Annotated in this window: 43 protein-coding genes and 3 pseudogenes; 24 read left to right on the forward strand and 22 right to left on the reverse strand. The window is 70.5% G+C overall.

The features are described from left to right. From AB0F10_RS17025 to AB0F10_RS17060, 8 genes and pseudogenes are all read right to left on the reverse strand, one after another. Positions 1-325, reverse strand: a pseudogene (locus AB0F10_RS17025) (hypothetical protein); the annotation flags it as partial. 17 nt (positions 326-342) lie between these two features. Continuing rightward, the gene (locus tag AB0F10_RS17030; RefSeq protein ID WP_360625063.1) at positions 343-1125 is read right to left on the reverse strand and encodes an ABC transporter permease subunit; all 783 of its coding nucleotides are present in this window, start codon (positions 1123-1125) and stop codon (positions 343-345) included. Then, positions 1122-1853 (reverse strand): ATP-binding cassette domain-containing protein, encoded by a 732-nt coding sequence (locus AB0F10_RS17035; RefSeq protein WP_360625066.1) that lies wholly within the window; start codon positions 1851-1853, stop codon positions 1122-1124. Before AB0F10_RS17035 ends, AB0F10_RS17030 begins: the two co-directional genes overlap by 4 nt. Positions 1854-1999: 146 nt before the next feature. Continuing rightward, on the reverse strand, positions 2000-3007 hold the full coding sequence (locus AB0F10_RS17040; RefSeq protein WP_360625069.1) for a hypothetical protein: 1008 nt from the start codon (positions 3005-3007) through the stop codon (positions 2000-2002). 152 nt (positions 3008-3159) lie between these two features. Continuing rightward, positions 3160-4176, reverse strand: a complete 1017-nt coding sequence (locus AB0F10_RS17045; RefSeq protein ID WP_360625072.1) for a hypothetical protein — start codon at positions 4174-4176, stop codon at positions 3160-3162. Positions 4177-4378: 202 nt separating this feature from the next. Beyond that, a complete protein-coding gene (locus tag AB0F10_RS17050; protein ID WP_360625076.1) occupies positions 4379-6994 on the reverse strand; it encodes an alpha-amylase family glycosyl hydrolase in 2616 nt (871 codons plus the stop codon). Continuing rightward, positions 6991-7575, reverse strand: coding sequence for a hypothetical protein (locus tag AB0F10_RS17055; RefSeq protein ID WP_360625079.1), 585 nt, complete (start codon positions 7573-7575; stop codon positions 6991-6993). The genes AB0F10_RS17050 and AB0F10_RS17055 overlap by 4 nt, the downstream gene beginning before the upstream one ends. A gap of 574 nt (positions 7576-8149) precedes the next feature. Then, the gene (locus tag AB0F10_RS17060; protein ID WP_360625082.1) at positions 8150-8482 is read right to left on the reverse strand and encodes a hypothetical protein; all 333 of its coding nucleotides are present in this window, start codon (positions 8480-8482) and stop codon (positions 8150-8152) included. Between the two features lie 110 nt (positions 8483-8592). Here AB0F10_RS17060 and AB0F10_RS17065 point away from each other — a divergent pair, with 110 nt between their 5' ends. After that, positions 8593-9189 (forward strand): Ig-like domain-containing protein, encoded by a 597-nt coding sequence (locus AB0F10_RS17065; protein ID WP_360625085.1) that lies wholly within the window; start codon positions 8593-8595, stop codon positions 9187-9189. Positions 9190-9326: 137 nt separating this feature from the next. On the opposite strand, the gene AB0F10_RS17070 is transcribed toward AB0F10_RS17065, so the two are convergent. The 3 genes from AB0F10_RS17070 to AB0F10_RS17080 all read right to left on the reverse strand — a co-directional run bounded on the left by AB0F10_RS17070 (position 9327) and on the right by AB0F10_RS17080 (position 11699). Next, the gene (locus AB0F10_RS17070; RefSeq protein ID WP_360625088.1) at positions 9327-9917 is read right to left on the reverse strand and encodes a GNAT family N-acetyltransferase; all 591 of its coding nucleotides are present in this window, start codon (positions 9915-9917) and stop codon (positions 9327-9329) included. Between the two features lie 217 nt (positions 9918-10134). Then, on the reverse strand, positions 10135-11340 hold the full coding sequence (locus tag AB0F10_RS17075; protein WP_360625091.1) for a sigma-70 family RNA polymerase sigma factor: 1206 nt from the start codon (positions 11338-11340) through the stop codon (positions 10135-10137). After that, positions 11328-11699 carry a YciI family protein gene (locus tag AB0F10_RS17080; protein WP_360625094.1) on the reverse strand — a complete coding sequence of 124 codons (372 nt, stop codon included), beginning with the start codon at positions 11697-11699 and terminating at the stop codon, positions 11328-11330. The genes AB0F10_RS17075 and AB0F10_RS17080 overlap by 13 nt, the downstream gene beginning before the upstream one ends. 116 nt (positions 11700-11815) lie before the next feature. On the opposite strand from AB0F10_RS17080, the gene AB0F10_RS17085 reads away from it, so the two are divergent. Continuing rightward, a complete protein-coding gene (locus AB0F10_RS17085) occupies positions 11816-12244 on the forward strand; it encodes a nuclear transport factor 2 family protein (protein ID WP_360625097.1) in 429 nt (142 codons plus the stop codon). 131 nt (positions 12245-12375) lie between these two features. Here AB0F10_RS17085 and AB0F10_RS17090 read toward each other — a convergent pair whose 3' ends face one another. Continuing rightward, entirely contained in the window at positions 12376-12864 is a 489-nt protein-coding gene (locus tag AB0F10_RS17090) for a MarR family transcriptional regulator (RefSeq protein WP_360625100.1), read from the reverse strand. 82 nt (positions 12865-12946) lie between these two features. Here AB0F10_RS17090 and AB0F10_RS17095 point away from each other — a divergent pair, with 82 nt between their 5' ends. The 8 genes from AB0F10_RS17095 to AB0F10_RS17130 all read left to right on the forward strand — a co-directional run bounded on the left by AB0F10_RS17095 (position 12947) and on the right by AB0F10_RS17130 (position 26445). Then, on the forward strand, positions 12947-13594 hold the full coding sequence (locus AB0F10_RS17095; protein WP_360625103.1) for a maleylpyruvate isomerase family mycothiol-dependent enzyme: 648 nt from the start codon (positions 12947-12949) through the stop codon (positions 13592-13594). A gap of 155 nt (positions 13595-13749) precedes the next feature. Then, positions 13750-17466, forward strand: a complete 3717-nt coding sequence (locus AB0F10_RS17100) for a DUF4132 domain-containing protein (protein ID WP_360625106.1) — start codon at positions 13750-13752, stop codon at positions 17464-17466. Between the two features lie 17 nt (positions 17467-17483). Next, on the forward strand, positions 17484-18593 hold the full coding sequence (locus AB0F10_RS17105; protein ID WP_360625109.1) for an AAA family ATPase: 1110 nt from the start codon (positions 17484-17486) through the stop codon (positions 18591-18593). Positions 18594-18596: 3 nt separating this feature from the next. After that, on the forward strand, positions 18597-20876 hold the full coding sequence (locus tag AB0F10_RS17110; protein ID WP_360625112.1) for a DUF5682 family protein: 2280 nt from the start codon (positions 18597-18599) through the stop codon (positions 20874-20876). Continuing rightward, complete coding sequence (locus tag AB0F10_RS17115) at positions 20873-21985, forward strand: VWA domain-containing protein (protein ID WP_360625115.1); 1113 nt, start codon at positions 20873-20875, stop codon at positions 21983-21985. The genes AB0F10_RS17110 and AB0F10_RS17115 overlap by 4 nt, the downstream gene beginning before the upstream one ends. Next, positions 21982-23949: a hypothetical protein gene (locus tag AB0F10_RS17120; protein WP_360625118.1), complete on the forward strand. Its 1968-nt coding sequence runs from the start codon at positions 21982-21984 to the stop codon at positions 23947-23949. Before AB0F10_RS17115 ends, AB0F10_RS17120 begins: the two co-directional genes overlap by 4 nt. Before the next feature lie 262 nt (positions 23950-24211). Continuing rightward, the gene (locus AB0F10_RS17125) at positions 24212-24715 is read left to right on the forward strand and encodes a hemerythrin domain-containing protein (protein WP_360625120.1); all 504 of its coding nucleotides are present in this window, start codon (positions 24212-24214) and stop codon (positions 24713-24715) included. A 1193-nt stretch (positions 24716-25908) separates the two neighbouring features. Further along, positions 25909-26445 (forward strand): hypothetical protein, encoded by a 537-nt coding sequence (locus tag AB0F10_RS17130; protein ID WP_360625123.1) that lies wholly within the window; start codon positions 25909-25911, stop codon positions 26443-26445. 221 nt (positions 26446-26666) lie between these two features. Here AB0F10_RS17130 and AB0F10_RS17135 read toward each other — a convergent pair whose 3' ends face one another. Both AB0F10_RS17135 and AB0F10_RS17140 read right to left on the reverse strand, forming a co-directional pair. Further along, positions 26667-26999, reverse strand: a complete 333-nt coding sequence (locus AB0F10_RS17135) for an STAS domain-containing protein (RefSeq protein WP_360625125.1) — start codon at positions 26997-26999, stop codon at positions 26667-26669. Next, positions 26996-29413: a SpoIIE family protein phosphatase gene (locus AB0F10_RS17140; RefSeq protein ID WP_360625128.1), complete on the reverse strand. Its 2418-nt coding sequence runs from the start codon at positions 29411-29413 to the stop codon at positions 26996-26998. Before AB0F10_RS17140 ends, AB0F10_RS17135 begins: the two co-directional genes overlap by 4 nt. Before the next feature lie 319 nt (positions 29414-29732). Between AB0F10_RS17140 and AB0F10_RS17145 the strand changes: the two genes are divergently transcribed. Continuing rightward, positions 29733-30929 (forward strand): fused response regulator/phosphatase, encoded by a 1197-nt coding sequence (locus AB0F10_RS17145; RefSeq protein ID WP_360625132.1) that lies wholly within the window; start codon positions 29733-29735, stop codon positions 30927-30929. A 28-nt stretch (positions 30930-30957) separates the two neighbouring features. On the opposite strand, the gene AB0F10_RS17150 is transcribed toward AB0F10_RS17145, so the two are convergent. Then, complete coding sequence (locus AB0F10_RS17150) at positions 30958-31383, reverse strand: hypothetical protein (protein ID WP_360625135.1); 426 nt, start codon at positions 31381-31383, stop codon at positions 30958-30960. Between the two features lie 420 nt (positions 31384-31803). Next, positions 31804-33180, reverse strand: coding sequence for a M14 family zinc carboxypeptidase (locus AB0F10_RS17155; RefSeq protein WP_360625138.1), 1377 nt, complete (start codon positions 33178-33180; stop codon positions 31804-31806). 329 nt (positions 33181-33509) lie between these two features. Between AB0F10_RS17155 and AB0F10_RS17160 the strand changes: the two genes are divergently transcribed. Both AB0F10_RS17160 and AB0F10_RS17165 read left to right on the forward strand, forming a co-directional pair. Further along, entirely contained in the window at positions 33510-34007 is a 498-nt protein-coding gene (locus AB0F10_RS17160; RefSeq protein ID WP_360625141.1) for a SigE family RNA polymerase sigma factor, read from the forward strand. Further along, positions 34000-34863 carry a hypothetical protein gene (locus AB0F10_RS17165; RefSeq protein ID WP_360625144.1) on the forward strand — a complete coding sequence of 288 codons (864 nt, stop codon included), beginning with the start codon at positions 34000-34002 and terminating at the stop codon, positions 34861-34863. Before AB0F10_RS17160 ends, AB0F10_RS17165 begins: the two co-directional genes overlap by 8 nt. A 90-nt stretch (positions 34864-34953) precedes the next feature. Here AB0F10_RS17165 and AB0F10_RS17170 read toward each other — a convergent pair whose 3' ends face one another. Next, positions 34954-35388, reverse strand: coding sequence for a nitroreductase/quinone reductase family protein (locus AB0F10_RS17170; protein WP_360625147.1), 435 nt, complete (start codon positions 35386-35388; stop codon positions 34954-34956). A gap of 77 nt (positions 35389-35465) precedes the next feature. On the opposite strand from AB0F10_RS17170, the gene AB0F10_RS17175 reads away from it, so the two are divergent. The 8 genes from AB0F10_RS17175 (at position 35466) to AB0F10_RS17210 (ending at position 42730) form a co-directional block, all read left to right on the forward strand. Next, positions 35466-35915 carry a helix-turn-helix domain-containing protein gene (locus tag AB0F10_RS17175; protein WP_360625150.1) on the forward strand — a complete coding sequence of 150 codons (450 nt, stop codon included), beginning with the start codon at positions 35466-35468 and terminating at the stop codon, positions 35913-35915. Between the two features lie 237 nt (positions 35916-36152). Further along, positions 36153-36818 carry a Type 1 glutamine amidotransferase-like domain-containing protein gene (locus tag AB0F10_RS17180; RefSeq protein ID WP_360625153.1) on the forward strand — a complete coding sequence of 222 codons (666 nt, stop codon included), beginning with the start codon at positions 36153-36155 and terminating at the stop codon, positions 36816-36818. Positions 36819-36881: 63 nt separating this feature from the next. Continuing rightward, positions 36882-37169 carry a hypothetical protein gene (locus AB0F10_RS17185; protein WP_360625156.1) on the forward strand — a complete coding sequence of 96 codons (288 nt, stop codon included), beginning with the start codon at positions 36882-36884 and terminating at the stop codon, positions 37167-37169. Positions 37170-37678: 509 nt separating this feature from the next. Further along, positions 37679-38923 carry a serine/threonine-protein kinase gene (locus tag AB0F10_RS17190; protein ID WP_360625159.1) on the forward strand — a complete coding sequence of 415 codons (1245 nt, stop codon included), beginning with the start codon at positions 37679-37681 and terminating at the stop codon, positions 38921-38923. A 127-nt stretch (positions 38924-39050) separates the two neighbouring features. After that, positions 39051-39662 carry a sigma-70 family RNA polymerase sigma factor gene (locus AB0F10_RS17195; protein WP_360625162.1) on the forward strand — a complete coding sequence of 204 codons (612 nt, stop codon included), beginning with the start codon at positions 39051-39053 and terminating at the stop codon, positions 39660-39662. Beyond that, positions 39659-40396, forward strand: coding sequence for an anti-sigma factor (locus AB0F10_RS17200; protein WP_360625164.1), 738 nt, complete (start codon positions 39659-39661; stop codon positions 40394-40396). Before AB0F10_RS17195 ends, AB0F10_RS17200 begins: the two co-directional genes overlap by 4 nt. Positions 40397-40468: 72 nt before the next feature. After that, complete coding sequence (locus tag AB0F10_RS17205) at positions 40469-41101, forward strand: fasciclin domain-containing protein (protein ID WP_360625167.1); 633 nt, start codon at positions 40469-40471, stop codon at positions 41099-41101. A gap of 57 nt (positions 41102-41158) precedes the next feature. Beyond that, positions 41159-42730 carry a molybdopterin-dependent oxidoreductase gene (locus AB0F10_RS17210; protein ID WP_360625170.1) on the forward strand — a complete coding sequence of 524 codons (1572 nt, stop codon included), beginning with the start codon at positions 41159-41161 and terminating at the stop codon, positions 42728-42730. 72 nt (positions 42731-42802) lie between these two features. On the opposite strand, the gene AB0F10_RS17215 is transcribed toward AB0F10_RS17210, so the two are convergent. Both AB0F10_RS17215 and AB0F10_RS17220 read right to left on the reverse strand, forming a co-directional pair. Continuing rightward, positions 42803-43135 carry a transcriptional regulator gene (locus AB0F10_RS17215; protein ID WP_360625173.1) on the reverse strand — a complete coding sequence of 111 codons (333 nt, stop codon included), beginning with the start codon at positions 43133-43135 and terminating at the stop codon, positions 42803-42805. Further along, on the reverse strand, positions 43135-43359 hold the full coding sequence (locus AB0F10_RS17220) for a hypothetical protein (protein WP_360625176.1): 225 nt from the start codon (positions 43357-43359) through the stop codon (positions 43135-43137). Before AB0F10_RS17220 ends, AB0F10_RS17215 begins: the two co-directional genes overlap by 1 nt. A gap of 77 nt (positions 43360-43436) precedes the next feature. Between AB0F10_RS17220 and AB0F10_RS17225 the strand changes: the two genes are divergently transcribed. Both AB0F10_RS17225 and AB0F10_RS17230 read left to right on the forward strand, forming a co-directional pair. Further along, complete coding sequence (locus AB0F10_RS17225; RefSeq protein WP_360625179.1) at positions 43437-44561, forward strand: hypothetical protein; 1125 nt, start codon at positions 43437-43439, stop codon at positions 44559-44561. Positions 44562-44847: 286 nt separating this feature from the next. Then, positions 44848-45519: a CHASE domain-containing protein gene (locus tag AB0F10_RS17230; protein ID WP_360625182.1), complete on the forward strand. Its 672-nt coding sequence runs from the start codon at positions 44848-44850 to the stop codon at positions 45517-45519. A 3-nt stretch (positions 45520-45522) separates the two neighbouring features. Here the strand turns inward: AB0F10_RS17230 and AB0F10_RS17235 are convergent, their stop codons facing one another. Beyond that, complete coding sequence (locus tag AB0F10_RS17235; protein ID WP_360625188.1) at positions 45523-47847, reverse strand: glycosyl hydrolase family 65 protein; 2325 nt, start codon at positions 47845-47847, stop codon at positions 45523-45525. Positions 47848-47958: 111 nt separating this feature from the next. Further along, positions 47959-48693: pseudogene (locus AB0F10_RS17240) on the reverse strand (beta-phosphoglucomutase family hydrolase); the annotation flags it as partial. Positions 48694-48731: 38 nt separating this feature from the next. On the opposite strand from AB0F10_RS17240, the pseudogene AB0F10_RS17245 reads away from it, so the two are divergent. After that, positions 48732-48864, forward strand: a pseudogene (locus AB0F10_RS17245) (IS630 family transposase); the annotation flags it as partial. A gap of 54 nt (positions 48865-48918) precedes the next feature. Here the strand turns inward: AB0F10_RS17245 and AB0F10_RS17250 are convergent. Beyond that, the coding region (locus AB0F10_RS17250) for a hypothetical protein (RefSeq protein WP_360625185.1) at positions 48919-49101 on the reverse strand (183 nt) is incomplete at its 5' end.

Consider the following 49101-nt stretch of genomic DNA (forward strand, 5'->3'; position numbering starts at 1 on the left):
CGGCGACCCGCTCGCCGAGCAGCCGGCCCGCCAGCCGCCGGCAGATCGCGGTGAGCCCGCGGGTGGCGCCGGTCGCCACCAGGAGCACCGCCAGCAGCGCCGCGACACCCACGCCGGCGGCCAGCGCCGGCCCGGACGGGTTCCCGTCCACCACCCACGGCGGACCGGAACCCAGCAGCAACCCGGCGTCCACCGTGGCGAAGAAGCCCACGAGCGGGAGGAACACGCCGAACGGCAGCGTCAGCACGCAGAACGCCACCTCGCGGCGGGCACGGCCGGTGAACGGGCCGTGCAGGACCGCGCTCACCAGCCTGCCGGCGTCCATCAGCCCATTCTCCCCGCTCACGCGTCCCGGCGACGCAGCAGCCAGCCGCCGACCACCAGGGCAACGGCTGCGTACAGGCAGAGCATGCCGAGCCCGGTCCACGCCGGCAGGGGCTGCTGGCACTGCCCGGCGGGCGCCCCGCAGGACAACGGCCTGGTCGTACTGATGGAGTTCCCGACGATCAGTATCGGCATGTATCCCCTCGCGGCGTGCGCGACCGCGCCGATCACCTGCGCCAGGACGTACACCCCGCCGACCAGCAGGCCGATCGCGGCGGGCGAATGCCGGACGATGGCGCCGAGTCCGAGGCCGAGCAGGCCGATCAGGCAGAAGCTCGTCCCGGCCAGCAGCACCGCGCGCAGCACGCCCGGCTGGCCGAACTCTGCCGCCGGCACGCCATCCGGCAGCGTCGCGCGGGCGGCGAAGAACGAGGCGAACGCGGCGGCCTCCCCGGCGGCCAGCGTCACGGCGCCGAACACCGCGGCCTTGGCCGCCAGCAGCAGGGGCCGGCGCGGGATCGCGGCCAGCGTGGCCGAGATCGTCCCGGACGAGTATTCGCCGGTCATCACCAGCACCCCGAGCACCCCGGCCAGCAGCAGCCCCGGAACCATGCCGCCCAGCACGTTGTTGGTCAGGTCACCCGACGCGTCCTTCGTGCTGTGCCCGACGGCGGCGCCGATGGCGACCGCGGCGGGCCCGGCGAAACCCATCGTCCACCAGGTGGAGCGCAGGGTACGTAGCTTGATCCACTCCATCCTGGCCACGTGCCGGAACCGGTAGTGCCCGCGTACCGAGGTCATGATGTCCTGCCCATCGCCGCGCGGAACTCGGCCTCGCCGGAGGTCAGCTTCAGGAACGCGTCCTCCAGCGACGCCGACTCGGCCGACAACTCGGCGACGGTGGTGTCGGCCAGCAGCCGCCCGGCACCGATGACGATCAGGCGGTCCGCGGTCACGGCCATCTCATTGATCAGGTGGCTGGAGACGAACACCGTCCGCCCCTCGGCCGCAAGCGACCTCATCAGGTCGCGGATCCAGCGGATGCCCTCGGGGTCGAGGCCGTTGACCGGCTCGTCGAACAGCAGCACGCCCGGATCACCCAGCAGCCCCGCCGCGATGCCGAGCCGCTGGGCCATGCCGAGGGAGAACTTCCCCGTCCGCCGGTCCGCCGCGCTTTCCAGGCCCACCAGGCCGAGCACCTCGTCGACCCGGCGGCGCGGGATGGCGTTGCCGGCCGCCAGCGCGGTCAGATGCGCCCGCGCGCTGCGGCCCGGGTGGAACGCCCCGGTCTCCAGCAGCGCGCCGACCTCGCGCAGCGGCCACCCGAGCTCACGGTAGCCGCGCCCGGCGATCCGCACCGTCCCGCGATCGGGCGCGTCCAGGCCCAGCATCAGCCGCATCGTGGTCGACTTCCCCGACCCGTTCGGCCCCAGGAATCCCGTCACCACCCCCGGGCGGACGTCGAAGCTGAGCGCCTCGACGGCGACCACCCGGCCGTAACGTTTAGTAAGGCTACGTACCTCAATCACCGCGAGCCTCTCGACAGGGCAGGACGAACTGCCCGGCTACCAGGCCCGCGGATGCGCGCCGTCACCGATGACGCTACGAACAGCGAGTGACGAGCGGAACGCGGAAACCACCCAACTGTGCCCTGGGGGTTTTCCCCAGGGCAGGGCTATTCGGCCGGCACGACCGCACGGAGGGCGGCGTCGTCCTCCACCGGATAGAGCGCCCACCGCCCGCTAGAGCCCGCGCGGCCGAGGAAGGCGGGCAGCCGGAACCTGTCGACGGGCTGATACCAGATCGCCCCGGTCTCGCCCGACTCCAGGAAACCGTGGTATTCATCGGCGGCGACCGGCTTGTACTTCTTCCCCGGTGCCTGCGCGGACGGCGACTCGGTGAAGGCCGTCACGACGGCGCCGGGCCGCAGCGCCGCCCGGACCTCGGCGCCGTCACCGCCCGCCGGCACCAGCTTCCACCCGTACGCCTGCAGGCCGGTCCGCTCCAGCAGCGCGACGTCCGCGCCGGCGGCCGCGTCCCGTACCCGATTCCAGAAGGCGTCGTCGGCCGGCGGCAGCCCCTCCGACCCGGGTACGGGCTCGAGCACCCGGACCGGGCGCGTCCCATCGGTCGCGGGCGCCGGGGGATAGGCGATCGGCGCCGGCTCCGGGCGGGGGGCCGCGGGCGCCGGCACGCGGGGCTCGGCGACGGCCCGGCGGATCTGGCCGCGGATCTGGACGATGCCGATCAGCAGCACCCCGAGCCCGACGGACCGAACGCCCCACCGGAGCGCCTCGAAACTTAACGCGGACACGGTCTCGTCCAGGTTGCGGGGATCCGAGCCGGCGCTGCTCGCCGTGATGAGGACACTGGCGACGATCGCCAGGTTCCACACCACGATCGACCAGTGCCGCAGCGGGGCCTCCGGGTCGTCCACGAGCCGGCGGAGCATGCTGCGGCTGCCGCGGCGCCAGATGAGGAAGCCGGCCAGGTAGACGACGAGCAGCACCAGGTTCAACCCCGCGATCCCGTCCGCGTGCTCGATCGCCCAGATCAGCATCGGTGAGGCGTCGTCGGCGCCGCCGGCCTGCAGGGCCTGCCGCAGGGCCAGATCGGCGACCAGGCAGAACACGCTGAATGCGGTGGTCGCGGCCACCGCGAGAAGCAGCGCGAACGTGCCCACTTCCCAGGAACGTGGTGGCCGCGTGACAGTGTCCGCCATGAGTCTTCCCCGCGATCGATCGATGAGTTCGGCGCAGCCTAGTCGATCTCTGCGAAGGGGGAGGCCCGCCCGGATCTCCCCCTTCTCGCGATTCACATGGAGATGTCGCCGGGTTACCGGGTGAGCTTCTGGTCCAGGCGCTTCGCGGCCGAGCGGTTGCCCGCCCTGTCGACCGCCGAGTACGTGAAGCGAACCGTACCCTTGGCCAGGCTCTTGATTTTTGTGCTCCACGCGCCGGAACTGCTGGGAGTGCGGGTGAGGATCTTCGCCTTCTTGGCCGCGGTGGCCGAGGAGGTCGCCTTCTTCCAGGCCGAGCCGGTGTAGTAGTACCAGGACGAGCCGCGCTTCTCGATCGCGGTCAGCGACACGCTCCGGACGCCGCTGGCGGCGTCCGACGACGTCCCCCGGACCGTCGCCCAGGATCTGCGCGCGCTGGGGCTGGACGGCTTCCGCAGGGTGACCGTGGGCTTGCCGGCGTCCTTCTTGATCGTGATCGTGCCGGCGGGCTTGGGGGTCGCGACCCCGTTCTCGTTGCCCGGCGCCGCCGTGGCGGTGAAGGTGCCGGCCGAGGCGTAGGCGTGGGTCGCCGTGGCGACCCTGACGCTCGCCGTGACCGTGCTGGTCTTGCCGTCGCCCCACGAGATCCGGACCGTGTCCGCGTCGCTGGACGTGTGATATTCCATGGTCACCGCCTCGCCGACCCAGGCCGAGGTCTTCTTGAGCTTGGCGGAGCCCACCCATTCATGGACATAGGCCAGCACGCGGGGCTCGCCGAAGCCGTTGGACGCCGCCGTGCCGTCCGAGACCGTCAGCGTGGGGGCGTAACTGCCGATGCCCGAGTAGACGTGGGAGATCCGCGTCGTGGTTCCCGGCACCGTCTCGCCCTGGCCGTCACCCCACGAGACGAACTGGGTGATGTCGGCCGGGGCCGTGGCGTCGTCAGTCAGCGAATCCTGAACCAGGGTCACCGACTGTCCAACCCAGACATGCTGGGCCGCAAGGTAGTAGGTGGCCTGCGGCGGGGTGTTCTCCGCGCCAGGAAGCGTGTCGCCCAGGGCCGTTCCGGCCAGAGCGATCCCGGCGCCGCCGAGTATTGCGGTGCTGAGCGCGACGGTGACCAACGCGGTCACGCGACGATTCTTGTGCATGTGGGCTCCCCGTGATTGGTGGCTCGCGGTGCGTGTAATCCGTCCTCAGTGGACCACCCGTATCGAATGCCGGTTTGTAACGTGCCGCAGAATACAAACACCGGGAGACTTGATCAATGGTCCGATTCGCCGGCGGCAGCCAGTTCCTCCGCGGCGCGAAGAGGGAGAGCGGAAACCGCGAGCTTCAGTCGCCCGGTCGTGTCGAGACGGCGAACCAGAAGAAGCCGTGACCGACGATGCCCACGTCGTATTCGCCCGAGTCGGCGATGCGGGGGAACTCGGCACCGCCGGTCAGCTCGCGGGGGACCGTGCCGCCGAAATTCGGCAGGGACAACGTGGTCGTCTGGGTGGTCCCGGCGAAGTTGAACAGGCACAGCGCCCGCTTGTCGCCGTCGCCGCGGAGGAACGCCAGCACGGCCGGATTGGTCGACCGGACGATCAGGAACTCGGGGCTGGCGAAGGCCGCGAAGCCGCGCCGCGCGTCGAGCAGCCGGTTGACCGCCTGCAGCAGCGACGATCGCGCCCGCTGCTGGTTTTCCACGTTGACCGCCATGTAGCCGAACGCCGACTCGTGGATCAGCGGGGCCGGCAGGTTTTCCGGCTGGGCCGTGGAGAAGCCGCCGTTGCGGTCGGGAGCCCACTGCATCGGCGTCTTGACCGCGAGATTGCCGGGCAGCGACAGGTTTTCACCCATGCCGATCTCGTCGCCGTAGTAGAGGATCGGCACCCCGGGCATCGACATCAGCAGCGCGTACGCGAGCTCCAGCTCGCCGCGGTCGTTGTCGAGCAGGGTCGCCATCCGCCGCCGGATGCCGGCCTCGGTGCGCATCCGGGCCAGCGGCGCGTGCTCGCGCAGCAGCTCCTCACGATCGGCCGGCGGGAGCAGCCCGAGCGGCATCTCGTCGCTGTTGCGCAGGAAGACCGCCCAGTGCCGGTCCCCGCTGACCGTGCGCATCCGGGAGAGCACGCTGGACACCGGCCGGTGCGCCTGCCGACGCATCGCCAGCAGCAGGCTCGGCATCAGCGAGGCGTACATGACCAGGTGGCATTCGGGCGCTTCGTCGGTGCCGAAGTAGGAATCGGCGTCCTCGGGCCACGCGTCACTCCACGCGATCAGCACCCGGCCGGGATAGGTGCTGTCCATCCACTCCCGGAGCCCGGACAGGTAGGTGTGTGTCTCGGACAGGCCCTTGCTCTCGGTGCCGCTGCGCTCGAACAGGTAGGGCACCGTGAGCAGGCGCAGGCCGTCCACGCCCTGCTCCAGCCAGAACTCCATGACCTCGCGCATCGCGGCGCCCACCTCGGGCACGTCATAGTTGAGGTCGGGCTCGTGCGGGCTGTAGCGGTGCCAGAAATACTGCCCGCGGACGGGGTCGTGGGTCCAGCCGCCCTCGTTGCTGCCCAGCGGCTGCGCCGCCTCGGCGAAGCCCTCGCCGGAGGCGCTCCAGACATAGAATTTCCCGTACGGGCCGTCCGGGTCCCGCCGCGACCGCTGGAACCAGTCGTGCTGGTTGCTGGTGTGGTTGAGGACCAGGTCGAGGATGACGCGCATCCCGCGACGGTGGGCCCGGCCGATCAGCTGGAGCAGCTGCGACGGCTGCCCGAGCCCGGTGTCGATGCTGGTGAAGTCGGCGATGTCCCGGCCGCCGCTGACCGAGGGCGACGACATGATCGGGGTGAGCAGCAGGCAGTCGACGCCGAGCCGCTGCAGATAGTCGAGCTTCTCGGTGACACCCGGCAGATCGCCCTGGCCGTCGTGGTTGGAGTCGTAGAACGAGCGCACGTCGAGCTCGTAGAAGGTGCTGCCGGCCACCCAGTCGAGCGCGCCCTGATCGGCCGGCGCGTCCGGCGGCGGTTCGGCGGCGAGCTCCTCGCGGGCCGCCCGCCCCCGGCCGCTGATCACCGCGCGGGCCCGGGCGGAGACCCGCTCGTCCTCGTCGTGGCCGAGGTCCTCCAGGGTCTCGATCACCGCGGCCAGCTCGACCCGGGTGCGCTGCTCGCGCTGCAACCAGGCGCCCAGCTCGTCCACCGCGAGGGCCCGGGCCGAGACCAGCGCGCTGCGGGTCAGCTGCATGATGTCCCGCGGGATCATCTCCGGCCGCCGCGGCGCGTTGCTCAGAATCAGGTCGCCGACCCCGGCGGCGCGCATCTGCGGGGTCTGCGGGCGTTCCCGGTCGACCATCCGGACGGCCGCGTACTCGAAGGCCTCGCGGACGCTGATGATGCCGTTGTTGTCGCTGTCGGCCGCGCCGGTGCGCAGCCCCTCCAGGAACGGGCCGCTGAACGCGGACGGCAGCGCGTGCTGCTTGTAGCCGTCGCCCTCATGGGCCAGCTCGGTCGCGCCGGCCGAGACCAGCACGACGCGGCTGCGGTCGCCGCGCTGCTTGAGGTCGGCGAACGCGCCGGCGTGGCAGCAGTCGAGGATCAGCACCAACTCGCCGGCCCGGCACTCGTCGACCCACTGCCGCAGCTCGTCGCTCGGTACCGCGGTGGGCGGCAGGCGGTCGGGATCGGTCGAGGTCGCGGTGAGGTAGAGGCGGCGGCGCCCGTGCAGCCGGCCGTGGCCGGAATAATAGAGCAGCAGGAAATCGTCGGGCTTTGCCGCGGCCAGGAAGTCGTAGATCTTGTCCTGCAGGGTGTGTGAATCGTCGTCCTGGGAGAGGGTGACCCGGTCGAACGCGCCGAGCTCCGCACTCCCAAGAATCTTCGCCCAATCTCTGACGTCACTGGCGGGTGAGTCCAGATTCGGCAAGCGGTCATTCTCGTACGCGCCGATGCCAATCAGCAGCGCGAGTTTCAATTGACTTTCTTCCGCTTTTCGACCGCGACGCCGGACCGTTGCGGAAGATTGCGCAACACCTTGGCCAGGCCCTCCTCGGACATGTTCTCCGAGTCGAGCTTGGTGCCGTCGGGGAGATCGATGGTGATCTTCTTGCCCTGGTGCCGCTCCTGGTAGCGCTTGATGATCTCGTCGAGGCGCTTCGCCAGGCGGTCGTAGTCGGCCTTGGCGCGCATCGCGGTCGGGATGCCGAACAGGCTCACGCCGAGCACGCCGAGCAGGACGGTGGTGGCATCGCGGGTGCCCTCGGCGGCCGGGCCGGCCACCTCGTTGGCCTCGACGCCCCGAAGCTCATTCAGGTCGTCGCGCAGATCACGCGTGGCCTCGGCCAGATCCTCATCGGAGACCGGAGAATCCGACACGACGTTTACCAGGAAGTCACCGCTCACGCAGCCATCGTGCCGTACCGCACAGTGGGTGGCAAGAAGGTCACCGTTGCGTGCCGGAACGGACGAGCGCGACCGCGGGCCGGCCGCCCGAGGCGGCGCCACGTCTTTGATGATCGTTTCCGGCTCATCGAGCCGTTCCGGGTAACTGTCCAAAGTATATGAGAAACGCCAATATTCGCCTCGTGATTTCCGTCTTGACCACGCAAGAATCACCTGAAAACAGGCAGTTCACAACGTCGCGGATCGTTACGCGGAATGGCCCGCCGAACTGGGGGGATGAGGCGCTATTGGAACATCGGCCAATTCGTTCCCATCGCGGGATACGGGTGGCGGTGGCCGGGTGCGGACGGTGTCGCCGGCGCCCTGCCGGTACTCATGCGGGTCGATGGACGAGATCGACAATTGATGATCAAATCGCGTATCGTCCGGGCCGCAGTCACGACTACGGGAGTCCCCGCGCCATGGGCAAGTTTCGTCTCATCACGACAGCCGGGTTGCTCGGCTGCCTGGTCATGTGGGGCCCGGCGCCCGCCTTTGCCGCCGACCCGCCCGCCGACGACACCTCGCCGGTCGTCTCCTCCACCGGTCTCGTGGACGGCCAGGTCATCGGGCGCGGCCAGCGGCTTCGTCCGAGCTGGGCGGACGACACCGGCGTCACCCGGGTGGAGGTCCTCCTCAACGGCACGGTCCAGCGGAGCTACCTGCCCAGCCAGTGGAGTACGGGTGTCTACCTGTCGGTGCCCGCCAACCTGCACGGCACCGACGCGGACGTCACCATTCGGGCGTTCGACGCGGCGGGAAACCGCGGCGAGGCGACGAGCCGAGCCCGGGTGGACACCGAGGGCCCGCACGCCGCTCTGTCGCCGCCGTTCGAGTCCTTCATCGGCGGGGTGGTCACCTTCACCGCGACCGACGTGTCGAGCGACATCGCGCAGATCGTGCTGTGGGACCACGAGAGCGGCCGGGAAGTGGCGAAGGCCACGGCCGCGCCGTGGTCGATGACCTGGGACACGACCGGGCGTACCGGCGCCTTCCACGTCCACTTCGAACTCACCGACAAGGCCGGCAACGTCACCTTCGCCTACGGCTTCTACGGCATCGACAACACCGGGCCGGCCATCTCGGGCCTACTTCGACTGGGACACCGGCCGGGCCAACGGCACCGCCCTGTTGGAGGTCCGCGCCTTCGACAACCTCGGGCACCGCGCGACGGCGGCCCGCAGCATCGTCATCGACAACACCGGCCCGGCGATCACCTCGATCACCCCGGCCGACCGGGCTCTCGTCCGAGGCGGTCAGATCAGGACCACCGTGAATGGCGTGGACCCGTCCGGCCTCCGCGAGGCCTATCTGCTGGATGCCAACACCGTGTACAAGGCGCCCTTCACCGCGTACGCCTCCGCGGGCCGGGACGGGGCGCGCACGTTGACCTGGACGCTCACCGATCGGCTGGGTAACCGGAGCACCGCCAGGCGGGTCGTCGTCGTCGACAACACCAAGCCGGCCGTGAAGATCACCAAGGCGCCCGGTAACGGCGCGAAGGTCAGCAGGACGGTCAAGGTCACCGTCTCCGCCACCGACCGCAACGGCATCAACCGGGTCGAGCTACTGATCAACGACAAGGTCGTCGCCAAGGACACCAAGGCGTCCTACGCCTTCTCCGTCAACCCGAAGCGGTACGGAAAGAAGATCAAGATTCAGATTCGCGGCTACGACAAGGCCGGCAACGCCACGACGACCACCGCCCGCACCTGGCGACCCAAATAGGCTGACGGGCCGGTCGGTGCAATTCGATCGGCCCGCCGACTGGAATCGCCTGATCGGCACGGGACCCGCGTTTTCGCTGGGGTGCGGTCAGGGAGCTGGCGCAACCGGTGATTGGCCGCGGCCGGCGGTGACCGGTCCTATGCGGGATCGACCGTCTTCACCATGACGCAGTTCTTCAGCCCTTTTGGCCGGTCGTAGGTGAAGCCGAGCCGTTCGTAGAGTCGGCGGGTGCCGTTGTAGAGGAACGACGACGACATCTTCTTGGTCTGGTTGGTCAGGTCGTGGGGATAGCTCTCGACCCGCCCGCCGCCGGCCCGCGCGATCAGGTCCAGCGCACCGGTGATCGCCAGCTCCGTCACGCCCCGTCGCCGATGGCGCTTGTCGACGAAGACGCAGGTGATCCGGTAGTCGGGATCCGCGGTCTTGGTGGCGTCGTACTCCTTGCGGTGATGCAGGCTGGGCAGCTCGGCCGGGGTGCCGTACTCGGCCCAGGCGATGGCCTCGTCGCCGTCCATCACCAGCGCGGCGTGCGCCTTGCCCTGCTCGACGTAGGCCTTCTTCAGCGCTCGGTTGGCCTCCGCGCCCTGGCCGCGCTCGGGTCCGTCAGGGTGGAACCAGATGCACCAGCAGCCCCCGAAGATGCCGTTGTGCCGCTGCACCAGGGCATCGAAGGCGGGCCAGGTCTCGGGGCCGAGAGGCACGATCGTGTACGACGACTCGGTAGCCATGCGGCACCATAACCCGCTCGGCCGGGCGGACACATCGGTCGTGTGTTTGGCCTGCGGGTCGACGTTCGACCCTGCCTCGCGGCGGACACGATGGCGTCCTGATCGGCGATCACGGTGAGCGAGGGCGCGCCGCGCGGAGGCGACCGCACCACCATCGGCGCCGCGGTCGACACCTCCGCCGGCACGATCCTGGAGTGCTTTGGCATCCTGCGCCGGCTCATTCGAGCTGCAGGGCCCTCGACTCCAGATAGCGCTGCTCGGGCCGGCTCAGCGTGAGCCGTGCCGCCAGCCGGTACTGTTCCCGGGCCCCGGCCAGGTCGCCGGTCAGCTGCAGCAGGTGGGCCCGCACCGCGGCGGTCCGGTGGTGGCCGGCCAGCTTCGGATCCTCGGAGACCTGGTCGAGCCCGGCGAGCCCGGCTTCCGGGCCCTCGACCATGGCACGCGCCACAATCCGGTTCAGCGTGACCATCGGGCTTGGGGCGAGCGCGTGCAGCATCCCGTACAGGGCGAGGATCTGCGGCCAATCGGTGTCCTCGGCGCGCACCGCCTCGTCGTGCACCGCCGCGATCGCGGCCTGCAACTGGAACGGTCCGATCGGAGCCCGCTCCAGCGTGTCGGTGATGAGCGCGACGCCTTCGGCGATCGCGGCCGCGTCCCAGCGGCGCCGGTCCTGCTCCGCGAGCGGGATCAGGGCATTTTCGGGCCCGGTACGGGCGGCCCGGCGCGCGTCGGTGAGCAGCATCAGCGCGAGTAGCCCGGCCACCTCGCCGTCGTCAGGCAGACGCCGGTGCAGTTGCCGGGTCAGCCGGATCGCCTCCCTGGTCAGCTCCACCCGGTGCAAGGCGTCCCCGGAGCTGGCCGTGTAGCCCTCGTTGAAGATCAGGTAGAGCACGTGGCGTACCGCGGTGAGACGCTCGCCAAGCTCGCCCGGCCCGGGCATTTCGAACCGGCTACCGGTGTCACGGATCCGCTGCTTGGCCCGGCTGACCCGCTGGCCGACGGTGGCCTCCGGCAGCATCAGCGCCCGGGCGATCTCCGCGGTGCTGAGGCCGCCGACCGCCCGCAGGGTGAGCGTGACCTGCGCCGGCACGCTCAGCGCGGGATGGCAGCACAGCAACAGCAACGCCAGTTCGTCATCGCCACGCGCCTGCGGCGCAGGCTCGCGCTGGACCGCCTCCTCGCGACGCCGCCGGGCCGTCTCGTTGCGCAGCGCCTCCACCCGCCGGCGGCTCGCCACGGTGATCAGCCAGTTCCGCGGCTGCTCCGGGACGCCGGTCCGCGGCCACTGCCCGGCGGCCGCTATCAGCGCCTCCTGCACCGCGTCCTCGCACGCCTCGAAATCACCGTAGCGGCGCAGCACAGCGGCCAGCACCTGCGGCGCGTACTCGCGTAGCAGGACCGGCAGCCCGGTCACTGCTCCCATGTGCTCATGTCGAGGACCGGGCGCACCTCGACCTTCGTGTACGCGGCGTCCGGAACCCTCGCGGCCCAGGCGACCGCCTCGTCGAGATCCGCGACGTCGATCAGGTAGAAGCCCGCCAGGTGCTCCTTGACCTCGGCGTACGGTCCGTCCGAGGTGATCGTCCTACCGCCGCGCACCGACACGTGGGTGGCCAGGGCCGGGTCGCCAAGCCCCTCAGCGCCCACCAGCACACCGGCCTCGCGCATCTCCTCGCTCAGCCGCAGGTGACCGACGCCGAAGTCGCTGCGCTGCTGTTCGGTCAGCGTTTCCCAGACCGCGAGGGACTGCGGGTTGGACTGAACCAGGATCACGTATTTCACAACGGCACCTCCATGCGCGGCCCCATTCTCCCGAATGAAATCTCTCTTGCCCGGGATGTCGAAACCGGGCGGCTCTGTTTCGACGTCCCGGGCAAGAGAGAAGGGTAGGACCTGTCATGGACGAGATCAGGCAAGCCATCGAGGGCAAGGCCGCGCTGCTGCAGCAGGGTGACGTCAAGGCCATCCTGTCGTACTACGCGCCCAGCTTCGTTGAATACAGCCTCGCCCCGCCGCTGCGCCAGCCCGGCGACGGCCGCGACCCGGCCCCGCTGGAGGCCTGGCTGGCCAACTTCGAGATGCCACCGCGCCGCGAGGTCACCCGGCTGGAAATCACCACCGACGGCGACGTGGCGTTCGCCACCAGCCTCGACCGCCTGAGCGCCGTGCCCCGCGGCTCCGCCGAGGGCTTCAGCTTGTGGTTCCGGGTGACGCTGGGGCTGCGCCGCATCGGCGGACGCTGGCTGGTGACGCACGAGCACGAGTCGGTGCCGTTCGAGATGGACGGCTCGATGCGCGCCTCGACCGGGCTGACCCCCACCGACTGAGACGGGATGTCACCTTCGTTGCCCGGCCGGTGTCTGCATGGCATGAGGGCCTGCCCAAGCCGGAGGCACCGCCACCGGCAAAGGAGGAGAGTCGAGGCCTCGGCCCGCTCGCATCTCCCCGGCCGCGGTTGTCAACCGCCGTGTTCGCCGTTGGGTTCTTCGTGCTCCGAGGCGTCGGGCGGGTGCAGGTGCGGGTCGACGCTCAGGGCCAGCTCCCATAGCGCGCCGCGGAGCGCCCGCATCCGCCGGACGCCCAGGACGGCTTGCCAGTCGGCCTCGATCCGCGCTTCTTCGGCGATGGCGACGGGCAACGCGCCCCGGCCGCGTGCTGTCAGCCGGATCAGTCGTGCTCGCCCGTCGGAGGGATCCGGCACCCGCTCCACGAAGCCGGCCGCCTCGATGCCGTTGACCAGGGCGAGGGCGGTCTGTTTCGGGATGCGGGCGCGATCGGCGAGGGTCACCAGCCGGGTGCCCGCCGGGTCGATGCCGGCCAGCATCCTGGCCTGGGCCCGGGTGATGCCGGCGTAGCCCGCCTCGGCAAGCGCGGCGACGATGCGGTCCTCGGCCGCTCGAAAGCCGATGAACATCAGCCACCCGGACGAGACTGCGCGTTCCATCATGGGCCCCTCCGGTAGTCCCGATCAGGACCGGATTTTAGTACCATACTCGTACTAGATTTGGTCGGGTGAAGGGATCGGGCTCATGGACGACACCGAGGTCTGGTCGGCCGTCGACCGGCGGCGCCGCGCCATCGTGGCTCTCTTGACCGACCTGGCCCCGGGGGAGTGGGGCACCCGCTCGCTGTGCGAGGGGTGGACCGTGAGGGATGTCGCAGCACATCTGACGATGCCACTGCTGACCGTCCGGCAGTTCGCGCTGCTCGCCATCCGGCATCCGGGCCGCACCAACCACCTCATCCGGGAAGGCTCGATCGACCTCGCCCGGCGCCACGATCCCGGGCAACTCCTTCACCGGCTCGATCTGCTGGTGGGGCGGCACCGCACTTTCCCGGGCCTGACCTGCCGCGAGGCGCTCATCGACGTTGTCGGCCACACCTTTGACATGGCCATCCCGCTGGGCCGCGAGATCCGCGTCCCCGCCGTCGAGGTGGCCGAGGCTGCCGACCGGGTGGTCTCCTACCGCGGCCGCGGGAACGCGAAAGTCTTCCGCACCCTGCCGCTGGCGGCGTACCGGCTCACCGCGACCGACCACGGCTGGTCCACCGGAGCCGGCGCGCAGGTGACAGGCACCATGACCGACCTGTTTCTCCTGCTCACCGGGCGTGTCGTGCGGATCGGGCAGCTGCAGGGCCCCGGGGCGGACGACCTCCGCCGGGCCGTCGCCACCTGATGCCGTCCCCGCCGCCGGCGAAACCGCGGCACCTGACCGCACCCGACTGAAATGACATCCGCGTGCGGGCCCGTTCCGCGGGCTGAGCCGGGGCTCTCGAGCTTTGTCGTACGCCCCCGCTAACCTTCGCCGCATCTTCGACAGTGGGGCGGGTCATGCGTAGTTTCGAGTTCGTCGATGGTGGCTCGGCGAAGTTCTGGGAGATCCAGCGCGACGGCAACGAGGTCACCGTGCGCTGGGGGCGCGTCGGCACGATCGGCCAGACCAAGGCCAAGGACTTCGACGACCCGGCCGCCGCGACCACGCACGAAACCAAGCTGATCGCCGAGAAAACCAGGAAGGGCTACGTCGAGACCACGGCCGCTCCGGCCGCCGGCGCTTCCCCGGCCGCCGGGCAAGGTGGCAGGGCGTCTGCGCCGATCAGTCCCGGCCACGGGTCGGCGGCGGCGAATCCGACGCCTTCCGCCGTTTCGGCCGGCCCGGGTGCCTCGGCGGTGGCTCCGGCCCCGAGCGCGCTGGTCGTGGAGGTCGACGAGGACGCGTTCGTGTTTCCGCCGGCCTGGTACCGGCATCGGTATGCGCGGCGCACCAGCGTCGGGGCCGGCCGGTTCGTGCCCGATCCGAATGCTCGGGCGGTCGCCGAGGAGGAAGCGAACCGGCTGCCCGGCACGGTGCAGCGGATCCTTGAGGCGCCGACCACGCCGGACGACATCCGGGCGGCCGCATTCGCGTGGCGGCTCGGTGACGCGGGCGCCCCGGCGATCGGTGGCGCGGCGGTGGCGGCCGCCGCTGCTGCCGGGAACTGGTCGGCCCGGGAGCGGCTGGTCGCGTTCGCGGACGTCTGGATCGGCGAGCGCGGGCTGCGTTACGCGGCCGAGGCCGCCGTGCACCTGATGGCGTTGTTGATCTCCGACGATGCGGCGCCGCGGGGGGCGCACTACACCGGCAACGACCGTTACGGCGTGCGTCCGATGCGTGCCGGGGAATGTCGCCAGGGCTGGGGCGCCGACCTGCCGCTGCAGGTGGTGTTGCGGGTCCGGCAGGCACTCGCCGGTGCGTCCGACGAGGAATACTCGGCCGTCGTGACGGCGCTCGAGTCGTTCCGCAAGGGCCACGCCTATGCCCGGGTGGCGACCTCGTTGCTCGCGCCGGACCGCGCGGCGTGGGTGGCGGAAGACGTCGACGCCGCGATCGCCGACGCGGACAGCTACCGCGCGTCGGCGCTGATCACCGCCGTGGGTGCCGGCGAGCAACTCGCCGCGCTGGCGCAGCACGCCAACGGCTACACCATCTACGGCTCGCTGGCGATGCTGACCACGCTGGTCGACGGGACCGGGCCGGCCGCCGCCCCGACGCTGTTCCACTGGTTGGACGAGGCCTACACCGATGCCGACGCCCGGCGGCGGCTGCTGAGCATGGTGTCGGCACTGACCGGCGACGCGCCGCTGCGCGGTCTGATCGAGCGGATCGACGACCGCTATGTTGCGCCGGCGCTGCTCGAGGCGGCCGACCGGTTCCCGGTGCGGGCGATGCGTCTGCTCGCCGAGGGTGCCGCCAAACGTTCGGTGGCCGATTTGCTGCGTGCCCACGTGCTCGTCCACCCCGGTTTGGTCGACCGGGTGACTGCGGAGCTCGACGCGGACGCCGCTGCCCGGGTGCGGACTGTCGTCGGGGATGCCGCGGCGGTCACCGTGGCCCCGGCCGAGGCCGTTCCGCCGCTGCTGGTCACTCCGCCGTGGCAGAACCGGGCCAAACCCGCCAAGCCGGTGGTGCTGACCGACCTGGTCTGCGCTGACGGTCCCACGATCGCCTGGCTGCCCGGCGAGCGCGAGGAGTGGCGGAGCGCGTCCTACCACAACACCCCGAACGGCAGCGACGACTGGGCCAAGCTGGCCGCGCAGATCCGCGTCGGGCGGGCACCGTGGTCGGAGCCGGCCCGGTTCTTCGACCAGGGTCCTGAGCCGATTGTCCGTCCGGTGCTGGCCACGTGGGATCCGCGCGCCATCTGGGAAGCCGGCTCGTGGATGCGGCTGATCGTGGCCCGGTTCGAGCTGGACGCGCTGCCGCCGGTGATGCTGCTGGTCCGGGAGCGGCCGGGCGACGGCGCGGGCCTGCTGCTTCCGTTCGCGTCGCCGACGATCGCCGTGCTGATCGCCGACTGGCTGGCTCGGCTCAAGAGCGTCCGGCGTACGGCGCTGGCCTGGCTGCTGCGGCACCCGGAGGCGGCCGCTCGGGCGCTCGTCCCACCGGCGCTGGGCAAGGCCGGCCAGGCCCGCCGCCAGGCCGAACGTGCGCTGTTCACACTGCACACCAACGGGCACACCGAGGCGGTCCGGACCGCGGCGCAGGGCTACGGCAAGATCGCGGGGGATGCGATCGAGGCCCTGCTGGCCACCGACCCGCTGGCGATCCTGCCGGCCCGGATGCCCGCGGTTCCGGGCTGGGCGTTGCCCGGCCTGCTGCCGCCGGTACGGCTGCGGGGAGGGGCCGGTGCGCTGCCCGCGGACGCGGTGACCAATCTGATCACCGTGCTGGCCCTGTCCAAGCCGGACGATCCCTACGAAGGGCTGGAGCTCGTCAAGGAGGCGTGCGAGCCGGCGAGCCTGGCCGAGTTCGCCTGGGGGTTGTTCCAGCGGTGGCAGGCTTCCGGCGGCGAGTCGAAGGAGAACTGGATCCTCGATGTGCTCGGGTTGATCGGTGACGACGAGACCGTGCGCCGGCTGACCCCGCTGATCCTGGCCTGGCCCGGCGAGGGCGGCCACGCGCGGGCGGTCACCGGGGTGCGCGTGCTTGCCACGATCGGCAGCGACGTCGCCCTCATGCATCTGCATGGCATCGCCCAGCGGGCCAGGTTCAAGGGCCTCAAGAACGCGGCCGGGGAGAAGATGGATGAGGTGGCGGCGGCGCTCGGGCTCACCGCCGACCAGTTGGCCGACCGTCTGGTGCCCAACTTCGGCCTGGAGCAGGACGGGTCGATGCGGCTCGACTACGGCCCGCGCCAATTCGTGATCGGGTTCGATGAGCAGCTGCGCCCGTTCGTGGCGGACGCGGCCGGCAAGCACCTCAAGGCGCTGCCCAAACCGGGAACGAGGGACGATCACGAGCTGGCCCCGGCGGCGTACAAGCAGTTCTCCGCCTTGAAGAAGGACGTACGGACGGTGGCCGCCGACCAGATCCGGCGACTCGAACGGGCGATGGTGGCCGGGCGGCGCTGGACCGGCGCCGAGTTCCGGCAGCTGTTCGTCGAGCACCCGCTGCTCTGGCACATCGTGCGCCGGCTGGTCTGGGCTGAGTTCGACGCGGACGGCCAGGTGGTCGGCGCGATCCGGGTCGCCGAGGACCGCAGCCTGTCCACGGTCGAGGACGACGTGACGACCCTGGGCGACGACGCCACGGTCGGCGTGGCGCACCCGCTGCACCTGGGCGACTCGCTGGCCGCCTGGTCGGAGGTGTTCGCCGACTACGAGATCCTGCAACCGTTCGCGCAGCTGAGCCGGTCCACGTTCGCGCTCACGCCGCAGGAGAGGAACGGTAGCAACCTGGCCCGATTCGAGGGCCTGACGCTGCCCACCCACAAGGTGATCAGTCTGGAACGACGCGGCTGGCGGCGGGAGACGCCGCAGGACGCGGGCATCCAGGGCCGCATCGAGCTGATCATCGGGAAGCGCCTGGAGTTCGCGATCGACCTCGACCCGGGCATCGCGGTCGGCATGATCGACGAGTTCAACGAGCAGAAGCTCACCGACGTCTTCCTGCACGACGGCAGCGGCACCGGCTGGGGCCGCGGCGTTCAGGGCCGGATCCCGCTGGACCGGCTCGACCCGATCACCGCATCAGAGATCATCCGCGATCTGACCGAGATCAGCTCTTGAGCACGGGAGGGCCGGACATGACCGTTGTCGAGGTCACCGAACCCGCCGACCAGGTGCAGCGACCGCCGGCCGAGGTGCGGTTCGCCGACGAACTGGCCCGGTTGAAGGCCGACGACACAGCCGCCCGGCCGCCGGGCTGGGCCCTGAGCGTGCAGGCCGCCAGTCGGTTTGTGGTCGGCGATCCGCGGCTCGGCGTCACCCGCAAGTTCGTCGGCGACCCGTCGCTGATCGACCGGGCGCTGATCACGCTGGCGACCAGCCGCGGGCTGATGCTGGTCGGCGAGCCCGGCACCGCCAAGTCACTGCTGTCCGAGCTGCTGGCCGCAGCGGTCAGCGGCGACTCGAAGCTGACCATCCAGGGCGGCGCGGCCACCACCGAGGACGCCATCCGCTACTCGTGGAACTACGCGCTGCTGGTGGCCGAGGGCCCGTCCACCCGGTCGCTGGTGCCGGCGCCGCTGCTACGCGGCATGGCCGAAGGCCGCACGGTCCGCTTCGAGGAGATCACCCGCTGCCCGTTGGAGGTCCAGGACTGCCTGCTCTCCCCGCTGTCCGACCGGGTGCTCGCCATCCCCGAGCTGACCGGCCCCGAGGCGATGGTGTTCGCCCGGGACGGCTTCAACGTCATCGCCACCGCGAACACCCGCGACCGGGGCGTCAACGACATGAGCTCGGCGCTGAAGCGGCGGTTCAACTTCGAGACCGTGTTCCCGATCGCCGACTTCGACACCGAGCTGACCCTGGTCGCCGAGGAGGCCGGCAGGCTGCTGCGCCGGTCCGGGGTGACCGCCGAACCCCGCCGAGACGTCCTCGAGGTGCTGGTCACCACGTTCCGTGAGCTGCGTACCGGGGAGACGGCGCGGGGCGACACGATGGATCGGCTGTCGGCGGTGATGAGCACCGCGGAGGCGGTGTCGGTGGCGCACGCCATCGGCCTACGCGGCTGGTTCCTCCGCAGCGAACCGGGCACCGCCGAGGACCTGGTGGCCTGCCTGGCCGGCACCGCGGCCAAGGACAACCCGGAAGACCTCACGAAACTCCGGCGCTACCTGGCGCAGCAGGTCACCTGGCGCGCCGGTGACCAGTGGAAGGCGCTGCACCAGGCCCGACACCTGCTGCCGGGCTGAGCCGTGCCGGTCACCTTCATCGGCGTACGCCACCACAGCCCTGCCTGCGCCCGCCTGGTCCGCGACACGATCGCCGCACTGAAGCCGGCGTACGTGCTGGTGGAAGGCCCGTCGGACATCAACCGGCGGATCGGCGAGCTGCTGCTCGGGCATGAGCTGCCGATCGCCGTGTTCAGCAGCTACCGGGATGACGAACGACGGCACGTCTCCTGGGCGCCGCTGTGTGACTACTCGCCGGAGTGGGTCGCGTTGACCGCCGGGCGCGCGGTCGGCGCCGAGCTGCGGTTCATCGACCTGCCGGCCTGGCATCCGGCGTTCGGCGACGTCAGCAATCGGTACGCGGACGCGGAACTGCGCTACGCCGACGTGATCGACCGGTTGTGCCGGGCGTTCGCCGTGGACAATGTGGACGCGCTGTGGGACCACCTATTCGAGATCGCCCCCTCGGACGGGTTGTTCGAGCGGCTTGCCACCTATTTCGACCTGGTCCGCGGGGAGTCGGCGGCGAGCGGGTCGGACGCGGCCCGCGAGGCGTACATGGGCCGGTGGGTCCTCGCCGCGGCGGCCGCCGCGGGTGACCGGCCGGTTGTCGTCGTGACCGGCGGCTTCCACCGGCCGGCAATGGTCGCGGCGTATGAATCCGGCCGGACCGGTCGCACCACCGAGTGGCCCGAAGTGCCGGAAATGCCGAAGGGGGCGCTCGGCGGGAGCTTTCTGGTGCCGTACTCGTTCCGGCGGCTCGACGCCTTCGACGGTTACCAATCCGGGATGCCGTCGCCGGGCTACTACCAGGAACTGTGGGAATCGGGCCCGGACGGCGCCGCCCGGCATCTGGTGGAGGCGGTCGCCGGCCGGCTACGCGACCGCAGGCAACCGGTTTCGACGGCCGACCTGATCGCCGCGCGGGCCACCGCCGACGGCCTCGCCATGGTCCGCGGGCATCACGCCCCTGGGCGTACCGACGTTCTCGACGGGCTGGCGTCCGCGCTGGTCAACGAGGCACTGGAGGTACCGCTGCCGTGGTCCGCACGCGGCGTGCTGAGCACCGGCAGTCACCCCGTGGTGGTCGAGATGGTTGCCGCACTCAGCGGCACGCGGGTCGGCCGGCTGCACGCCGAAACCCCGGCGCCGCCGCTGGTCCGCGACCTCGACACCGAGCTGGCGCGGGCCGGACTCGACGGCGCCGCCGACCTCGACCTCGACCTGACCTCGGAGAAGGACCGGATTCGCAGCCGCATCCTGCACCGGGTGAGGGTGCTCCGCGTGCCCGGCTTCCGGCGCGGGGCCGGCCCGGCCACCGGGCTCGAACCGAAGCTGTCGGAACGCTGGACGCTGCGGCCGAGCGCCGAGCGACTGACCGCGACGATCGAGGCCGGGGCGTACGGTGCCACCCTCGCCGACGCATGCACCGCGGTGCTCGCCGAACGGGTCGCCCGCGCCGGACGGGACGTGGACGCGCTGGCCGAGGTGCTGTTCGACGCCGCGTTGGCCGGGGCCGCCGAGGTCTCCGACCGGACCCTGTCCGACATCGCCGGCACGGTCGCCGCCGCCCCCGAACTCGGCCCGCTCGGCCGGATGCTGGCCGTCGTGCTCACCATGTGGCGGCATGGCAACCTGCTCGGCAGCACCCACGACGAGACGCTCGGCATCGTCATCGCGGCCGCGGTACGCCGGGTGTTGTGGCTGGCCGAGGGCGTTCACGGCGCCACCGCACCGGCCGACCCCGCCCGGATCGCGGCGCTGGCCGCCTGCCGCGACGCGCTCCGGCACGCCGGCCGTGCGCTGCACCTGGACGCCGAGGCCGCCGTTGAGGTCACCGGCCGCATCGCCGCCGACCCGCAATCCCCGCCCGACCTGCGCGGCGCCGCCTACGGCTTCGGCTGGTCGATGAGCGTCGCCGGCGACCCGGTCCGGGCCGTCCGGGGCGCGTTCCTCCCCGGCATGGCCGGCGACTGGCTGGCCGGGCTGTTCGCGCTGGCCCGCGAGGAGGTGCTCCAGCACGACGACGTGATCGGCCTGCTCGACGACCTGGTCTCGGCGCTGGCCGGCGAGGACTTCCTGGTGGCGCTGCCCGCGCTGCGCCAGGCTTTCGAATACTTCCCGCCCCGCGAACGCGAGACCATCGCGGAGAAGTTGCTGGCCCGGCGCGGATTCGGCGGCGGCGGACGTTCCCTGCTGCGTGGCGGTGCCGACCCGGCCGTGGTCGCGGCCGGGATGATGCTGGACGACCGGGTCGATGCCGCGTTACGTCGCGAGGCACTGATCGGAGCACCCGACCGATGACCGATCCGGATCTGGAACGCTGGCGGCTCGTGCTGGGCACGCCGGCGTCCGCCATGGGCGGCCTGAACGCCGACGCCGCCCGCCGGGACGCCGCCCTCGACTGGCTGTACGGTCGCGACGGGGACCTCGACCGGCGAGACGTGCGGAGGACCGGCGGCGACGGACCGTCCACACTCACCACCGTCGACTGGCTGAATGACATCAACCAGCTGTTTCCCCAGGCGACGGTGGAACGGCTGCAACGCGACGCGGTCGAACGCTACGAGATCACCGACGTGGTGACCGACCCCGAGGTGCTGCGCACGGTCGAACCCAACCCGGCCCTGCTGCGGGCGGTCCTGCAGACCAAGCACCTGATGAACCCCGAGGTGCTGAAGCTGGCCCGGCGCATCGTCGAGGCGGTGGTCCGCAATCTGCTGGCCACGATGCAGACGGAGGTCCGGGCCGCGTTCTCCGGCGCCCGGGCCCGCAGACCCAGCCGCTGGAAACAGGCCCGCGACTTCGACGTGACCCGCACCCTCCGGGCCAACCTGGGCCACTACCGCCCGGACGAGAAGCGGCTCTACATCGAAACCCCGCACTTCTTTTCCCGTACGCGCAAGCACGTTGAACAGTGGCAGGTGATCCTCCTGGTCGACCAGTCCGGGTCGATGGTCGACTCGGTCATCCACTCGGCGGTGACCGCCGCGTGCCTGTGGGGGTTGCCCGGGGTGCGGACCCATCTCATCGCCTTCGACACCGAGGTGGTCGATCTGACCGGCGAGGTCGACGACCCGGTCGAACTGTTGATGAAGGTCCAACTGGGCGGCGGCACCGACATCGCGAAGGCGGTCCGCTACGGCGCCGCCCTGGTCGAGCAACCGCGCCGGACCATCGTCGCGATCATCAGTGACTTCTACGAGGGCGGCTCGGTGGCGACGCTGATCCGCAGCGTCCGCGAACTGGTCGAACAGGGGAGCAAGGTGCTCTGCCTGGCGGCGCTCGACTCGTCGGCGAACCCGGCCTACGACCGCGATACGGGCCAGCGTCTGGCTGACGTAGGCGCGGCCGTGGGCGCGATGACCCCCGGCGAGCTGGCCGCCTTCGTGGCAGAGCAGGTGAGCCGATGAGGGCCGATCTGCTCGCGTTGACGCCTGACACACTGGCCGAACTGACCAACCGAGGCCTGGTGAAGCGCGCCACCCGCGAGGCCGGCCGCGAGCCGCCCACGCTTTCCGAATCCCCCGACGGCACGGTCGAGGCCACCCACCCGGACGGCGCGGTGACCAGCCTCCCGGCCGGCGGTCTCGAGGCGGCGAGGTGCAGCTGTGCCGCTCCGGGCGTCTGCCGGCATGTGATCGCGCTGGTGCTGGCCTACCAGGAACGGGAGACCACCGGCGCCGCTGAACCCGCGGCTGACACCAGCAGCAACGCCGACGCTGGTGGTGCTGGGCCGGCGTGGTCACCGGGGGCGTTCACCGACAAGCAGCTGACGGCTCGGATCGGGGAGCGGATGATGGCGGCCGCCCGGCGGGTGGAGGGTGCCGGCTATGTCGCCCGGGTGCATCGAGGCGGACCGAGGGATCCGGTGCCCACTGTGGAGCTACCGACCGCAACCGTACGGTTCCTGGTGCCTTCGGATCTTGGGTTTGCGCGCACCGACGCGGTGGCCGGGGCTCGGGACGATGTCCTGGCACTGGCCGTGTGGGCGTTCCGGGTGGCCGACGAGCAGGCGCCCGGCGAGGCCGACGTGCAGGTACAGGTCGGTGGAGGGGGTGCACCCACGACCGTGGCCGGGCTGGACCGCGCCGTCGCGCTGGCCGGGCTGCTGCTGCGCGAAGGGGCCGTGCACCTCGGGGCCGGAATCGGGGCCGAGGTGGCGACCGCGCGCCGGGACCTCGAATCCGCCCGGATGCGATGGCCACTGCTGGCGGTCGAGGACCTGGTCGCCCAGCTGGAGGCGTACCGCGAACGCAGCGCACGCTACCGGCCCGAGGCGTTCGCCGACCATCTGGCCGAGCTGTTCGCGCGGCACCGCAGCGTCACCGGCGGCGGAGCCAGCCTCGCCTCCCGGGTGCTCGGCACCGAGGAGGCGGCCGAAACGCCGCTGCGCCGGGCCCGGCTCGACGGCCTCGGCGCCCGGGTGACCGCAGCCGGCGGCGAACGATTCGTCGAGATCTACCTGGCCCACGCCGACAGCGCGACGGTGCTGGTGCTGCGGCGCTCCTACGAAACCGAGGACGACGGCCCGTTGCTGGCCGGCCGCCGCGTTGCCGGGGTCACCATCGGCGCCCTGGCCGGCGGCGCGGTGGTCACCGAGTCGGCGTCGCGCAGCGCCAGCCGAACCGTCCGGCTGGGCACCCGCCGGCTGAGCCGCACCGAGGCGATGGCCTCCCGCGGCTCCTGGCAGGACCTGTCCGGCGCACTGCTCGCCCCCGACCTGGCCGTCCTGGCCACCGAACTGGACGCCCTGCCCCCACGCCCGGTCCGCGCCCGGGTGGCCGCCGAACTGGTCCGGGTGATACCAGTAGCCGAGGTCATGTCGCTGAGTTACGCGCACGGCGCACAACGCCTGGACGCCGTGATCGCCGACGCCAACGGCATCACCGCCACCGTCACTGCCACGCACGCGTCCTGCGCCCCTGGCCGCCTCGACGGGGTGGCCACCGCCCTGACCGGCGAGATCCGCTATGTGGCCGGCACTGTCCGCCGGGGCACCACCGGCATCACCATCGACCCGCTCGGCTTCGCCACCGGCGACGGCGTGTTGATCCCCGACCTGATGCCACCGACACCCGGCCCCACCCCCGGAGATCGCCCCGCCCGCACGACGGACTCGCTGGCCCAAGCCCTGGACGATGCCCTTTCCCTCCTGTCCGAGGTGGCCCACCGCGGGCTGGCCCACACCCCACCGACGATGCCGGCCCGCCTGCGCACCGCCGCCGACCGGCTACGCACCTTGGGCCTGCGCCGAGCCGCCGACGCCAACCTGGCGCTGGCCGCCCGCCTGGGCCCCGACCCCGACACCGCCGCCCAAACGGCCTGGGTCGACGCTTACCTACGCCTCCAACTCGCCGCAGAACTCCACGCCTGAACCCGGCTCCGGATCGAGGCCGATCGTGTGCTGGTCAGCGACGCCACCTCGCCGGCAGCACCATCGATCTGCTCCGATGTGGATCGCGGCACACACCGAGCCGCTGTCCGCGCCTGACCCGCAGCCGTACCACCGGGCGGCGTTCGCTTCAGCGGTGGCGTTCGGGCGCTCGCACGGACTGCCACCGGCTGACTCGGCGGTTATCCATGGGTTCCGGCTTGTTGGCGGGCGTGGGCCGGCGCCCGGCCTTACCGTGCTTGTCATGGATGACATCACCGCGCTGATCCTCGAGGACCACCACCGATTCCGGGTCGGGTTTGCCCGGCTGGACGACGCGCAGTCGCCGGCGGACCTGGAGGCGATCTGGACGCCGCTGGCACTGCACCTCGATATCCACGCCGACGCGGAGGAGGAGATCCTCTACCCGCACCTGCTGAAGGACGCGGGTGGCGACGACGCCGAGGAGGAGACCGACGATGCGATCCGCGACCACAACAAGATCCGGGACGGGATCGAGGAGGCGCGTAAGCACCCGGTGGGCTCGGATGCTTGGTGGAAGGGGGTGTGGAGGGCGCGCACCGAGAACAGCGAGCACCTGGCCGAGGAGGAGGACGAGGTGCTCCCCGACTTCCGCAAGCACGCGAGCCGGGAGTTGCGCCTCGAACTCGGGGCGCGCTGGCTGCGCTTCTTCGGGGAGCACCCGCAGGGCAAGGGCCTGTCATTCGCCGACAAGGACCCGGCCACATACATCGAGGAGAACAGCTAGGAGTCGGTGGTCGCTTGCGGCAGGCTCATGGGATGTCGTCGAGAGTGAGTGGCGGCGGGCACGGCTTACCGGCGCGCGGCCGCCCCGGACGTGGTGGGCGCTGGGGTACTACGCAGCCGTCACGACCTGTTGGGTGCTGATCATTGCCACCTACGCAGGCCTGACGGTGCTCGCCTCTGTTTCGGTTTGGCTCGTTGTCCCTGCCATCGTCGGGATCGGTGGCGTGCTGACCGCCGTCGCGTGCTTTTGTCTTCCTGGTGCTCGATGCCGAGGACTGGTGGACGATTTTCGAGCTCAGAACCGTCTGGGATCGGCATCGGCTGGTGGGGCCTGGACTGAAGCAGGTGCCACGGCGGAAACGCGGACAGGTCCAGGAGGATCGCCAGCCGGTGCGTCGACCTGCACCGATCTCGGCAAACGGCACCAGGTCTGGGGCGCTACGCCCGTCATGATGACGGAGCGTCACTGGACTCCTGGCTGACCCTCGCGATGCGGCCGAGCGGCGAAGCCGGCGCCGGTGCAGCCGATCGCCGCGGTGGCTATCGGTACGAGCAGGAGCAGCATCATCGCGCTGCCGAGGTTGTCGCTACGGCGTAGGTCGCCAGGTCTGGCAGGCCGCTGCCGGGAAAGTCGCGGACCTGCCCGGCGTCGTAGGGGCCGCCCGCGGTGAGCAGCGTATCGCCCGCGTAGGCGAGGACCGTCGGCCGATGTCCTACCTGGTGGCCGCGCCGGCACGAAGCGACGCGGGATCACCGTTTCGCCGATGCCACCACCGGCGCCACGAACACGAACGTCCTATGTAGCGTTGGCGCTGCCAACCGCCGTGCGGAGCCAGATGGAGGCGATGTCTGTGGGCAGCGCGCTGCTTGTGTCATACCCGCGGGCTACGGTCAGGCACCAGTGAGCCGGTTCGAGCGACCTTCAACAGGAACCGCGCGGCTACGGGGGGGGCGGGCTTAAAGATCCCGGTGCGCGCACTCGGATCCTCAGCAGGTACCGATGATCCCGTCCCCCGCTCACACTGGCGAGGCGGCCTCAAGATCCGCTTCGGCCGCGTCCCCAGCAACGCTGACGGCGTGCGCCGAGAGAGCCCGCTGGGCCGGCGGATCGGTTCGACCAAGGACCCACCAACGACCCATAAAGATGCATCTGGGGCTACTGCTCGGTGGCCACGGCAGTTCAGGGAGCGATCAGTGGTAGAAACACCTACCAACGCCCGGTGGCAGGCAGGACTCACCGCGCTCTATCTCGGCGTCTTCTCGATCATCTGGTTCAGCGTGCCCAAGGTTGAGCAGCCGTTCGCAACGCTGCTCGCGATAGGTAGCGTCGCGGCCCTGCTGGCGGCGGTGGCCGGCGCCGTCGTAACCGCGCACACTCGCAACGTCAAAAAGGTTCCACGGGACGTGGCCGCCGATCGCAAATACCTGTTGATCGTCGGCGCGGAGATGGCCGCCGCCGGACTCGGCGCCCTGCTGCTGGCGTCCACCGGGTGGTCGGAACTCGTTCCGGTACTGGTCGGCGCGGTGGTCGGTGTCCACTTCGTGCCGTTGGCGTCCCTGCTTGGTGACCCACTGCTGAGGCCGCTCGCAGCAGCGGTGTGCCTCGTCGCGCTGGCTGGACTGATCGCCGAACTTACCTCCTTCGCTCCGGCGGGACAGGTGGTCGGGCCAGGCATCGGCCTGCTGCTACTCGGATACGCGGTCATGGCACTTCTCCGGACCACTCGCTGATCCTTTGCGCCGGGTCGTCGCATCGGCCGCGGCGGTGGAACCTGGAACCCTTCCGCCGGGCCGCCCTTGTCCTGACCGAGGTCAGAAGCACTATCGCGTACCCCCAGTGATCCGGCCCTGCGCCACGAGCACTGTTGCGCGAGCCTGCGGGGGTATCCGCGCGCACTGATCCAACCGATGGGCAGAGTCGATCGCTTCCCCCGGCGAGGGCCGACCAGCTTTCAGGGGGTTGGTTCCTCGCGCAGGTGCAGGTAGGTGTCCATGTGGGTGATGGCCAGCAGCCGGCCGACGATGCTGTCCGGTGCAATGACGACGGTGAGCCGGCCACCGGCCTGGTCGAATGCGTCGGACAGCCGGTGCAGCATGCGCAGGGCGCTGCTGTCGAAGAACGTGACGGTGCTGAGGTCGAGGTCGAGGTCATGGGATGGATCGGTGGCTGCCCGGATCTGGTCGCCGACCGTGTCCGCGTTGGCCATGTCGACCTCGCCGCGAATGCGTACCACTGGCCGGTCCGCATCGTGCGTCGTCTCGACCTGCGCCAACGGGTCGGTCATGTGGGGGTTCCTCTCGCCGGCAGCCGGAATCGGACAAGCGTGCCGTTCGGGGTGGAACGGCGCTCGAAGCCGTCACTGAGTCTACGGATGATGTTCAGGCCCCGCCCTCGATAAGCCGCCGACCTGGTCAGCGGCTGCCACCGGCCGAAGTCACGGACGGTTGCCAGGTAAGACCCGTCGGCGTCGGACCGGACGGTGACTTCGACGGGTCCGGGCTCCCGGCCACGGTAGGCGTGTTCGATCGCGTTGGCGCAGGCCTCGTTGACTGCGAGCAGCATGTCGGTCTCGCCGGCGTCGCTGGGCTGGGTCGTGCGGCGCCAGGTCTGCAGGGAGCGGCGCAGCCGGGACAGTTCCCGCTCGTCGGCCGCCAGCGTTGTGCGGAAATCGGCGGTCGGGTGCGCGGGTGCCCGCAGGCAGAGGATGACGACGTCGTCGCTGCGCTGCTCGGCCACTCCGAGGGCCGTGAACAGGCCGTCGCAGATCTCCGCGGCCGAGCCGCTGCGCAGCTCGACCGCGGCTTGTTCGAGCCGGTCAAGCCCGGTGGTGAGAGGCTCGCCGCGGCGTTCGATCAGGCCGTCGGAGTAGAGCAGCAGCAATGCGCCGGGTTCGAGGGTTTCGGTGGCGTCGGGCCGCTCGCCGGCGTCCTTGCCGGTGATCGGGGCCGAGCCGCCCTTGGTGAGCCAGCGGGCGCGGCCGTCGGTGGTGACCACCAGCATCGGGGGGTGCCCGGCGGACGCGTGCCGCAGCTGCCGGGTCGCCGGGTCGAAGACGACGTAGCAGGCGGTCGCGAAGTCGATGCCATCGCTGCTGGCGGCGAAGCCGTCGAGGTTCGAGAGCAGGGCGCCCGGCCCGGTGGCGTGCGGGGCCAGCGCGCTCATGGCGACACGCATCTTGCCCATCGCGGTGGCGGCGGCGAGCCCGTGCCCGGCGACGTCCCCCAGCGTGAGCGCGATGCTCGCATCGGGCAGCTCGAAGGTGTCGTACCAGTCGCCACCGACCTCCAGGGTGCTACTTCCGGCCTCGTACCGGGCAGCGATGTCGACACCGTCCCGGACCAGCGTGCCGGTCGGCAGCAGGGCCCGCTGCAACTGCAGGGCGACACGGTGCTCGCGGTCGCGGGCCTCGATCTGTTCGGCGAGGGCGAGTTTGTCGGCCCGGCGCCGTTCGTCGATGTCGGCGGCCATGCCGAACCACTTGGCCACGGTGCCGGTTCCGTTGAGGAAGGCGGTGACCCGGATGAGGTACCAGCGGTAGTCACCGCCGCGGTGACGGAGCCGGGCTTCCCGATCGAAGCGGGCGCCGGTCGCCCGGCAGGAGTCCCAGCTGTCCAGGAAGTCGTCACGGTCGTCGGGGTGCACGGCCGGGACCAGCAGCTCGCGGTCCGTGGAGGCTTCGGCGCCGGCGATCGCCGACCAGCTGTCGTTGCGCATCTCGAGCGAGCCATCGGCCCGTGCCACCCAGATCAGCTGGGGTGTGGCCTCGACCACCTGCCGGAACTGAGCCTCGCTCTCGCGCAGAGCGGCTTCGGCCCGCGCCCGCTCGACCGCCGCCCACGTACGCTCGGCCGTCTCCTCGAGCAAGGCGAGATCGTCGTCGCCCCAACGACGGACCGTGCTCTGGTGCAGCACGAGCGTCGCGACATGCCGGCCGTCCTTGATGAGCGGAACCGCGGCGTACGCGACGACCCCCATCCGCTGATGGCTCGCCCGTTCCTCGGCGGTGAGCCGGGGATCGTCCGCGGTGTCGGCCACGGCCAGGGTTCGACCGGCGCGGAGTTCGTCGAACAGGGTGGCGCCGAAGTCGTCGGCCCGGTAGCGGCCGACCGCGCTTGCCGTTCCCGGTTCGTGGTAGTCCTGCTCGACGGTGTAAATGTCGCCGACCGGGCCGGCGGTGACCTCCAGGTACATCGCGCGGGTCGCCGACAGCCGGGCCCCGAGCGCCTCGACGGCGACGGCCTGCACCGCGACCGGATCGGTCAGCGGCCGCATCCGGTCGGACAGCTCGAGCAGAAAGGCGCGGCGCTGTTCGATCTCGTGCCGCTGGGTGATGTCGGCGGCGACACCGACCAGTCGATCCGGCTCCGGCGGTTCGCCTTCGAAGTAGGCGCGGGCGGTGACCAGGACCCATCGGTAGGAGCCGTCGCCGCGGTTGACGCGCATCTCCTGGCTCAGCAGATGCTCTCCGGCCGGGTCGAGCGCGGCGGCGACCGCAGCGCCGTATCGTTGCCGGTCCGCCGGATGGATCATCGACGTCAGTGCTGAGGCGAGTGACAGCACACCGCCCGTCGGCAGCGCGAACAGCTCCAGCATTCGGGCGTCCGGCTCGGTCCGATCCTCGCGGGCATACCAGACGAAGGTCCCCATACCGGCGGCGTCCAGAGCAACCTGCAGCCGTTCCTGTTCAGATCTTCTCATCGTCCCTGATCCACCTCACCGAAGCGACCAGTATGCATCCCCGCAGGCCGAAGCGAGTTCTGAGCTCGTGCCGACCCGCCCGGTCTTCATCGTGGGCCGCCCCACCTCAGGAGCGGGTTTGGAGCGCCGAGGCCGGGGGAAATTGTCACCTCGGTGATAGACCCGAGGCGGTAAAACGGCCTCGATCATTGCCGCCGGGCTGGGGCATACCGGCCCGGTCGGTGGATGGTGGGACGATGGGTGATACGACGCTGATCGAGCATGCCGCGACCGGCGCCCAGCGAGGGCATCGATGACCGGCGTCCGCCGCACAGGTGCGATGCCGCAGCACCGCGCTGCGGGGCGGCCGCACGCGGACGGGACCGACCAGCTTTCGGCCGGTTACACCCTGCTGCTCATCGAGGACGACCCCGGCGAGGCGCTGCTGGTCCGCGAGTATCTGACGGACAGCGACGTCGCGGCTCGCCTTGACGTGGTCAGCACGCTGCGCGGGGCCCTCAACTCCGACTATCGCCCCGACGGCGTGCTGCTCGACCTGCATTTGCCCGACGGCAATGGACTCGATGCGTTGCGTCAGGTCCTCAACCGGTGGCCGCAGACCGCCGTGCTGGTGCTGACCGGCCTCGACGACGACGCCACCGCTGGAGCCGCCGTCGCGGCTGGAGCGCAGGACTACCTGGTCAAAGGCCAGATCGACGATGCCGTACTCGGCCGGACCGTCCGGTACGCGATCCACCGCAAACGAGCCCAGAACGCCGAACAGGGCCTGCGTGACAGCCGGCTGCAGGCCAACGAGAATACCCGCCTGCAACGGGGCCTGCTCCCCAAACCGATCCTCGTCGACCCCACGATCTGCCTGGTCAGCCGGTACCTGCCCGGTCGTCAACGAACTCTGCTCGGCGGCGACTTCTACGACGTTGTCGAAACTGCCGACGGTGCGGTACACGCGGTCATCGGCGATGTGTGCGGCAGCGGCCCCGACGAAGCCGCCATGGGCGTCGCCCTCAGGGTCGGCTGGCGCACCCTGGCCCTGGCCGGCGTTCCGAAAACCCAGCGTATGCGGCTGCTCGAAGACGTCCTTGTCGCCGAACGACCTCACGACGGCATGTTCGCCACCGTCCTCGGCGCCCGCATCGAGGCCGACCGCGACGAGGTCGTGCTCACCAGCGCGGGACACCCGCCGCCGCTGATCATCACCCCCGACGGCGCCCGGCAGGCCGACGTCCGCAACGGCCTGAGCCTCGGCATGTTCCCCGGCCGCGGCCGCTGGTACGAGACCGCCATCGCTCTCCCGCCCCAGGCCGGGCTGCTGCTCTACACCGACGGCGCCTTCGAAGGCTTCGCCGCCGACGGCACCCGGCTGGGCGAAGAACGCTTCGTCGACCTCGCCGGCGGCCTCCCGACGATTCACGACCCGGTCGCCTACATCGATGCGCTTCTCGCGGCCATCCAGCAGGACGTCGGCCGGCACAACGACGACACCGCACTGCTCTACATCACCCGCACCCGCGGCTGACGCCGGCTGCCCGGCGTCGCGGATGAGATCAGCCGGGTTGGCCTTCGCGGCGGGCCCGCCGCCACACCTGCTCGAACTCCTCCGCACCGATCTCCCACTGCGCCAGGTCAGGATCGTAAAGGTCATACGGCGGATTGAACGGCCAGTCCTCGGGCCCGGCCCTGACCGCGGTCCCATCGGCGTACATCTCGACCTGTCTCAGCCGGCGCCCGTCCGGCCCGAGGTGCTCGTAGTAGATCTGCGGCTCGGTCTCCTCGGCCTCGTCCCACCGGCGCCGCAGAAAGACGGCCTCGCGTCCGGCGAAAGCCCCGAACCCGGGTCGATCGCGCTGCGCACGCCGCTGTTCACGCAGATCGTCCAGACCGGCCGGCATGACCGTGGCATCGATGTCGACCTCGGGAAGCTCCCCGTCGGGAAATCGTGCCAGCACGTCGGGATCGGTGATGACCTCCACCTCTGCGAACGTCTGCGCGAGCTCCAACTCGGAGCGGGCCCGAACCCACCACCACAAACCACCCATACCGTAGTCGTGGAGGACCAGGAAACGCTTCTTGAACCGTTCACCCACGAATGGCGATCATGCCAGGGTGGCTCGCGTCGTAGGGGGTGTGCGCCGCTGCCGAGAAGCGCCGCAACAAGCCGCGCTCGTTCATTCGTCGCCTGCGGGGCGCGCCGGCAGGCGACGTGCCGTCGCGATCGGTGACCGACTTCTCGTGGCGGTCGGCACCCGACTGCGGAATCGGCTCGGCGCAAGGCGCGGGCGACGATCGGGTTGTCTGCTGTGCCGCGGGCCCGGTCCTGCGACGGGCGCCGAGATGCGCAGCGCCCGTCGCAAGGCCCGGCTGTCGACCGACGCCGGGGCGGTGGGCCGAATTCAGTGGCCGGTCGGATACGGTGCGGCGGCAGCTCTGGCGGTGGCCAGATATGCCGGCAGGTTGAGCTGCCAGAAGCTGTTGATACAGGAGTACGTCGGGAAGAAGCCCCCGCAGCTGCCGCTGCCCGGACCCACCTCGATGGTGTAACCCGGTACACCCAGTTGCCCGTAGATCCAGTCATCGGTGGCACCCGGGGCGAAGTAGTCCAGGCCACCGTCGCCGTGGACCACGTCGTAGTGGTTCGCCCGGCCCATCGCGTCGGCGATCGCTTTCAAGTCGTTGTTGTTCGGCGCCAGCTTGTTGGTCCAGCCGTACGGGTAGATGTCCAGTTGCGAGTAGCTGTGCACGGTGATGAAGGCGCCGGTCGTCGACGTGCTGGCCGCGCTGAAGTCGGCTGCCGGCTTGGTGTCCCGGTAGATCTTGGCGAGGAAGTTCTGGATGCCCTGGGTCTCCGGTTCGCTTGCCGCGCCCGCGCCGGGGTACGTCTCGGTGCACTTGGTGCCCTGATTGACGTCCCAGTGGTAGCCGGAGTTGCGGTTCAGGTCCACGCCGCGGCCCGTGCCGGAGCAGCCGTTGTCGTGGGCGTTCTTGCGCTGGGCGACCGGCCGGGTGGAGTTCGAGGCGACGATGTCGACGCCGTCGGGGTTGGCGATCGGGATGACCCACAGCTCGGTGCTGTTCAGCAGCGCGGTGACGGCACTGTCGGTGCCGTAGTTGTTGATCAGGTGGTCGATCCACCGGTACGACAATTCGCCGGTGGCCAGTTCACGCGCGTGCATCTGCGACATGAGGGTGAACTTCGGCTTGCGGCCGGTGTTGTTCAGCTCGCAGTCACCCTGCTGGATCTTCGTGATGCACAGCGCCTGGATGTCGTGCCCGCCGCGGCCTTGGGTCTTCAGCCAGGACTGGCCGATCGTGAAGAGCTTGGCCAGGTCGGGGTGCGCGGTGGAGACCTGCCTGTTGTGCGCCTCGTGCCCGACGGTGGTGTGGTAACCCCCGTAGAAGGTGTTCGGGTCGGCGACCAGGGAGGAGGGCACCGGCTGGTACAGCGGGCCGGTGTACTGCACGCTCAGGCCGCGGTGCTGCAGCCGGGCGACGGCGGCTGCGTCCGCCAGGACCGGCACACCGTGGTCCAGCGGACCTTCGAGAACGTCGAAACCCGCACGCTCCAGCATGTGGGCCAGCACCGCAGGCTGCCGGTCGGTGGAGGTCACGAGGTAATAGCCCGGATCGGTGGTGGCGCCGGACCCGGCCGGTGCGGCCGGGGCGGCGCTGGCCGGTCCGGTGAGCGCCGGGGGCAGCAGGAGCGCTGCCGCGGCAGCGCCGATGGCCACTATCCGCGACAGCAGGGGTGGAACCGCACGGGACTTGCTCATCGATACCTCGCGATCAAGATTGGTGCACGATGCCACCATTAGATCAATGCGGCTCGATGAAAGTCAGTACCGATGACGCCATCCCCACTGTGCTATGGGCCAGGTGCACACCCGTCCCGCTTCGCTCGACCATCACCTGCAAGTGTTCACCGACAACGACCCGGCCAGGCTTGATGAACTGTCGACAGGCGGTCATGCCGGCGGCGTCGAGGGCGATGGCGGGCAGGACGGTCGCGTAGGGGTTGCCGGTGGCGCAACGACCGCCCGAGGTGGCGGCAACCTTGGACCGCCGCCGGGCGTGTTCCTATGTACAAGCCAACGGGGGATGCATGCCGGACGCCGCCGGGTTCGACGAGTTCTATGCCAATGGCCGTCAGCGGCTGCTCGGTTTCGTGTACCTGCTCACCAATGACCAGTCCGACGCGCAGGACGTGGTGCAGGAGGCGTACATGAAGGCCTGGCAGCACTGGTCCACCGTCGACCGGTACGACGATCCGGATGCGTGGCTGCGAACGGTGGCCTATCGGATCGCGGTGTCCCGGTGGCGGCGGGTGCGCAACCGCACCCGGGCCTACCTCCGTCACGGCCCGGACGACCCCGTCCCGGAGCCGAGCGTCACCTCGGTGGCCGTGGTGCAGGCCCTGCGCCGGCTGCCGGACGAGCAGCGCATCACCATCGCCATGCACTACCTGCTCGGCATGCCCGTGGCCGACGTGGCCCGGGAAACCGGCGTCGCAGTCGGCACCGTCAAGGCCCGCCTGCACCGCGGCCGCGCCGCGCTCGCCCCTCTGCTGTCCATTGACCCGACGGAGTCGGCTGATGTCTGACCTGCGCGACCTGATGAGCAGCGTGACCACGGACCTCGCCGCCGTCCGGTGGTCGACCGCCGAGGAGTTGAGGCGCCGGGTGCGTAGTCGCCGCCGGCGAACGGTTGCGGTGGCCGCCGGAGCCGTGGCCGCGGTGGCGGTCGGCGTGGCGGCGTTCGCCGCGCCCGGCCAGCGGCCGCCGACGGTGCCGTTGACGCCGACGGCGCCGACCATGCAACCGTCGATCGCGGCGCCGGTGGAGATCCCGCGGTCCGTGCTTCTGACCGCCCGCGATGTCAAGGCCGGCCCGGACAACCAGGACGACGGCGTCGACGCGCTCCAGCCCGTCTGGATCCCGGAATTCATGGCCTGCGCGGCACAACGCGACGGCACACTGCCCACTCAGACGCCGCGGTACTCCCGCGGCATAACCCATCTGCTCGGTACGCAGGAGAATCGTCCGGACCGGCCGTTCGTCGTGGCGCAGCAGGTGTACCGCTTCGCCGCGCCGGACGCGGACGGCTTCCTGCGCGACCTGCGGTCGGCGGTGACCTCCTGCGACGGGCTCACCATGACCGGAGACGTGGAGGCCAAGAGCGGTAAGACGATCCGGGTACGCGCCACGCACCGCTGGTCGATCACCGCCGAGGGCTTCGCCGGCGACGACTCCTTGGTGGTGAGGCACGACGTCGCCGCGCACCACGCGGCCACCGGTGAGCCGGTCGGCGAGGGCACCGTCGAGCAGGTCGCGTACGTGCGCGTCGGCGACCTGGTCACGCGCGTCGCCCCGCGCTCCGGCACGACCTTGGACGAAACCCGGCGGATCGCCACCGTGGCGGCGGGCCGGCTGTGCGCCGCGGCCCGGCCGCGGTGCTGACCGGCGCCTGCCCGGATGCGGCACCGAGTGCCCGCGAAGACCGCTCTCGCCAACGAACGAGGCGCGACTCGGCACCTACACGCGCCGTGCCTATGTGGGCGGGGCTGAAACGCCGTCCAGCACGACAACGGGGAAGACCCTTTCGGTGTTCTTCTCGTACTGGTTACCGTCTCCGGCGACCCTGCGGTAGAGCCGGTCGCGTTCCTCTCCCGCCGTCACCACGGCCCGGGCCTGGAAGGACTGTTCGCCCAGCTCCACCGTCACCGACGGATTGACCCGCAGGTTGTGAAACCACGCCGGATGCCTGGGGGCGCCGGCCTTGGACGCGACCACGAAGACCCGGCCGTCCTCGTCGACGCCGAAGCCGAGCGGCACCGTCGTGCGGCGTCCGGTGCGTGCTCCGGTCGTGGTCAGCAGCAGGACCGGGAACGGCGGCTGGCTGACGACGCCGTGGTTGGTGCGGAACTCCTCGATGACGCCCTGGTTGTATGCCAGAAACTCCTCGTCGGACGGCACGGTCGGCATGGCATCCCCCACAGTCTCTTGAAGATACCCATCGTAGACTGAGTGAGTATCTTCGAGATACCCATTGGAGTGAGGCCGTGCCGCCGCGTACGTCGTTTGAGACCATCGACTGTTCGATCGCCCGCACCATGGCCGTGCTGGGCGAGCCATGGACCGCGCTGATCCTGCGCGACCTGTTCATCGGCATCACCCGCTTCGAGGCGCTGCACGCCCGTCTCGGCGTATCGCGCAAAGTCCTGGCCGTACGCCTGAACCGCCTGGCCGGCGACGAGATCCTCGTCAAGCACCCCTACACCGGGCGGCCCGAGCGATTCGACTACGTCCTCACCGACAAGGGTTGGCAGCTGTGCGACATCCTGCTGGCCATCAGCGCCTGGGGAGACACCTGGACGACCTCGCGGACCGGACCGCCCGCCCTGATCCACCACCGCCTGTGCGACCACCTGACCACGGCGGAGATCCGCTGCTCGCACTGCGGTGAGTCACTGCACGCCGCGGACGTCGAGGTCACGCCGACGCGGTCATAGGAGCGCCGACGCCGAGAGCGCGCGCCCGTGCGCTGGTGCCCTGACCGGTCGTCGCGACGGGACCGTCCCGTGTGCCTCGATCGGGTGCGGGTGCTGTGCCAGGTGCGACCGGGTGGGGCATCCGTTCCGGCGATCTGAGGGACCTCCGAAAAGCGGCCGTCCGAACTACGATAAGTCCGGTTCGGTCTCCTGACCCATCAGGCAGATCCACCACCCGCGCGCGATCCTGGAGGGACCTTGAAGCTCCTGCTTACCTCGGGCGGCGTCACGAACCCAAGCATCCACTCAGCACTTGTGCAGCTTCTCGGTAAGCCGGTCTCCGAGTGCCGCGCTCTCTGCGTCCCGACAGCACAGTGGGGTCACCCGATGTGCGGTCCGGCATCGGTGCGGGGCTTCGTGGCCGCCGACCCCGCGCCCGATTGGCAGTACCTGTCCGGCCTGGGCTGGGCTTCGCTCGGTGTTCTCGAACTCACCGCGCTGCCCAGCATCGGCGCGGAGCGGTGGGTTCCCTGGGTACGGGAGGCTGACGTGCTGCTGGTCGACGGCGGCGACGCGACGTACCTGTGTCACTGGATGCGGGAGTCCGGGCTGGCCGATCTGCTGCCATCGCTGCCCGACACCGTCTGGGTGGGGGTGAGCGCGGGAAGCATGGTGATGACGCCCCGGATCGGGGCCCACTTCGTCGAGTGGCCGTCGGCGCCGGACGACCGGGCGCTGGGAGTCGTCGACTTCTCGATCTTCCCGCACCTGAACCTCTTCCCCACGAACACCCCGGCTGACGCCGAGCGGTGGGCTGCCGACATCGGCGTCCCGGCCTTCGCCATCGACGAACAGACGGCGATCAAGGTCGTCGACGGCTCCGTCGAGGTGGTCTCTGAAGGGCAATGGACGAAGTTCGGGTGATTGTCACCCCGGGCGGCCGTCCGGACTGCCGCGATCCGCCCGCGCTAACTGTCCGCTGACACCTTGACGGAGCACCTGGCCTCGGCGCCAGGCTCCGGCCTGCTCCCGGAGAACGCGAGCTGGGTGGTCGTTATCTGGCACTCGATTGTGCCGGCCGGATCGGTGTTCCGGGCGATCAGCGTGGGCGACGGAACGGGCTCGGTGAGCGCCACCTGGAATGTGTGGGTCCACGGTACCGCCACCGTCCGGTGGGTCGGTTTGTCGCCGGTGTGCAGGGTGTACGTGATGTCCGCCCGGCCCTCGCCGCGCACGTCGAAGACGACGGATACCGTCTTGTCGCCCTTGCTGTAGAGCCGGACGGTTCCGGGCGCGTCGCTGACCGCCGGCGTGGCAGACGCGAGGGCGGGGCGCGGTGACGGCTCGACGACGCCCCGCCGATGCCGCAGGACGACAGGGCACCGACCCCCATAACCAGGGCGGCAGAGGTGATGACGGGTCGGCGCATCCCGGCATCTTCCCCTACCGCCGCGATCCGCCGTCCTCGCCCCCAACCGTGGGTCTGAACGGTTGTTGGATCTCCGCTTCTGCCGCCGAAGACCGGTCCGGGATCAGACGCTGGGCAGGTAGCGCGTGCGGCTACACCCCGCTCGCAGGGCCACCTCGACGCCCCCGCCGGGAACGAGCCGCTGCTGCCCAGCAGCGGCCCTGACCGGCGACGGCAGGCCTTGGCGGGCGTGAAAGACAACGCAGACATCGACGACGAAAGGCATTGGGCGATCATTACAGCCACGGACTGGGCAGGTTCCTCGCCGAGCGGGTTATTGCCGTTTCGGTGGCAGCTGTCGGGGCACAGCAATCTCGTGGAGAGCGGGCGATTGATCGCGGGCCGTTACCGACTGCTCGAGCGGCTGGGACAGGGCGGCATGTCGGTGGTCTGGCGAGCAGATGACATCGTCCTGGGCCGGGAGGTGGCGGTCAAAGTGCTGTCGGCGGCCCTCGCCGACGATGCGGAACTTCGGCGGCAGATCCGCGCCGAGGCACGGGCGGCCGCCGGACTGCGGCACGCCAACGTGGTGGCCGTCTTCGACTACGGCGAGTTTGCCGACGCCGGTCGCACGCTCTCGTACGTTGTCATGGAACTTGTCGACGGCCGTTCCCTCGCCGACATGCTGACCGCCGGAGCACTGCCGTGGCGGCTGGCGGTGCTGATCGGCGCACAGGTCGGTGCCGCGCTCGCGGCCTCGCACGGCGCCGGGATCGTGCATCACGACGTCAAGCCGGCCAACATCATGGTGACCACGACCGGCGTGAAGCTCGTCGACTTCGGCATCTCGGCCGCCGTGGGCGAGCGCGACGGCCGCGACGGTCAGCTGCTCGGCACGCCCGCCTACCTCGCGCCGGAACGGATCAGTGGGTCCCCGGTCCGCCCGGCCACCGACGTCTACGCCCTCGGTCTGCTGCTCTACCGCTCGCTGTCCGGGCAGATGCCGTGGAACGCCTCGACCGTCACGCAGATGCTGAAGGCGCACGCGTACGCGAGCCCGGCACCGATGCCGGCCGTGCCCGGACTGCCCCCCGAGGTCACCCGGCTGGTGGCACGCTGTCTGACGAAGGAGCCCGGCGGGCGACCCTCGTCGATCGTGGTGGCGGAGGTACTCGGCGAGATCGCCGGCCTGCCGCCGTCGACGCTGCTGCTGACCGCGGCCGAGCCGACCATCGCCCTCTCCGGGATGGGCATTCGTCGTTCCCGCCGGGCGATGGCCGTTGCCGGCGCGTCGGCGGCGCTACTGGCGCTGGGCGGCTGGTGGGCCCTGGCCGACCCGTCGGCGGGGCCGCCGGCGCCTGCCGCTGCCCCGCCGGCGTGCACCTCCGGCGCCTGCCCGGACACACATGCCCCGTCGAGCCCTGTGCCGGGGATCACCTCACAACAGCCGGACCCCAAAACCGGCACCGCGCCGCCCGCCCCGAGGCGGACCGGCGCAGTGTCGGTGGTAAGCCGACGCACGGCAAAGCCCGCAGCGGGAGGAAACGCAAAGCCCAAATCTCCGCCGAAGCTCAAGTCGCCGAAGCTCAAGTCACCGAAGCCGAAGCCCAAGAAGAGGTAGAGCGCCTCGTTGCGGCTGTCATCGCGTAGCGTTCTGGAAATAGCGAAAAGGTCGACAACGCGCCCATCCGGTGCGGCCTCGGCGCCGAATCAGGGTCGTATGACGTGATCGGTGAGAGGCGGGACTCATGACGGAGCGCGGTAGCAGTGCACGCCGCCCGGACCATCTGGCGGCGGTGCCCAAGCCGCCGCCCGACGCGGGCGAGTTGCTGCGTTCCGTCGCGCGCGGTGACGAGAAGGCCTTCGGCCGGCTCTACGACCTGGTCGCGCCGCGGGTCTACGGCCTGATCCGGCGGGTACTGCGGGACCCGGGGCTGGCCGAGGAGGTCGCCCAGGAGGTGCTGGTCGAGGTGTGGCGCACGGCTGCGCGGTTCGACCCGGCGCGCGGCTCGGCGACCTCGTGGGTCTTCACCATCGCGCACCGCCGCGCCGTGGACCGGGTCCGGTCCGAGCAGGCGGCGACCGATCGCAACCTCAAGGTCGGCGCGGCCTCGATCGACACGCCGTACGACTCGGTGCTCGACGAGGTCTCCGGCAGGCTGGAGCGCCAGCAGGTGCGACACTGCCTCGACGATCTCACCGAGCTGCAACGCCAGGCCGTCACCCTCGCCTACTACCAGGGCTATTCGTATCCGCAGGTGGCCGAGTTGCTCAACGCGTCACTGCCTACCGTGAAGTCCCGGATGCGGGACGGTCTGATCAGGTTGCGGGACTGCCTGGGCGTGGAGGTGACGGCATGACCACGGACATTCATGCGCTGGTCGGAGCGTACGCGCTGGATGCGGTCGACGACGTGGAACGGGCCGCCTTCGACCGCCACCTGCGGGAGTGCGAGAACTGCCGGGTGGAGGTGGACGAGCTGCGCGCGGCCTCCGCCCGGCTGGCCGACGGCGCCTGGTCGGTGCCCCCGCCGGGCCTGCGTGACGAGGTCATGACCGCGATCGGCCGCACCCGGCAGCTCTCCCCGGCCGCACCGGCCAAGGCCCGGCGGGACGCTTCCCGCCTGCGGCGGTTGACGGCCGCGGCCGCCGTCGTGGTCGCGGCGGTGGGTGCGGGCACGGCCGTCTATCAGGTGCAGGACCATCGGGTACGCCGTGAGCAGGGCATCGCCGCGGCGGCTCGGGCCAGTGAGGCGCGGGTGCGGGCGATCCTGACCGCCCCCGACCTGGTCACGCACGAGGAGACGCTGGCGGACGGCGGCCGGGTGACCGTGGCGTCGTCACGGCTGCACGACGCCGGGGTGATCGTGCTGGATGCGGATGGCGCGCCGAGCAGCGGGCGGGTGTTCCAGCTCTGGACCATCCGTCCCGGCGGCGCACCGGAGCCGGTCGGCAGGATGATCCCCGGCCAGACCGCGGTGGTGCAGCTCGTCGAGGGCCTGCCGGGCGTCACCGACGTGGGCGTGACCGTCGAGCCGGACAACGCCGCCACCACCCCGACGCTGCCGATGAAGGCCGACGTCAAACTTGTTTGAGGTTCCACCAATCCGCCGCGGGGTTCGTCCCGAATAGATGGTGTAAGCACACCTTCGAAAGGGACGAACCCCATGCGTGCAATGAAGCTCACCGCCCTGGCCGCCGCCACCCTCTTCTCGATCTCCCTGGCCGCGTGCGGAAGTGACGCCTCGTCCGACGACAGCGCCGCCGCGGCGCCGGCCATGACCGCCGCGCCCAGCCCGGCCATGTCGGCGACGGACGCGATGGCCACCTTCGGCGCCGGGTGTGCCGCGGTGCCGACCGACCCGTCGGACGCGGGCAGCTTCCAGGCGATGGCTCAGGTCCCGGTGGCCACCGCGGCCTCCGGCAACCCGATGCTGTCCACCCTGGTCACCGCGGTCAAGGAGGCCGGCCTGGTCGACACGCTCAACTCGGCCGACGCGATCACCGTCTTCGCGCCGACCAACGACGCGTTCGCCAAGATCCCGCCGGCCGACCTCAAGAAGGTGCTGGCCGACAAGAAGACGCTGACCAGCATCCTGACCTACCACGTCGTCTCCGGCAGGCTCACGCCCGCCGAGTTGGCCGGCACCCACAAGACCCTGCAGGGCGACGACCTGACGGTCACCGGCAGCGGCGAGGACTTCAAGGTCAACGACACCGCCTCGGTGGTCTGCGGCAACGTGCAGACCTCCAACGCCACCGTCTACATCATCGACTCGGTCCTGATGCCGAAGAGCTGATCTCGCTCCTCTCCAACCACTCAGCAGTTTCGGCTCACCGGTGAAGGAGGTCGGCCCATGCGACACATCGTCCGAGGCGCCGCCTCCGGAGTCATCGCCGCGGGCTTCGGGGTCGCGGTCGCGGAACTCTTCGCGGCCGCGACCCGGCCCGGCGCGGCACCGCTCATCGCGGTCGGCGGCGCGATCATCGACGCCACGCCCACCCCGGTCAAGGAATTCGCCGTCCGGGAGTTGGGCACCAACGACAAACCGGCCCTGCTCGCCGGCATCGGGCTGGTCCTGGCACTGTTCACGGCCGCGGTCGGGATCGCCGGACTGCGCCACCGGCTCGCCGTGCCGATCGGGGCCCTGATCTTCGGCGTCGCGGGCACGGCGGCCGCCCTGTCCCGTCCGGCCGCCACCGCGTTCGACGCCCTCCCCACGGTGCTCGGCGCCGTTCTGGCGGGAACGGCGTTGTGGTGGCTGCTGCGCCGTGGTGGCACAGGGGTAGCGGCGGACAGCGCCACCGACGGTGCGGGCGAGCGGCCGACCATGGCGACTGCGGTCGATGAGGCTCCGGGCGTACCCGGGAAGGCCTTTGATCGTCGGGTTTTTCTGCGGGCTGCGGTGCTCGTCGCGGGTGCGGGCCTGGTGGCGGAGGGCGGCGCGGAATGGGTGAAGAGCGTTCGCGGTGGTGCCGCGAACCGGACCCGGGCGTCGCTGGTCCTGCCCGCCGCCGCCGATCCGGCCACGCCGCTGCCTGCGGGGATCGCGCCCGGATTCGTCACCGCGAACAAGGATTTCTACCGGGTCGACACCGCGCTCACCGTGCCGCGGATCGACCTCGACACCTGGTCGTTGCGCATCCATGGGATGGTCGGCAAGGAACTGCGGCTGTCCTTCGAGGATCTGCTCAGCCGGCCGCTGATCGAGCGGGACATCACGCTCAACTGCGTCTCCAACGAGGTCGGCGGGCCCTACATCGGCACCGCGCGCTGGCTCGGCGTGCCGCTCGCGCCGTTGCTGCGGGAGATCGGCGTGCGGCCTGGCGCGGATCAACTGGTGGCGCGCTCGGTCGAGGGCATGACGATCGGCACGCCGGTCGCGACCGTGCTCGACGGGCGCGACGCGATGCTCGTGGTCGGCATGAACGGCGAACCCCTGCCGCTCACGCACGGTTTCCCGGTGCGAATGCTCACCCCCGGGCTGTACGGCTACGCCGGCGCCTGCAAGTGGCTCACCGAGCTGGAACTGACCACATTCGACAACTTCGACGCGTACTGGGTCGAGCGCGGCTGGTCCGCCCGGGGACCGGTCAAGACCGCCTCCCGAATCGACAGGCCCCGGCCGCTGGCCAAGGTGCCGGCCGGGTCGACGACGGTGGCCGGGGTGGCCTGGGCCCAGGGTCGCGGCATCGCGGCCGTGGAGATCAGGATCGACGACGGGCCGTGGACGCCGGCCGAGCTCCTGCCGGTGCCGTCCACCGACACCTGGGTGCAGTGGCGTCACACCTGGAAGGCCGCCGCGGGTCTGCATTCGCTGTCCGTGCGCGCAACGGACAGGACCGGTGCGGTCCAGCCGGAGCGGCGTGTCACACCGTTCCCCGACGGGGCGACGGGCTGGCACACGATCGCCGTGACCGTCGCCTAGTACGACCCGTGACGGGACGTGAAACGCCTGGTCTGGTGCGCAGGGCCCGTCCGCGCGTCGGCCGCCCGCCGGTCACCGGTCGGCGGTCGGCTGCGTTTCTGGCTGTTCGACCTGCTGGATAAGTTGCTTGAGGCGGGCGACCTCGTCGCGCAGGGCGGCCTGCCCTGCGGCGGTGAGGGTGACCCAGGTGCGTGGGCGTTTGCCTTCGTAGCCCTTCTCGATCTGGATCAGCTCGGCCTTCTCCAGGACGGTCAGGTGCTGCCCGAGGTTGCCGGCGGTCAGCTGCAGGGTGGTGCGCAGGAAGCCGAACTCGACCTGGCGGGCCTGGTGGGTGATGGTCATGATGCCGAGCCGGACGCGCTGGTGGACGACGTCGTCGAGGCCGTTGGCGGGGTGATCGGTCATTACGCGCGAGCCTCGGCGCTCGGCCGGAACAGGGCGAAGGCGCCGGCGCCCAGTAGCAGCACCGCCGCCGGGACGAGCAGGTAAGGCAGGAAGAACCACGGCGACGACGAGTGAATGATGCGGTTGCCCTGCACCATCCCGATCGCCAGAAAGGCGAGGGTGTACGCCAGCAGCGCCCAGTGGCGTTCGATCCAGGCGAGCACCAGCAGCGCCAGCCCGATCACCGCCAGGGGACCGGCCAGCCCGTTGATGAGCCACGACCACAGACAGCGTCGCGGCGGTCGCGGCGGTTCCCGCGTCGGTGACCGCGGTGGCCTGGTCCACGCCGGTGCCGGGGACGATCGAGGACGTCGTGGCCGCCGGCGCCGGCGCGGTGGTCCGCGTCTCCGACGGCGTCATCGCACTCGAGGGTGGCGACGGCCGGGTGCGGTGGTCATACCGGCGGCAGCACGCGCAGACGAGGTGGACGGGGACGAGTCCGGACGGGCGTACCGTCGTGGTCTCGTTCGTTTCGTCGAACGACGACAGCAGAACCGATCATCTGGTCGTGCTCGACGCGATGTCCGGCAGGGTGCGTGCGACCTTTGCGGACGACGAGATGTTCTGGCGGCGCGGGCAGTCGCTGGTTTCCAACGCCATGATCTTCGGCCAGTCGCTGCGGCACCACAGTATGGGGGCGTGGTCCGCCTCGACCGGTTCGCGGGTCTGGTCCTGGCAGCCGCCGGACGGGTGCGACCGCTACGAGCCCAAATCGCTGACCACCGGGGCCGACACCGTCCTGATCGCCGTCGCCTGCGGCGACGAACACGTCCGCGGCGCGGCCCCTGAGCTGCGCTTCCTGACGCTCGACGCCGCGTCGGGCCGACAAATGCGCGAGTCGCGGCTGCCGGTGGTCAACCTGAGGAACCTGAACGTCCGGTTCACGGTGGCGCCCGACGGCTCACTCGTGCTGATCCATCCCACCGCGAAGGGGGAGCGCAGCCAGCTGCTCGACGTCGCCACCGGCCGGCTCAGCACGGCACCGACAGAGCTGGACGACCTACCCGGACACGGCCTCGGGTATCCGTGGACCCTGTCCGACAAGCCCGTTCTGATCGACACGCGGTCCGGGGCCACCCGCCAGGCAGCGGGGGAGGTCGCGGCGTGCGGCCGCTCGGGCATCGTGTTGGCCGCCGGCGTCGTCTGCGTCCACGACCCGACCCACACGTGGATCCACTCCTTCATCACCACCGGCCTGGTCCCCGTACACACATCACCGGTGCCCGGTACCACCCTCACGGCGTTGCCGGTCGTACTCGCCGCCCGCGACGACCGGCAGCTCGCCAGCCTCCCGCCCGTCAGGTTCACCGCGGCCCCCGGAGCGGTCATCGTCTACTCCACCGACGGCCCGGCCTCCGCCGAGAACCGGGTGGTCGGTCTGCGCTGAGCCTGTCGTCAACCCCAGGGCCGCGCGGGCCCGGTGAACCGATCCCAGGCGAAGCGCCCGTTCCACCTGCGTTGATCAGGCACGGCACACCTCCCATCGCATTCGGCCAGTGGGGAAGGCGCAGGCCAGTCCAGGGGCTTCGCGACGCGAGGCGGAACGGGTGCGATCGCGTGGTTGGCGAGAAACCTCACGTCTGGGGAGTCTTTCGCCGATCAGGGTGCGGTGCGGCTGACATGCTGGGGGGTCGAATCGACGACGGCGCTGGGTCGGTGCCGCTCCCGTCCTGGTGGTCTTCTGCCTGGGCACATCCGCGTCCCGGCTCGCCGAGCGCAGCGACGAACGGCGTAACGCGGCGCAGCTCATGGATCGCTACAGCAGCGAGCTCGGGCGCGCGATCACCACCGAGATCCAGCGGTACGGCGACATGCTCGCCGACGTGGCTGGCGCGTTGGGGGCGCAGGGCGATCGGCTCACCGGCGCGGACTTCACCTGGATCTCCGACCAGGTCAGCCGCCGCCGCCTGCCCGGCGCCGCCTCGCTCGAGCTGGTGATGGACGCGCCCGACTCCGGAGGCGCCGCCCTGCAGTCCTTCTGGCGGCAACACGGTGCCACAGGTCTGACGCTGAAGCCGACCGCTGCCGGCGGCGAACACGCGTTCGTGATCTTCACCCGCGCCTTCGGTGCGAAGCCGGTGGCGATCGGCGGCGACATGTACTCCATCCCCGAGGCCGCGCAGGCCTTGCGGGAGTCTGGCCATCCGTGCCGGGGTGAGCATGAACGGCTCGGGATCGGTCGCCATCGGAACTCCCGGATCGAGGCAGGCGATAGGGCTATACCGCCCCAAACCCTACTATTCTATCCTCAGACGGCCGCCTCGCCCGGCTGCCAACGGGTACGAGCGGGACGAAGATCGCCCGATTACGGCCCTGCGTCCGGTCCTGAGGTTCCCGCCCCCTGACGCTTACACCACCGTGTGGTCCGCGGAGCCTGGTCCGGCGTCGTGCGTGCGGTAGTCGCCGGGGAAGGACACGGGCGAGCTCGCGGTGACGGTGAACTCCCGGCCGTTGTGCTGCGCTGTCACCGGGCCCCCGTTTCGTATGGAGTAGGTGACGAGATGCTCTTCGATGTCCACCTCGAGCAGCGATCCGCGGATCTGCAGCGGGAAGCGCAGGCGACGGGCGCGCGTGGGCAGCATCGGGGAGAACTGCGGCCGTTGCGTGCGCCAGCGATATCCAGCGAACGCGTACACAAGTGCCATCCAGGTGCCGCCGGCGGACGCGACGTGGACGCCGTCTCGCAGATTGCCGGCGGTGTCGGCCATGTCCACCGCCGCGGCATCGATGAGGTATTCCTCCGCGCTGCGGTACTTGCCGACATCCGCGGCCGCGATCGCCTGGATGCATTCGGACAGTGACGAGTCGCCCGTGGTCAGCGGGTCGTAGTAGTCAAAGATCCGTCTCCGCTCCTGCGCGGTGAAACGATCGGGCAGGAGAACGGTGGCGAAGATGACGTCGGCCTGTTTGATCACCTGGTGGCGGTAGATGACGAGCGGATGGTAGTGAAGCAGGAGCGGGTACCGATCCGGAGGTGTCCCGGCGAAGTCCCATGGTGCCCGGTCGAGGAAGCCGTCGTCCTGAAGATGGACGCCTGCTTGCTCGTCGTACGGGATGTATATCTGCTCGGCGGCATGGCGCCAGGTCGCCACCTCAGCGTCATCCAGTCCCGTGCGATCGACCAGCCGGCGGTAGTCCGGTGGGGATTCGCTCCGCACCCGCTCCACGGCGTCCGCGGCGATTCTCAGGTTCTCGGCTGCCATGAGATTGGTGAACAGGTTGTTGTCCACGACCGTGTTGTACTCGTCCGGTCCGGTCGCCTTGTCGATCACGAACCGGCCGCCGTGGCGCTCGGAGATGAATCCCAGGTCTTTCCACATGCGCGCCGTCTCGACCAGGATCTCGACGCCATGTCTGAACAGCATGTCGGTGTCGCCGGTCACGCGGACGTACTGGTCCAGGGCGTAGGCGATGTCGGCGTCGATGTGGTACTGGGCGGTGCCCGCCGCGTAGTAGGCCGAGGCCTCGTCGCCATTGATGGTGCGCCACGGGAACAACGCCCCGGCGCAGCCCACCTCGCGCGCCCGGCGACGGGCGTCCGGGAGCATCCGCACGCGGTGCATGAGCAGGCTACGGGCCACGGCCGGCGTGGTGTGGATCAGGAACGGCAGCACATACGCCTCGGTGTCCCAGAAATAGTGGCCCTCGTAGCCGGTGCCGGTCAGACCCTTTGCCGGCACCCCGTATCCCTCGCTGCGCAGTGCCGCCTGCATGACGCTGAACAGGTTGAAGTGCAGGGCCTGCTGCGCGGCGGGCCGACCCTCCCAAACGACGTCGCTGCGGGCCCAGAAATCGCCGATCTGACGCTCGTGTTCGGCTAGTGCGGCCGCGTAGCCGACGGCCCGGGCCCGGTACAGCGTCAGCCCGGCGCGGTTGGACAGGTCCGTCGCGTCTGCAGCGTCGTAGTGATAGGCCAGCCATTTGGTCAGGGTGGCGGTCTGCCCCGGCCGGGCGTGGACTTCGAACACGACATGGGCGCGGCCGGCGTCGAGCGTGGTGCGTACGTGTGTGATCACACTCTGGTCGCATTCGTGGTCCATCCCGGCGGCGACCACGAGTCCGCTGCGCGACGTTCGATAGGTCCGGATGACCCGAACATCCTCGACACTTTCGACGTCGGGCTGCAGTACGTCGGTGAGCGCCCGGGTCTGTCTCGGATCATTTGTCGATCCCTCGACCGCCGACTGAGGTGTGACCAGTTCGGAGGAGAGCGTCAGGTGTCCGGGTGCGTCGAGAGCGGTCAGCTCGTATCGAATACACGCCAGATGCCGCTGGGCCAGCGACACGAACCGGGTGGTACGCAGCCGGAACCGCCGACCATCCGCCAGTTGGTACACCACTGAGCGCTCCAAGACGCCCCGCCGCATGTCCAGGGCCCGTTCGAATTCCCGGACCTCCGTCGACTCGCAGCTCACCGGGTCGTCGTCGACGAACAGACGGATCGTGGTGCCGTCGGGGACCGGCACGATCGTCTGACCGGTGGTCGCGAACCCGTGTGCCGCCTCCGGATACACGATCGGCCAGGTCTCGTGGAAGCCGTTGAGCAGGGTCGCTGGTCGATAAGACGGCTGCCCCTCCTCGAACGAGGCCCGGATACCGAGAAATCCGTTCGATACCGCGAACAGCGTCTCGGTCTGCGCGACGAAGTCGGGGTTGTAGGCGCGCTCGACCATGCGCCAGGGGTCGGTCGGGTAGTCTCCCGTGGCCGCAATGATCCGCCGTGCCGCGGCCAGTAATCGGTGGACCCGCGGGCCGGCCCGGTGCACCTTGTCGGTGGACGCGGCGAGCAGTTCGCCGAGGTCCGTGACCACGATGTCGGCGCCGTGAGCGGCCAGTTCATCCCGGTGCCCGTCCCGGTCCACCCCGACGACGAGCCCGAACTCGCCGGCCCAGCCGGCCATGACGCCCACGATGGCATCCTCGACCACAACCGCCCGCTCCGGCGAGACACCGAGCCGGCGGGCGGCTTCCAGGAAACCGTCCGGCGCCGGCTTGCCCTGCAGGTGCAGCGCCAGCGTCGTCTCACCGTCAACCCAGGTGTCGAACAGGTTGGTGATGCCCGCGTTCGCCAGCACCCGCTCACAGTTGCGGCTGCTCGACACCACCGCGGTCTTGAGCCCGGCCTCGCGCAACTCCCGTACCCAGGCGATGGACCCCGGGAAGACCTCCACACCGGTTCGCTCCAGCTGGTCCTCGACGAGCAGTTGCTTTCGGTTGCCCAGTCCCCACACCGACACCTCCTCCGGCGGAGAGTCGGCGGTGCCCTCCGGAAGCTCGATCCCGCGCGATGCCAGGAAACCGCGCACGCCTTCCTGACGGGGCTTGCCGTCGACGTAGGCGGCGTAGTCGGTCCGCTCGTCGAACCCGCCGCCGGTGCCGTGCCCGGCGCTCCAGGTGCGCAGGAAGTCATCGAACGTCCGCTTCCAGGCCGCCGCATGAACGGAACGGGTGCTGGTCAGAACCCCGTCGAGATCGAACAGAACCGCCTCGAAGTCGTCGAGGGCAACTGAGGATGGCATCGTGATCCCCCCGTTCGTCGCGTCGACAAGGCCACACCGACCTCGACGTGCATGTGGTGCTGGACAACGCCTCCACCTGCAAAACTCCCGCCGTACGGCGATGGCTGACCGCGCACCCACGCCTTCGCCCGGGACTTCACGCTGACCGGCAGCCGCTGGCCCAACCTCGTAACGGCGGATCTCGATCTCAGGGGAGACTCCAGGATGACGACCGAACGGGCCGGATCATGGACGGTCGGCGAGGGTCCAGTCGCGGACCTCCGGCATGTCCTCGAGGTGTTCGACGATGTACGCCTGGTGCCGGGCGAGTTGCGCGGCGCACCAGGCTTTGAGTTCGGTGGCGCCGCGGGGTAGTCGTTTGGCGTTGTTGATGGCGTCCATGACCAGGTGGTAGCGGGAGACCTGGTT

Source organism: Actinoplanes sp. NPDC026623, from assembly GCF_040638275.1.
Taxonomy (GTDB): Bacteria; Actinomycetota; Actinomycetes; order Mycobacteriales; family Micromonosporaceae; genus Actinoplanes.

Bases quoted from the DNA above. Each gene is read 5' to 3' on its own strand.
- AB0F10_RS17125 (WP_360625120.1), top strand. From the start codon at position 24,212: ATGGATGACATCACCGCGCTGATCCTCGAGGACCACCACCGATTCCGG.
- AB0F10_RS17075 (WP_360625091.1), bottom strand. From the start codon at position 11,340: ATGGGAGCAGTGACCGGGCTGCCGGTCCTGCTACGCGAGTACGCGCCG.
- AB0F10_RS17235 (WP_360625188.1), bottom strand. From the start codon at position 47,847: ATGGTCGAGCGCGCCTACAACCCCGACTTCGTCGCGCAGACCGAGACG.
- AB0F10_RS17210 (WP_360625170.1), top strand. From the start codon at position 41,159: ATGCGACACATCGTCCGAGGCGCCGCCTCCGGAGTCATCGCCGCGGGC.
- AB0F10_RS17120 (WP_360625118.1), top strand. From the start codon at position 21,982: ATGAGGGCCGATCTGCTCGCGTTGACGCCTGACACACTGGCCGAACTG.
- AB0F10_RS17030 (WP_360625063.1), bottom strand. From the start codon at position 1,125: ATGACCTCGGTACGCGGGCACTACCGGTTCCGGCACGTGGCCAGGATG.
- AB0F10_RS17140 (WP_360625128.1), bottom strand. From the start codon at position 29,413: ATGAGAAGATCTGAACAGGAACGGCTGCAGGTTGCTCTGGACGCCGCC.
- AB0F10_RS17155 (WP_360625138.1), bottom strand. From the start codon at position 33,180: ATGAGCAAGTCCCGTGCGGTTCCACCCCTGCTGTCGCGGATAGTGGCC.
- AB0F10_RS17215 (WP_360625173.1), bottom strand. From the start codon at position 43,135: ATGACCGATCACCCCGCCAACGGCCTCGACGACGTCGTCCACCAGCGC.
- AB0F10_RS17135 (WP_360625125.1), bottom strand. From the start codon at position 26,999: ATGACCGACCCGTTGGCGCAGGTCGAGACGACGCACGATGCGGACCGG.
- AB0F10_RS17195 (WP_360625162.1), top strand. From the start codon at position 39,051: ATGACGGAGCGCGGTAGCAGTGCACGCCGCCCGGACCATCTGGCGGCG.
- AB0F10_RS17085 (WP_360625097.1), top strand. From the start codon at position 11,816: ATGGACGAGATCAGGCAAGCCATCGAGGGCAAGGCCGCGCTGCTGCAG.
- AB0F10_RS17145 (WP_360625132.1), top strand. From the start codon at position 29,733: ATGCCGCAGCACCGCGCTGCGGGGCGGCCGCACGCGGACGGGACCGAC.
- AB0F10_RS17095 (WP_360625103.1), top strand. From the start codon at position 12,947: ATGGACGACACCGAGGTCTGGTCGGCCGTCGACCGGCGGCGCCGCGCC.
- AB0F10_RS17165 (WP_360625144.1), top strand. From the start codon at position 34,000: ATGTCTGACCTGCGCGACCTGATGAGCAGCGTGACCACGGACCTCGCC.
- AB0F10_RS17200 (WP_360625164.1), top strand. From the start codon at position 39,659: ATGACCACGGACATTCATGCGCTGGTCGGAGCGTACGCGCTGGATGCG.
- AB0F10_RS17100 (WP_360625106.1), top strand. From the start codon at position 13,750: ATGCGTAGTTTCGAGTTCGTCGATGGTGGCTCGGCGAAGTTCTGGGAG.
- AB0F10_RS17205 (WP_360625167.1), top strand. From the start codon at position 40,469: ATGCGTGCAATGAAGCTCACCGCCCTGGCCGCCGCCACCCTCTTCTCG.
- AB0F10_RS17115 (WP_360625115.1), top strand. From the start codon at position 20,873: ATGACCGATCCGGATCTGGAACGCTGGCGGCTCGTGCTGGGCACGCCG.
- AB0F10_RS17105 (WP_360625109.1), top strand. From the start codon at position 17,484: ATGACCGTTGTCGAGGTCACCGAACCCGCCGACCAGGTGCAGCGACCG.
- AB0F10_RS17090 (WP_360625100.1), bottom strand. From the start codon at position 12,864: ATGATGGAACGCGCAGTCTCGTCCGGGTGGCTGATGTTCATCGGCTTT.
- AB0F10_RS17070 (WP_360625088.1), bottom strand. From the start codon at position 9,917: ATGGCTACCGAGTCGTCGTACACGATCGTGCCTCTCGGCCCCGAGACC.
- AB0F10_RS17170 (WP_360625147.1), bottom strand. From the start codon at position 35,388: ATGCCGACCGTGCCGTCCGACGAGGAGTTTCTGGCATACAACCAGGGC.
- AB0F10_RS17160 (WP_360625141.1), top strand. From the start codon at position 33,510: ATGCCGGACGCCGCCGGGTTCGACGAGTTCTATGCCAATGGCCGTCAG.